The 48,584-nt window shown below is 66.2% G+C and carries 41 protein-coding genes; 22 read left to right on the top strand and 19 right to left on the bottom strand.

Going from position 1 to position 48,584, the window contains the following annotated elements; genetic code table 11:
- From ACAH41_RS18175 to ACAH41_RS18160, 4 genes are all read right to left on the bottom strand, one after another.
- Positions 1-2,294: HAMP domain-containing protein (locus ACAH41_RS18175; RefSeq protein ID WP_370538402.1), on the bottom strand; the 2,294-nt coding region annotated here is incomplete at its 3' end.
- Positions 2,295-2,531: 237 nt separating this feature from the next.
- Positions 2,532-2,999 carry a nuclear transport factor 2 family protein gene (locus ACAH41_RS18170; RefSeq protein WP_325649742.1) on the bottom strand — a complete coding sequence of 156 codons (468 nt, stop codon included), beginning with the start codon at positions 2,997-2,999 and terminating at the stop codon, positions 2,532-2,534.
- Positions 3,000-3,094: 95 nt separating this feature from the next.
- Entirely contained in the window at positions 3,095-3,811 is a 717-nt protein-coding gene (locus ACAH41_RS18165; protein WP_325649743.1) for a response regulator transcription factor, read from the bottom strand.
- A gap of 291 nt (positions 3,812-4,102) precedes the next feature.
- A complete protein-coding gene (locus tag ACAH41_RS18160) occupies positions 4,103-4,648 on the bottom strand; it encodes an FxDxF family PEP-CTERM protein (RefSeq protein WP_325649744.1) in 546 nt (181 codons plus the stop codon).
- 381 nt (positions 4,649-5,029) lie between these two features.
- Between ACAH41_RS18160 and ACAH41_RS18155 the strand changes: the two genes are divergently transcribed.
- From ACAH41_RS18155 to ACAH41_RS18145, 3 genes are all read left to right on the top strand, one after another.
- Positions 5,030-6,295 carry a hypothetical protein gene (locus ACAH41_RS18155; RefSeq protein ID WP_325649745.1) on the top strand — a complete coding sequence of 422 codons (1,266 nt, stop codon included), beginning with the start codon at positions 5,030-5,032 and terminating at the stop codon, positions 6,293-6,295.
- Positions 6,292-7,044, top strand: coding sequence for a hypothetical protein (locus ACAH41_RS18150; protein WP_325649746.1), 753 nt, complete (start codon positions 6,292-6,294; stop codon positions 7,042-7,044). The genes ACAH41_RS18155 and ACAH41_RS18150 overlap by 4 nt, the downstream gene beginning before the upstream one ends.
- 141 nt (positions 7,045-7,185) lie before the next feature.
- Positions 7,186-7,950 carry an SDR family oxidoreductase gene (locus ACAH41_RS18145; RefSeq protein WP_325649748.1) on the top strand — a complete coding sequence of 255 codons (765 nt, stop codon included), beginning with the start codon at positions 7,186-7,188 and terminating at the stop codon, positions 7,948-7,950.
- Between the two features lie 103 nt (positions 7,951-8,053).
- Here ACAH41_RS18145 and ACAH41_RS18140 read toward each other — a convergent pair whose 3' ends face one another.
- The gene (locus ACAH41_RS18140; protein ID WP_325649750.1) at positions 8,054-8,806 is read right to left on the bottom strand and encodes a response regulator transcription factor; all 753 of its coding nucleotides are present in this window, start codon (positions 8,804-8,806) and stop codon (positions 8,054-8,056) included.
- A gap of 171 nt (positions 8,807-8,977) precedes the next feature.
- Here ACAH41_RS18140 and ACAH41_RS18135 point away from each other — a divergent pair, with 171 nt between their 5' ends.
- From ACAH41_RS18135 to ACAH41_RS18125, 3 genes are all read left to right on the top strand, one after another.
- A complete protein-coding gene (locus ACAH41_RS18135; protein WP_325649751.1) occupies positions 8,978-9,838 on the top strand; it encodes a hypothetical protein in 861 nt (286 codons plus the stop codon).
- On the top strand, positions 9,835-10,494 hold the full coding sequence (locus ACAH41_RS18130) for a response regulator transcription factor (protein ID WP_325649752.1): 660 nt from the start codon (positions 9,835-9,837) through the stop codon (positions 10,492-10,494). Before ACAH41_RS18135 ends, ACAH41_RS18130 begins: the two co-directional genes overlap by 4 nt.
- A 77-nt stretch (positions 10,495-10,571) precedes the next feature.
- Positions 10,572-11,177, top strand: a complete 606-nt coding sequence (locus ACAH41_RS18125; protein ID WP_325649753.1) for a helix-turn-helix domain-containing protein — start codon at positions 10,572-10,574, stop codon at positions 11,175-11,177.
- A gap of 79 nt (positions 11,178-11,256) precedes the next feature.
- On the opposite strand, the gene ACAH41_RS18120 is transcribed toward ACAH41_RS18125, so the two are convergent.
- Positions 11,257-12,561, bottom strand: a complete 1,305-nt coding sequence (locus ACAH41_RS18120) for a pectin acetylesterase-family hydrolase (RefSeq protein WP_325649754.1) — start codon at positions 12,559-12,561, stop codon at positions 11,257-11,259.
- Positions 12,558-13,388 carry a hypothetical protein gene (locus ACAH41_RS18115; RefSeq protein WP_325649755.1) on the bottom strand — a complete coding sequence of 277 codons (831 nt, stop codon included), beginning with the start codon at positions 13,386-13,388 and terminating at the stop codon, positions 12,558-12,560. Before ACAH41_RS18115 ends, ACAH41_RS18120 begins: the two co-directional genes overlap by 4 nt.
- Before the next feature lie 243 nt (positions 13,389-13,631).
- Between ACAH41_RS18115 and ACAH41_RS18110 the strand changes: the two genes are divergently transcribed.
- The 10 genes from ACAH41_RS18110 (at position 13,632) to ntrC (ending at position 24,480) form a co-directional block, all read left to right on the top strand.
- Complete coding sequence (locus ACAH41_RS18110; protein WP_325649756.1) at positions 13,632-14,444, top strand: TIGR00266 family protein; 813 nt, start codon at positions 13,632-13,634, stop codon at positions 14,442-14,444.
- A gap of 219 nt (positions 14,445-14,663) precedes the next feature.
- On the top strand, positions 14,664-15,647 hold the full coding sequence (locus ACAH41_RS18105; RefSeq protein ID WP_325649883.1) for a YncE family protein: 984 nt from the start codon (positions 14,664-14,666) through the stop codon (positions 15,645-15,647).
- The gene (locus tag ACAH41_RS18100; RefSeq protein WP_370538401.1) at positions 15,631-16,443 is read left to right on the top strand and encodes a polysaccharide deacetylase family protein; all 813 of its coding nucleotides are present in this window, start codon (positions 15,631-15,633) and stop codon (positions 16,441-16,443) included. Before ACAH41_RS18105 ends, ACAH41_RS18100 begins: the two co-directional genes overlap by 17 nt.
- A gap of 8 nt (positions 16,444-16,451) precedes the next feature.
- Positions 16,452-17,480, top strand: a complete 1,029-nt coding sequence (locus ACAH41_RS18095) for a sterol desaturase family protein (protein WP_325649757.1) — start codon at positions 16,452-16,454, stop codon at positions 17,478-17,480.
- A 55-nt stretch (positions 17,481-17,535) separates the two neighbouring features.
- Complete coding sequence (locus tag ACAH41_RS18090) at positions 17,536-18,459, top strand: EI24 domain-containing protein (protein WP_325649758.1); 924 nt, start codon at positions 17,536-17,538, stop codon at positions 18,457-18,459.
- Between the two features lie 29 nt (positions 18,460-18,488).
- Positions 18,489-19,274 carry a molybdopterin-binding protein gene (locus ACAH41_RS18085; protein WP_325649759.1) on the top strand — a complete coding sequence of 262 codons (786 nt, stop codon included), beginning with the start codon at positions 18,489-18,491 and terminating at the stop codon, positions 19,272-19,274.
- Between the two features lie 394 nt (positions 19,275-19,668).
- Positions 19,669-21,084, top strand: a complete 1,416-nt coding sequence (glnA, locus tag ACAH41_RS18080) for a type I glutamate--ammonia ligase (RefSeq protein ID WP_325649761.1) — start codon at positions 19,669-19,671, stop codon at positions 21,082-21,084.
- A 101-nt stretch (positions 21,085-21,185) separates the two neighbouring features.
- Positions 21,186-21,722: a hypothetical protein gene (locus ACAH41_RS18075; RefSeq protein WP_325649762.1), complete on the top strand. Its 537-nt coding sequence runs from the start codon at positions 21,186-21,188 to the stop codon at positions 21,720-21,722.
- Positions 21,719-22,813 (top strand): nitrogen regulation protein NR(II), encoded by a 1,095-nt coding sequence (gene glnL / locus ACAH41_RS18070; protein WP_325649763.1) that lies wholly within the window; start codon positions 21,719-21,721, stop codon positions 22,811-22,813. Before ACAH41_RS18075 ends, glnL begins: the two co-directional genes overlap by 4 nt.
- A gap of 104 nt (positions 22,814-22,917) precedes the next feature.
- A complete protein-coding gene (gene ntrC / locus ACAH41_RS18065) occupies positions 22,918-24,480 on the top strand; it encodes a nitrogen regulation protein NR(I) (protein ID WP_325649764.1) in 1,563 nt (520 codons plus the stop codon).
- A gap of 36 nt (positions 24,481-24,516) precedes the next feature.
- Here the strand turns inward: ntrC and xth are convergent, their stop codons facing one another.
- The 3 genes from xth to ACAH41_RS18050 all read right to left on the bottom strand — a co-directional run bounded on the left by xth (position 24,517) and on the right by ACAH41_RS18050 (position 27,169).
- Entirely contained in the window at positions 24,517-25,281 is a 765-nt protein-coding gene (xth, locus tag ACAH41_RS18060) for an exodeoxyribonuclease III (RefSeq protein WP_325649766.1), read from the bottom strand.
- 262 nt (positions 25,282-25,543) lie between these two features.
- Positions 25,544-26,341 carry a nuclear transport factor 2 family protein gene (locus ACAH41_RS18055; RefSeq protein ID WP_325649768.1) on the bottom strand — a complete coding sequence of 266 codons (798 nt, stop codon included), beginning with the start codon at positions 26,339-26,341 and terminating at the stop codon, positions 25,544-25,546.
- A gap of 63 nt (positions 26,342-26,404) precedes the next feature.
- A complete protein-coding gene (locus tag ACAH41_RS18050) occupies positions 26,405-27,169 on the bottom strand; it encodes an SDR family oxidoreductase (protein ID WP_325649770.1) in 765 nt (254 codons plus the stop codon).
- A gap of 131 nt (positions 27,170-27,300) precedes the next feature.
- Between ACAH41_RS18050 and ACAH41_RS18045 the strand changes: the two genes are divergently transcribed.
- A complete protein-coding gene (locus ACAH41_RS18045) occupies positions 27,301-28,260 on the top strand; it encodes a LysR family transcriptional regulator (protein ID WP_325649771.1) in 960 nt (319 codons plus the stop codon).
- A 296-nt stretch (positions 28,261-28,556) separates the two neighbouring features.
- On the top strand, positions 28,557-29,024 hold the full coding sequence (locus ACAH41_RS18040; RefSeq protein ID WP_325649772.1) for a nuclear transport factor 2 family protein: 468 nt from the start codon (positions 28,557-28,559) through the stop codon (positions 29,022-29,024).
- A 36-nt stretch (positions 29,025-29,060) separates the two neighbouring features.
- Here ACAH41_RS18040 and ACAH41_RS18035 read toward each other — a convergent pair whose 3' ends face one another.
- The 6 genes from ACAH41_RS18035 to ACAH41_RS18010 all read right to left on the bottom strand — a co-directional run bounded on the left by ACAH41_RS18035 (position 29,061) and on the right by ACAH41_RS18010 (position 35,876).
- The gene (locus tag ACAH41_RS18035) at positions 29,061-30,566 is read right to left on the bottom strand and encodes a glycoside hydrolase family 32 protein (RefSeq protein ID WP_325649774.1); all 1,506 of its coding nucleotides are present in this window, start codon (positions 30,564-30,566) and stop codon (positions 29,061-29,063) included.
- Positions 30,563-31,615, bottom strand: a complete 1,053-nt coding sequence (locus ACAH41_RS18030; RefSeq protein ID WP_325649776.1) for an ATP-binding cassette domain-containing protein — start codon at positions 31,613-31,615, stop codon at positions 30,563-30,565. Before ACAH41_RS18030 ends, ACAH41_RS18035 begins: the two co-directional genes overlap by 4 nt.
- A gap of 68 nt (positions 31,616-31,683) precedes the next feature.
- Positions 31,684-32,562: a carbohydrate ABC transporter permease gene (locus tag ACAH41_RS18025; RefSeq protein ID WP_325649778.1), complete on the bottom strand. Its 879-nt coding sequence runs from the start codon at positions 32,560-32,562 to the stop codon at positions 31,684-31,686.
- Complete coding sequence (locus tag ACAH41_RS18020; RefSeq protein ID WP_325649780.1) at positions 32,559-33,623, bottom strand: sugar ABC transporter permease; 1,065 nt, start codon at positions 33,621-33,623, stop codon at positions 32,559-32,561. The genes ACAH41_RS18025 and ACAH41_RS18020 overlap by 4 nt, the downstream gene beginning before the upstream one ends.
- On the bottom strand, positions 33,613-34,851 hold the full coding sequence (locus ACAH41_RS18015) for an extracellular solute-binding protein (RefSeq protein ID WP_325649781.1): 1,239 nt from the start codon (positions 34,849-34,851) through the stop codon (positions 33,613-33,615). Before ACAH41_RS18015 ends, ACAH41_RS18020 begins: the two co-directional genes overlap by 11 nt.
- Positions 34,848-35,876, bottom strand: a complete 1,029-nt coding sequence (locus ACAH41_RS18010; protein WP_325649782.1) for a LacI family DNA-binding transcriptional regulator — start codon at positions 35,874-35,876, stop codon at positions 34,848-34,850. The genes ACAH41_RS18015 and ACAH41_RS18010 overlap by 4 nt, the downstream gene beginning before the upstream one ends.
- 467 nt (positions 35,877-36,343) lie before the next feature.
- Here ACAH41_RS18010 and ACAH41_RS18005 point away from each other — a divergent pair, with 467 nt between their 5' ends.
- From ACAH41_RS18005 to ACAH41_RS17995, 3 genes are all read left to right on the top strand, one after another.
- Positions 36,344-38,533 carry a GH32 C-terminal domain-containing protein gene (locus ACAH41_RS18005; RefSeq protein ID WP_325649783.1) on the top strand — a complete coding sequence of 730 codons (2,190 nt, stop codon included), beginning with the start codon at positions 36,344-36,346 and terminating at the stop codon, positions 38,531-38,533.
- A gap of 78 nt (positions 38,534-38,611) precedes the next feature.
- Positions 38,612-41,323 (top strand): TonB-dependent receptor domain-containing protein, encoded by a 2,712-nt coding sequence (locus ACAH41_RS18000; protein ID WP_325649784.1) that lies wholly within the window; start codon positions 38,612-38,614, stop codon positions 41,321-41,323.
- A 116-nt stretch (positions 41,324-41,439) separates the two neighbouring features.
- Positions 41,440-43,473 carry a hypothetical protein gene (locus ACAH41_RS17995; RefSeq protein WP_325649785.1) on the top strand — a complete coding sequence of 678 codons (2,034 nt, stop codon included), beginning with the start codon at positions 41,440-41,442 and terminating at the stop codon, positions 43,471-43,473.
- 225 nt (positions 43,474-43,698) lie between these two features.
- Here the strand turns inward: ACAH41_RS17995 and ACAH41_RS17990 are convergent, their stop codons facing one another.
- A complete protein-coding gene (locus tag ACAH41_RS17990; RefSeq protein ID WP_325649786.1) occupies positions 43,699-45,444 on the bottom strand; it encodes a tannase/feruloyl esterase family alpha/beta hydrolase in 1,746 nt (581 codons plus the stop codon).
- 305 nt (positions 45,445-45,749) lie between these two features.
- Between ACAH41_RS17990 and ACAH41_RS17985 the strand changes: the two genes are divergently transcribed.
- On the top strand, positions 45,750-46,220 hold the full coding sequence (locus tag ACAH41_RS17985) for a MarR family transcriptional regulator (RefSeq protein WP_325649788.1): 471 nt from the start codon (positions 45,750-45,752) through the stop codon (positions 46,218-46,220).
- A 104-nt stretch (positions 46,221-46,324) separates the two neighbouring features.
- On the opposite strand, the gene ACAH41_RS17980 is transcribed toward ACAH41_RS17985, so the two are convergent.
- A complete protein-coding gene (locus ACAH41_RS17980; protein WP_325649789.1) occupies positions 46,325-47,152 on the bottom strand; it encodes an oxidoreductase in 828 nt (275 codons plus the stop codon).
- A gap of 33 nt (positions 47,153-47,185) precedes the next feature.
- A partial coding sequence (locus tag ACAH41_RS17975) for an efflux RND transporter permease subunit (protein WP_370538400.1) occupies positions 47,186-48,584 on the bottom strand: 1,399 nt, incomplete at its 5' end.

Below are 48,584 nucleotides of genomic sequence, written 5' to 3'. Positions count from 1 at the left end.
AGCTGCAGGATCTCGCCCTTGACCTCCACGGTGATCTTGGAGGAAAGGTCGCCCTTGGCGATGGCGGTCGCCACGTCGGCGATGTTGCGCACCTGGCCGGTGAGGTTGGACGCCATGAAGTTGACGTTGTCGGTCAGGTCCTTCCAGGTGCCGGCCACGCCGGGCACCTGGGCCTGGCCGCCGAGCTTGCCTTCGGTGCCGACCTCGCGCGCCACGCGGCTCACCTCGGAGGCAAAGCCATTGAGCTGGTCCACCATCGTGTTGAGGGTGTTCTTCAGCCCCAGGATCTCGCCCTTCACGTCCACCGTGATCTTCTTGGACAGGTCGCCGTTGGCCACCGCCGTCGCCACGTCGGCGATGTTGCGCACCTGGCCGGTCAGGTTGGAGGCCATGGAGTTGACGTTGTCGGTCAGGTCCTTCCAGGTGCCTGCCACGCCGGGCACCGCGGCCTGGCCGCCGAGCTTGCCTTCGGTGCCCACCTCGCGCGCCACCCGGCTCACTTCGCCAGCGAAGCCGTTGAGCTGGTCCACCATCGTGTTGATGGTGTTCTTCAGCTCCAGGATCTCGCCGCGCACGTCCACGGTGATCTTCTTGGAAAGGTCGCCATTGGCCACCGCGGTGGTCACTTCGGCAATGTTGCGCACCTGGCCGGTCAGGTTGGTCGCCATCGCGTTGACCGAGTCGGTCAAATCCTTCCAGATGCCGGCCACGCCGCGGCCTTCGGCCTGGCCGCCGAGCGCGCCTTCGGTGCCCACCTCGCGGGCCACGCGCGTCACTTCGGAAGCGAAGCCGCCGAGCTGGTCGACCATGGTGTTGATGGTGTTCTTCAGCTCCAGGATTTCGCCGCGCACGTCCACGGTGATCTTCTTGGACAGGTCGCCATTGGCCACCGCGGTGGTCACCTCGGCGATGTTGCGCACCTGGCCGGTCAGGTTGGAGGCCATGAAGTTGACGTTGTCGGTCAGGTCCTTCCAGGTGCCGGCCACGCCGGGCACCTGGGCCTGGCCGCCGAGCTTGCCTTCGGTGCCGACTTCACGCGCCACGCGGCTCACTTCGCCGGCAAAGCCGTTGAGCTGGTCCACCATCGTGTTCATGGTGTTCTTCAGCGCCAGGATCTCGCCCTTGACCTCCACCGTGATCTTCGAGGACAGGTCGCCCTTGGCGATGGCGGTTGCCACGCCGGCGATGTTGCGCACCTGGCCGGTCAGGTTCGAGGCCATGGAGTTGACCGAGTCGGTCAGGTCCTTCCAGGTGCCGGCAATGCCGGGCACCTGGGCCTGGCCGCCGAGCTTGCCTTCGGTGCCGACCTCGCGTGCCACGCGGGTCACTTCGGAAGAGAAGCCGTTGAGCTGGTCCACCATCGTGTTGATGGTTTCCTTCAGCTCCAGGATTTCGCCCTTCACGTCCACCGTGATCTTGCGCGAAAGGTCGCCGCGGGCGACGGCGGTGGTGACGGTGGCGATGTTGCGCACCTGGGCCGTCAGGTTGGTGGCCATCGCGTTGACCGAGTCGGTCAGGTCCTTCCAGGTCCCCGCCACGCCGGGCACCACGGCCTGGCCGCCCAGCCGCCCGTCGGTGCCCACTTCGCGGGCCACGCGGGTCACTTCCGAGGCGAAGGAGCGCAGCTGGTCCACCATGGTGTTGGTGGCTTCCTTCAGCTGCAGGATTTCGCCGCGCACGTCCACCGTGATCTTCTTGGACAGGTCGCCATTGGCCACGCCAATCGTCACCTCGGCGATGTTGCGCACCTGGGCCGTCAGGTTGCCGGCCATCTGGTTGACCGAGTCCGTCAGCTCCTTCCACACGCCGGACACGCCCTTGACCTGCGCCTGCCCGCCCAGCTTGCCTTCGGTGCCGACCTCGCGCGCCACGCGGGTCACTTCCGAGGTGAAGACCGAGAGCTGGTCGATCATCGTGTTGACCAGCCTGGCCGAGCGCAGGAACTCGCCCTTCAGCTCGCGCCCGTCCACCTCCAGCTCCATCGCCTGGCCCAGGTCGCCCTTGGCCACTGCGCCGATGGTGCGGGCAATTTCCGCCGTTGGCCGCACCAGGTCGTCCATCAGGGTGTTGATCGAATCGACCTTGGTGGCCCAGCCGCCCAGCGAACCGGGCAGCGACATGCGCTGCTTCAGCCGGCCTTCCTTGCCCACCGTGGCGCTGAGCCGCGCGACTTCGGCGGCAATGCGCGCCTCGTGCGAGATGGTCTGGTTGAAGGCGGTGGCGATCTGGCCGTCCACGCCGGCCCAGTCCGCCGGCAGGCGCAGCGAAAAATCGCCATCGCGGAAGGCCATCATCGCCGCCAGGATCTGCCGCGAGCGGGCGTCTGCCGAGTCGGCCTCGGCCGCCTGGCGCAGGGTGGCGCCCAGGGCCAGCCCGGCAGCGCCATTGGCGTCGGCAGCGGCCTTCTTCTTACGGGCCGGGGGAACTGTGGACACGCTCATCGCAAACCCGCCAAAACTGCGTTCAGATGGCTTGCAATGTAGTGCAGCGGGCGAGGCTTTGCCCCAGGGCTTGCCAGCAAACCCCCGGGTTTACAGCCCCAGCTCGCTCAGGCCTGGATGGTCATCCGGCCGGCGGCCCAGCGGCCAGCGGAACAGGCGCTGGTCTTCGGCGATCGGCCGGTCGTTGATGCTGGCGTGGCGCTGCGTCATCAGGCCGTCTGCATCGAAAGCCCAGTTCTCGTTGCCGTGGCTGCGGAACCACTGGCCGCTGTCGTCATGCCATTCGTAGACAAAGCGCACCGCGATGCGGTCGCCTTCAAACGCCCACAGTTCCTTGATCAACCGGTAGTCCAGTTCGCGCGCCCACTTGCGCTCCAGCAGCGCCTGTGCCTGCTCGCGGCCGACCGGAAATTCGACCCGGTTGCGCCAGCGTGTGTCGGCGCTGTAGGCCAGCACGATGCGCGCCGGGTCGCGGCTGTTCCAGGCGTCTTCGGCCAGGCGGATCTTCTGGACCGCGGTCTCGCGGGTGAACGGCGGCAGGGGCGGGCGTTGGGACATGAGCGTGCTCGGCGGAAGTCAGGGGCCAGAGCATGCCATGCAGGCCACCGCTCGAGACCGCGCCCGCCTGACCGCCACCGCAGCGGCAGGGTGACTCAGCTGGCCGACGCCAGTGCCCGCGCCGGTGCTGCCTGCGGGCTGGCGGCCGGCATGCGCCAGCGGGCTGGCGCGGCCGCCACTTCGGGCTCGTCCAGCGCCGGCAGGTCGATCAGCAGGCCGCGCTTGTCCGCGGCCAGCGCCACCTCGGTGCGGTTGCTCGCGTCCAGCTTCTGGAACACCGACTTCAGGTGCGACTTGACGGTGCCCAGCGCGATGTCCAGCCGCTTGGCAATCGCCTTGTTGCCGTGGCCGGCCACCAGCAGGCGCAGCACGTCGGTCTCGCGGCTGGTGAGCAGCGAACCGGCCACACTGTCGGCCAGGCGCTGCGCGGCCAGCGTGCCGATGCGGCGCATGCCGCAATGCAGCGCGCGCACCGCGTCGGCCAGCTCGTCGAGCCCGCAGCCAATCGTCAGGTAGCCGCGCACGCCGCTTTCCAGCGCATGGCGAATCTCGCGTTCGCTGTCGCGGCGCGTGAGGATCAGCACCCGCGCACCCAGTGCGCCCAGCGAGCGGCGTGCCGGTTCCGCCTTGCCCAGCGCGATGCAGCGCAGGCCTTGCTCGTAGTCGGCAATCACCACGTCGGCCCGGGCCAGGTCGGCCAGGGAAGTCAGCAGCACGATGTCGGGCTTCGCACCCAGCGTGGCCCGCAGGCCGGCGCAGAGCAGCGGGTCGTCGTACAGGACAAGGACTTTGATCGTGAGCAGATCGAGCATGGCGGCCTCCAGGCAGTGCGGTGGGCCGATGATGGAACCGCTTCCGTTGCGGCGCGAGTGAATCGACGTGAATCGCCGTGAAGCGATGCGGCCGGGCCGATGTGAATCGGCGTGAATGCAGGCGTGCGGCGGTTTGATTCAGCTGCCGCTTTTTGCAGGTCAGTGCAGCGCCAGCCCGCGGCTACCTGGTCGAGCCGGCGTGTCGCCAGCCAGCAGCAGCCTGCGCGCGGGGCTGGGCGCCAACAGGCCCAGGCACGGCGCTTCGCCCCAGGTTCCCGGGGGCGCGAAGCCTCAGGCGGTGGCGAGCGGGTGTGCCAGGCCTGGCGCTTCGGCTTCGGTCTCTTCCGGCTTGCGGCGCCGGCGCATCAGGGCCAGCACGCCAATGCCCAGGCCCAGCATTGCGTAGGTGCTGGGCTCCGGCACCGGCGCGGCCTGGGCCAGCAGCGAATAGACGCCGCCGTGCGTGCCTGCGGTCTTGCCGGTGACGCCCAGGTAGTAGCTGCCGCCGGGTGACAGCGTGATGTCGTTCAGGCTCTGGTAACCGGTGGCGATGGCCGTGCCGCCAATCGTGTTGGTGATGGACAACTTCAGGCCGAACAGTTCGGTGAAACCGCTCAGCAGCAGCGTGTTGGAGGCGAACGAGACCAGGCTGGCGTTCGTCGGCACGCTGAAGGACCACCAGTCCGTGAACGTGCTGGGCTTGGCCGTGACGCCGTGGACTGCAAAGGTCGGATCGGCGGGCGCAACGCTGAGCACACCCAGGTCGTACACGCCGGCTTGACTGGCCAGGCTGGCCGTCGCCAGGCTCAGCGCAGCGAGCAGAGGTTTCAGTTTCATGAGGTCTCCTTGGTTCGGTTTTGCGCAGCCCATGTGTCCGATCACATCAGGCTGCACCAATGTCGACAGCTTTTGGGGTGTGGCTGCTGGGTTTCGAGCAGTTTGGCCTGCCTGACACCCCTTCTACCGGCACTTGCAGCCGCGACACCCGAGGCAAAGGCAAGACCGGGGCCGCCATTCGCCTGACGTCGCAGCTCGTTACGCCGGTGTCAACTCGGACACGCTGATGCGACGGGTGTCGGCCACCGGCCGGCTGTCCCGATTGGCTGGTCTGCCGACCATCCTGCGGCGGGATGTGCTGGCGTGCTGCAGCGCCGAAGCTGCCGGCATCCGCAACCCCGGTGCCGGCCCGTCCGGCACGCTCACGCTTTGGAGCCGCTCATGTCACCTGGTCCTCGAACCCTCCGCTGGCTGCGCCTGCTGCCGTGCCTGGCACTGGCAGGCTGGCTGGGCAACGTCAGCGCGGCTGACGCGCCGATCCGCTCGGCCGGCACGCTGCTGTTCACCGATGCGGACACGCTGGTCGTGGCGGACTGGCGGGGCGCTGCGCTGCATGCGCTGAAGCTGCCACCGCTGAACGTGGCGCCAGCGCAGGCGGGCCGGCCGTTCAACCAGCTGCAGGTGGCGACGCGGGTGGCGAAGCTGCTGGGCACATCCGCCGAACGGCTGCAGTTCGAGGACATGGCAATGCGCCCCGGTGCCGGGCTGGCCTACCTCTCGCTCTCGGTGGACCGTGGCCGCGGGCTGCCCGAGCCGGCGGTCGTGACACTGGACGCAAGTGGCCTGGTGCGCCGGCTGGACCTGGCGCGTTTGCCGCATGGCAGTGCGCCGATAGCAGGACGACCGACCGACGACCAGCGCTTCTGGGCCGACGTGCCGGCGGCGACCTACACCGTGACCGACATGGTCTACCAAGCTGGCAAGCTGTACGTGGCCGGGCTCAGCAACGCGGCTTTTGCCTCCACGCTGCGGGTCTACGACTTCCCGTTCAACGGCACGGCCAGTGCGACCAGCGTGGAGATGTACCACGCGGTGCACAACCAGGTCGAGACGCGGGCGCCGATCCGCCGCATGGCCATCGCCACCCTCAACGGCGAGCCCACGCTGGTGGCGGCCTACACCTGCACGCCGCTGGTGACGATTCCATTGAGGGACCTGAAAGATGGCGCGCACATCGTCGGCCGCACCGTGGCCGAGCTGGGCTGGGGCAGCGCGCCTGTCGGCCTGGTCAGCCTGGAGACGCAGGAAGGGCCAGCGCTGCTGCTGGCCAACTCGCACAAGGCGGCGGACCTGCTGCCCGTCTCGGCCATCGCCGCCGCGAGCATGCAGCCAGGCCTGGCCAAGCCGATCAACTGGCCGACCGAGCCTTACCTGGGCGTGAAGGCCATTCCGATCCCGCTGGCCGGCATCGTCAGGCTGGGCGTGCAGGACAAGACCTTCCTCACCGTGCTGCGCCGCCACGGCAGCACCGGGGCGCTGGAGCTGGTGTCGCTGCGCCAAGGGGCGTTCCTGCGCCTGAGCGACTTCATCAACGAGTACGACTTCGCCGACTTCCGCTACCAGGCCAGCGACGGCTTCCGCGGTCTGCACGGCGTGCTGCGCAGCGACGAGGGCTACCCCGAACTGGCGCGGCGCACGCTGCCGTGAAGCACGGCTGTGCCGCGGTGGCGCTGGTGCTGCTGTCCACCGATTTGCTGGCGGGTTCGGTGCAGGTCTTCCCGTCCGGCGCCAGCGTGCCGGAGAACCTGCTGCGCATCGAGCTGCGGCTGCCCAGGCCGCTGCCGCAGGTGCTGGACATGCGCCACGTGAAGCTGCTGGACGCCGCTGGCCAAGTGCTGCCCGGTGCGCTGCTGGACCTGCCCTTGCCCAGTGCCGACGGCCGCCAGCTGACGCTGCTGCTGCACCCGGGCCGGGTCAAGTCCGGGCTGGTCGCGCATGAGCGGCTGGGGCTGGCGCTGAAGGCTGGCGACAGCGTCACGCTGCAGATCGACGACCCGGCACTCGGGCCGGCGCTGCGCAAGACCTGGCAGGTCACGGCGGCCGACCGTACTGCGCCGGAGCCAACGCGCTGGCGCATTGCGCCGCCAGTGGCTGGCAGTTCGGCTGCACTGCTGGTGGCGCTGGACGCACCTGTCAGCGCCAGCGGCGGGCGCCTGATCGCCGTGCGCGGCCCGGATGGCCAGCGCCTGCCGGGCCGGCCGCAACTGATGCACGCCGAGACCGGCTGGCGCTTCGTGCCTGCGCAGCCGTGGGTGGCGGGGCGCTACACGCTGATGGTCCACCCCGACCTGGAAGACGCCGCCGGCAACCGGGCTTGTGCCCTGTTCGAGATGCGGGACAACAGCCGCCAGGCGTGTGATCAGGGCCAAGCCTTGCCGTTTGAAGTGAAGCCTTGAACCTCGTCGGCCATCACTCGTGAATCGGCGTGAATTCACAGCGATTCACTGGCGTGGCCGGGCCTCTGCCAACACCATGAGGCACGTCGTCCCTCAACCCCGTCAATCGCCCAGGCGTGCGAGCCCGAAGGAGAAGCAACCATGAACCGTTTGTCAGGCAAGGTCGCGCTGGTCACCGGCGCGAGTTCCGGCATTGGCCACGCCAGCGCGCTGCTGTTTGCCGCGGAAGGCGCGAAGGTGGTAGTCACCGCCCGCCGCGCGCCGGAGCTGGACCAGTTGGTCAACACCATCCGCGACCGTGGCGGCGACGCGGTGGCGCTGGCCGGCGACGTGCGCTCGGAGGCGCATGCCAAGGCGCTGGTGGCGCTGGCGGTGGCGCGTCATGGCCGGCTGGACATCGCTTTCAACAACGCCGGCACGCTGGGCGAAGCGGGTCCCAGCACCGGCGTGTCCGAAGCCGGCTGGTCCGACGCGCTGGCCATCAACCTGACCGGCGCCTTCCTCGGCGCCAAGCACCAGATCGCGCAAATGCTGCGCAACGGCGGTGGCTCGGTGATCTTCACGTCGACCTTCGTCGGCCACACCTTTGCCTTCCCCGGCGTGGCGGCGTATGCCGCGAGCAAGTCCGGGCTGATCGGCCTCACGCAGGCATTGGCGGCGGAGTTCGGGCCGCAGGGTGTGCGGGTCAATTCGGTGCTGCCCGGCGCGGTGGACACCGACATGTACCGCAGCATGAATGACACCGAGCAGGCCCAGGCCTTCGTGACCCAGCTGCATGCCTTGAAGCGCGTGGCCACGCCGCAGGAACTGGCGCGCGCGGTGCTCTACCTGGCGTCCGATGACGCCTCGTTTGTCACCGGCACCGCCTCGCTGGTGGACGGCGGTGCATCCATCACCCGCACCTGAAACCTGTACCTGAAACGTTTTGCCGAAGAAACCATGTCCTTGATGTCCAAGCTGGCGATGCCGGTGCTGGCCATCGGACTTCCTGGCCAAGTGACGGCTGAAGTCAGATCGCGTGGCTCAGGCTGCGCGTGGCCGAGGCGGAGGCCGGGGCCTGCGGGCGGTGCACCGGTGGCAGCTCGGTCCGCACGCCGGCAGCGGGCGATGACGGCGCTTGCGAGCCGATCAGCCCGCGCCGCATCGCCACGTTGGCCGCCTCGGTGCGGCTCTTGGCGTCCAGCTTGTTCAGGATGCTCTTGACGTGGGCCTTCACGGTGCCGCCGGACAGGCTGAGCGCATTGGCGATGGACTTGTTCGAGTCGCCCTGGGCCAGCAGCTGCAGCACCTCGCTCTCGCGGCCGGTCAGCGCCTGGTAGCTCATGCTTTCCGCGACCAGGCTGGCCGCTGCCGGGCACAGGTGGCGCTGGCCGCGGCTGACCGCCAGCACGATCTCCTGCAACTGGGTGATGCTGCAGTCCAGCAGCGCGTAGCCGTGCGCCCCGTGGCGCAGCGCGGCCTGCACGTCCTGCGGCTGGACCTGGGTGCTGACGACCAGCACCCGCACGCCGCTGCCCCAGCCGTGCGCATGGTCGCGCCGCTGGGCCAGCAGCAGGGCCGCGCTGGTGGGGTCGCAGACGGCAACGTCGGCCTGTGCGCTCGCGCAGGCTGCCAGCGGTGACGTGGTGGCACCGACGATGTCCACCTCGCAGCTGGACTGGCCGCGCAATGCGGTGGCAATGCCCAGCGCGATCACGGCTTCGCTGTGGATCACGCTGACACGCACGGTGCCAGCCGCATGGGACATCCGCTCATATGACATGTGGGGCCTCCTTTTGGGTGAGTCGATGCTAGGCCGCATCGTTTGCTTTGATCCAGCCCAGGTCCAGCGACGCCAGATTCACCCTTGTGGGTGAAGGCGGCGCGGCCGAACTGCGGCAAGCTGAACCACCGGCCGCACGCCTGTCTTTTCCAGCTCCGCTCATCGTCTGACATGCCGCTTTCCTCGCCGCCGCCGTCGTGTGTTCCGCAAGCCTGTGTCGAGCAGGTGCTGCGTGGCCCCGGCGGTCTGCTGGTGGCGTTTTCGGTGCTGCTGCTGTTGATTGCCGGCTGCAGTTGCGCGCTGTTGCGCAGGCGGGCCCGCGCGCGTGATCGCGAAGCCGAGCAGGCCAGGCAGCTGCGCGAAATGCAGGCCATGCAGTTGCACGACAGCCTGCTGCAAAGCACCCAGGGGCTGGTGCTGGCGGTCGAAGGGCTGGCGGCCACCTTGCCGGCTGACGGGCCGGTGCGCGCGGATTTCGAAACCCTGCTGAACCAGGCGGACGGCTGGCTGCTGGAAGCGCGCGACCGGGTCAGGACCTTGCCGGCAGCCGAGCTGGATGCCAGCGTGCTGTCGCAGGCCATCGCCGCGATCTGGGCCGAGCTGGCGGGGGGAGAATCGCAGGCCTTTGGGGTGCTGGTGCAGGGCCGGGCCCGGCCGCTGCGGCGGCTGGTGTACCACGAGGTCTGCGGCATCATCCGCGAGGCGCTGGCGCATGCCGTGGCCCACACGGGGCTGCGCTCGGCGCTGGTCACACTTCACTACAACGAACAGGTGTTCATCGTCGACATGCAGGACAACCGCCCCGACCACCCAATGCACGGCCTGCCGGCCTCGTCGGCCATGCACGAGCGCGTGGCGCGCATGGGCGGGCAACTGCGCCTGGACGAACGCGATGGTGGGGCGCGGCTGCAGCTGCGGCTGCCCGCGAGCCTGGCGCATGAGGTGCCGGACTTGCCCGCACCGATGGGTGGCGGCCATCCCGCAGGCGGCGGCTGGCGAAGCTTGCTGCAGCGGCTGAAGGCGGACCGTTGAACGCCGCGGCGATCCGCCTGCTCGCGGTGGACGACCATCCGCTGATGCGCCAGGGCATTGCCTCGCTGATCATGTCGCAGCCCGACATGCGGCTGGTGGCCGAAGCGGCCGATGGCGACGAGGCCTTGCAGCAGTACCGCAGCCACCGGCCCGACGTGGTGCTGATGGACGTGCAGATGCCGGGCCGCGACGGCATCGAGGCGATCGAGGCGATCGTCGCCGACGACCCTGGGGCGCGCATCGTCGTGCTGACCACCTACGAGGGGGACGTGCAGGCCTTGCGGGCGTTGAAGGCGGGGGCCCGCGGCTACCTGCTGAAGAACATGGTGCGCAAGGAGCTGCTGGACGCGATCCGCGAAGTGCATGCCGGCAAGCGCCACATCCCGACGGCAGTGGCGGCAATGATGGGCCTGCACTCGTATGGCGAGGCGCTGTCCCCGCGCGAGCTGCAGGTGCTGCGCCAGCTCAAGCAGGGCGGCACCAACCGGCAGATTGCCGATGCGCTGTGCCTGTCCGAGGACACGGTCAAGACGCACATGAAGAGCATCCTGTCCAAGCTGGGTGCCACCGACAGGACGCAGGCGGTGGTGATTGCGCTGCAGCGTGGATTCATCAGCATTGTTGACGCCCCGAGCGGGTCGGCCGGGCGGCGTTGACGCCGCGTGTCCTGGGCGCGGCAAGAACCAGGTGACTGATCAGTCGCAATTTGACTCGTCGGTCATACAATGGTGCCATGGCCAAGGTTCCGTTTCGTGAGCAGGTGTTGAAAGTGCGGGAAGACGCCATCGTGGCGTCGGTCAACCGCTTGCTGGCCGAAAAAGGCTTTGACCTGATGACGGTGGACGAAGTGGCTGCCGACGTGGGCATTGCCAAGGCCAGCCTGTACCGGCATTTCGCCTCCAAGGAAGAACTGGCCGCCGCCGCGATGGTGCGGGTGCTGAACCAGGCGCAGGCCTTGATGGCCACGCTGCCCGCCACCGAGCCCACGCCGCTGGGCCGGCTCAAGGCCGTGGCACGCTGGACCATGCAGTTGCAGCTGGCCGGCGAAATGCCGTCGCTGCCTTCACAGAACTCGTCCTTGCGCACCACGCTGATGGGCCACGAGGCCTACCTGACGCGGCTCAACGAGGTCAGCGAGCAACTCGGCGAATGGATCGTCGAAGCCCAGCAGCAAGGTGCGCTGGACGATTCGTTGCCGCCTGAGCTGGTGCTCTACACCCTGTTCGCCCGTGCCTGCGACCCGGTGCTGCCGGTCCTCAAGGCCACCGGCCAGTACAGCGATGAACGCATCATCGAGCTGTTGCTGCAGACCTGTTTCGGTGGACTGTGCCGGCCCTGAGCCGGGCCTGCGCTTAGCTCAATCGAAGGCAGGACAGCGCGGCCGGTGGTCTCATGTACACGTGAGACCGGGTGCTCCATTACACGAACAGGTTTTCGAGCCAGTTCAAGAGCTGGATGATCGGGCTCAAGGGCTGCGACAGGTCTGAAACCTGGTCGGTCTCGTAGTTGCGCTGCACCGGGCCGCGGTCCATCAGGTTGTCGAAGAAGGGCAGCAGCGAGGCCACGCCCAGTTCCTCGACGCCGGTGCCGGAGAAGTCGACGATGCCCAGGCAGTGGGCGTCGTTGAAGTCGCGGAAGAAGGGCACGTGGTAGTCGACATTGGCCTCCGCCGCGAGCGTGGGCAGCCAGTTGGCCAGGTCGGTGCGCCAGAGCTGGTTGACCAGCTGTTTCTGCACTGCCGGGTCGCTCGCACGCACTTCCGGGTGGAAGTCCAGGTAGCTGAAGCCGGAGAAGACGTTGTCGGTTTCGAAGGCCAGGTAGCCGAAGCGGTCCTGCGGATAGGCCCGCGCCAGCCCGGTGTTCAGGCTGCCCAGGTTGTTGGCATCCAGCGCCGGCAGGCGCGCGGCCAGCCGTGGAATCATGCCACCGGGCTCGTCCAGGCCCCAGGCCGGGCGGATCTTCTGGTGCAGCGGCAGCGAGGGGTACTGGGTGGACGAGGTGGTGCTGGCGCGCGGTGCGTTGAACAGCGGGCCGGAATCGGCCAGCAGCGTGCTCTTGCCCCTGGGTGCCAGCGTGTCGCGCACGGTCGCATAGTTGACCGTGGAGCCGACGCCGCCGGCCGAGAAGCCGCCGACCAGCAGGTCGTCCGCCCGGCCGAGGTTGCTGCGCAGCCACGAGGCGGCGGCGCGGATGTTGACCAGGCCGGCGTGGTGCTGCACCCGCGGGGCTGAAGGATCGACGTCGTCGTAGACCGAGACCTTGCTGCCGGCGTGAACGTCGCCTGTGCAATACGGCAGGTAGACCATGGTCCAGTCCTGCGTGCGCACTTTCTGGAACGGGTCCAGCCGCGAGGTGAAGGGCGTGACCAGGCCGCCTGCGGCCATGGTCTGCAGCGAGTGCATGTAGTCGGGCGGAATGCCGTCCGGGTTGCTGGCGCTGTAAGGACCCTTGCCTTCGCAGGCGTCCTGGTCCCAGCAGGCGCCGCCGCCTTCGAAGGTCAGCGAGACGTTGTGGTTCAGCGGCGTGCGGTTGACGAAGAAGCGGTAGGGTGTGCCGTTGCCGCAGGACGCGCCGGACTCCGGCGGCAGCTCCACCATGTCCCAGTTGAAATAGCCGGCATGGGCGGCCGGCAGCACGACCAGCGCCAGCAAGGCGCTGGCGCGTGCCAGCCAGCGGGAAGACAAGCGGCGCACAGGCGTGCTCGCAGCAGATGCAGGGTTCACGGTTGGGTTCCTCCGGTGGTGCCGGTGTTCTGGTTGTTGCCGCTGTTGCCGGCATAGACCTGGCCCCGCAGCGTGCGCAGCTGCTGGCTCAGTTGGGCTTCGTTGCGCTGGGCAGCGGGTTTGGCCTGCCAGGCGGCCACGGTGCTGGCCTGGGCCTGCAGGTAGCTGGCGTCGCGCGGGTCGGGCTGGCTGGGCGCGGCGGCGGCCTGCTGGCGGCGCCAGGCGACGAGGGCCAGCGCGCGCGCGGCGGTGTCGGGTTGCAGCTGTTCAAGCAGCGCGGCCTTGAGCGTCTGGGCTTCGCCAGCGCTGATTTCGTTGTTCGCCAGATGCTGGTCCAGCTCGCCGTCGAGCTGCCTGGCCAGCGTGCGCAGCTCGGTGGCAGGGGCGCCGCCTTGGCGCGCTTCCTGGAAGCGCCGCACGCGCGACTGGTAGGTCAGCAACTGGCCGATGCGGCTCAGCTCGGCTTCGCGCTGCGGGTGCTGCGCCAAGGCCTGCTGCACCTTGGCCCAGTCTGCCGCGCTGACGCCTTCCGGCGTGCCGGCGCTGGTGGTGGCACTGGGGGTGGCCGCGGCCAGCGTGGCGGCCTGGGTGGCCGGTGCTGTGGCATTGCCTTCAGCCAGGCGGCCGGTACCGGCCGGGGCATAGGTCGGCTTGCCGGCGTAGGCGAACACGCCCAGCCCGCCCATCACCGCCACGGCCGCCAGCAGCGCCAGCGGCCAGGGGCCGATGCGGCCAGCCTGGCCGTGGTTTAGAGCCGGCGTTCCGGGGCGGGCGGTGGGAAGCTTGGACACAGCAGCGGAGCGCAAGGCAAGGGTGGGGCGTGACATGGGCATCCGGCCAGTGTGGTTGGCGGCTGGCTTGGCAGCCATACCCAGTTGCACGCATGACGCGACGAAGCGCCGCGTCATTGTGCCAACGCAGGTTGCATTGCGTTACTTTGAGGTCCCCTTGAATTGGGGATGCCGCAACACACAGCCGGCGGGCTCGGGCTTTTGTACCATTCGCCTCTTTGCAGCCGAAGCGTGGGCGCCGGGCTGCGCAACGAACTTACCTATCGGGGAGTGATCGCCATGGCGATGGATGTGGTGGACTACGAGATCAAGGGCTCGGAGATGCAGTTTGTCGAGGTGGAACTCGACCCTGGCGAAGCGGCGGTCGGCGAAGCCGGCAGCATGATGTACATGGACGCCGGCATTTCGATGGACACGGTGTTCGGCGACGGCAGCAAGTCCACCGGCGGCCTGTTCGGCAAGCTGCTGGGCGCGGGCAAGCGGCTGGTCACTGGCGAATCGCTGTTCACTACGGTTTACACCAACCAGGTGGACGGCAAGAAGCGCGTGGCTTTCGCGGCACCTTACCCCGGCAAGATCCTGCCGATGGACCTGCGCCAGCTCGGCGGCATGCTGATCTGCCAGAAGGACGCCTTCCTCTGCGCAGCGCGTGGCGTGTCGCTGGGCATCTACTTCCAACAGAAACTTTCGGTCGGCTTTTTTGGCGGCGAAGGTTTCATCATGCAGAAGCTCGAAGGCGACGGCCTGGCCTTTGTGCATGCCGGCGGCACGGTGCTGCGGCGCGAGCTGCAGCCGGGGCAGACGTTGCTGATCGACACCGGCTGCATCGTCGCGATGACGCCCAACGTCAACTTCGAGATCCAGTACGTCGGCAAGATCAAGACCGCACTGTTCGGCGGCGAAGGCCTGTTCTTCGCCAAGGTCACCGGCCCGGGCACGGTCTGGCTGCAAAGCCTGCCGTTCTCGCGGCTGGCCAGCCGGGTCTTCGCCGCGGCGCCGCAGAACGGCGGCAGCCGCGAGGAGGGCTCGGTCCTGGGCGGCTTTGCCGGCGCGGGCCTGCTGGGTGGCCTGCTGGGCGGCGACGACGACTGAAACCAACTCGCGGCAGCGGGCTTGCGCCAGCGCAAGCTTGCTGCAGGGAGATGCCGGTCATTCTGGGTCTGACACGGCAGGGCGGCTAAACTGGCGTGTTGCTCCGTCCAGGGTCCTGTTTCAGTGAATTTGTCTGCCGTATTTCCCTTGAAGGCGCGCCGCCTGCCGGCGTTGCAGGCCCTGTTGCTGGCTGTTGGTTGCCTGTCGACCTCGGTGCTGATGGCGGCACCGGAGCCGGCAGCCACGGCCAGTGCCGCAGCGGCCACCGCGCCGCCGCCCGGCCAGCGCCCGATCTTCGTGCTGAACTCGCTGGATGCCAGCGTCAGCGTGCTGGACCCGGTCACGTTCACCGAGCGCGAACGCATTCCGGTCGGCAAGGAACCTCACCATCTCTACCTCACGCCCGACGACAAGTCGCTGCTGGTGGCCAATGCGCTGAGTGATTCGCTGACCTTCATCGACCCGCTGACCGCCAAGGTGCAGCGCACGCTCGGCGGCATTTCGGATCCCTACCAGCTGCGCTTTTCGCCGGACATGAAGTGGTTCGTCACGCTTGCGAACCGGCTCAACCACGTGGACATCTACAAGTGGCAGCCCGAAAACGCCGCCGAGCCGATGAAGCTGGTCAAGCGCGTGTCCACCGGCAAGACGCCCAGTCACCAGTGGATCGACAGCAAGAGCACGACGGTCTACGCGACCATGCAGGACAGCGATGAACTGGTCGCGATCGACCTGGCCACGCAAGCCGTGCGCTGGCGCGTGCCCACCGGCAAGCTGCCGGCCGATGTGTACCTGACGGCCGACGACAAGACGCTGTTCGTCGGCCTGACCGGCGACCGCTTCGTCGAGGTCTACGACGTGTCCAATGGCCCGGCCAAGCTGGTCAAGCGCATCCAGACGGGCGAGGGCGCACACGCCTTCCGCGCGATGGGCGACAAGCGCCACATCTTCGTCAGCAACCGCGTGGCCAACACCATCAGCCTGATCGACACGCAGACGATGACAGTGGTGAGCGAACTGCCCGGCCCCGGCGGCCCGGACTGCCTGGACCTGATGGCCGATGGCCGCACGCTGCTGGTCAGTTCACGCTGGGCCCGCAAGGTCAGCGTGGTCGACATCATCGACAAGAAGGTCGTGCGCCAGATCCCCGTGGGCCGCTCGCCGCACGGCGTCTGGACGCTGGACCATGTGCCGCGCCAGTAAGACCCGTTGCGCCGGCACCCTGACGCTGGCCATGTTGCTGGCCGCGTCCAGCGGCTGGGTGGCTGCAGCGACCTGCGACAAGCCGGTCTACCTGACGCTGGACACCGGCCACATGGGCGTGGCGCCGCTGATCGCGGAAGTGCTGAAGCGCGAGCAGGTCAAGGTCACGTTTTTCCTGGCCAACGAAAAGACGCTGGACGGCGGCAGCAGCCTGGACGACGAATGGGCGCCGTGGTGGAAGGCGCGCGCGGCCGAAGGCCATGTGTTTGGCAGCCACACTTTCGACCACGTCTACTGGCGCGCTGACAAGCCTGGGGGCCGCTTCGTGATGAAGCCTTCGGCCGGCCCGCAGAACGGCAAGACGCTGGAGTGGAGCGCGGCGGATTATTGCCAGGAACTCCAGCGCAGCGCGACGCGTTTCCACGAGATGACCGGCGCGACGATGGCGCCACTGTTCCGAGCGCCGGGCGGCAAGACTTCGCCAGCGCTGCTGGCTGCGGCCAAGGCCTGCGGTTTCGCGCATGTGCCGTGGTCGGCCGCCGGTTTCCTCGGTGACGAACTGCCCAGCGACAAGTACCCCAACGCGCAGCTGCTGCAGAAGGCGCTGCGCGACGTCCAGCCCGGGGACATCCTGCTGGCGCACCTGGGCATCTGGTCGCGCCAGGACCCCTGGGCACCCGCGGTGCTGGCGCCGCTGATCACTGGTCTGAAGGCGCGCGGCATGTGCTTCGCCACGCTGCGCGAGCACCCGCAATACCGCAGCCTCTTCAAGGCCGACGAAGCGGTGGCAAAGTAAGCGGCGCCATGCACGTCTTGTCGTCTGTGTTCGATTGGATCGCCGATGTCTTCGGCCTGGCCCAGCAGTGGTTGTACGAGGCGGCGGTTCAGCCCCTGCTGTTCTCCATGGGTTGGGGCGCCTACCTGGAAGACGCCTTCGACGCGACCGGCTGGCTGCTGGTCGGCTTGATCCAGCTGGTGGTCATCGTCGCGCTGATCGGGCCGCTGCAGCGCTGGTGGCCCGGCGAAGCGGCACCGGCCGATCCTGCACGCCGTGCCGAGCGTCGGCACGCGATCTTCATTGACTTTCTCTACACGCTGCTGCACCGGCTGGGGTTGTTCCGCGTCGGGCTGTTCCTGGCCATCGACCCGCTGTGGGATGCCCTGTTCGGGGGGCTGGCGCTGGCCGGCTACGGCGCCTGGCACCTGGACCAGTGGATCGCCCCGTGGTGGCCGGGCCTGACCGACACCGCGCTGGCTGGCTTCATCGCCTACCTGGTCGTCTTCGACCTTGCCAACTACCTGCTGCACCGGGCGCAGCATCAGTTCGAATGGTGGTGGGCGCTGCACTCGCTGCACCACAGCCAGCGCCACATGACGATGTGGTCCGACAGCCGCAACCACCTGCTGGACGACCTGCTGATCGACAGCGCGTTTGTGCTGCTGGCGCGCTTGATCGGCGTGGCGCCGGGGCAGTTCGTCGCGCTGGTGGCGCTGTCGCAGCTGATCGAGAACCTGGCGCACGCCAACACCCGGCTGCATTTCGGCTGGCTGGGTGAGCGGCTGCTGGTCGGCCCGCGCTTCCACCGACTGCACCACGCCATCGGCGTGGGCCACGAGTCCAAGGGCCAGGGCAGCCTGGGCGGGCACAACTTCGCGGTGCTGTTGCCTGTCTGGGACCTGTTGTTCCGCAGCGCGCATTTCGGCGCCGAATGGCCGGCCACCGGCATCCGCGACCAACTGCCCGAAGCGGGCGGGCGCGACTATGGCCGCGGTTTCTGGCGCCAGCAGTGGCTGGGCCTGCAGCGGCTGTTCTCACGCCGCCAGGCGGGCTGAAAGAACGCCACGGCGCCCCCGGCTTCACGGTCACGCTGCCGTATGCTTGCGCGCCATGAAACTCCTGCTTGATTCGGTCTGGCGCGCGGCGGCCTATCTCTTCATGCCGCGTGTCTTTGGCCTGACCCTGCTGCCGCTCCTGGTGGCGGGTGGCCTGACGCTGGTGACCGGCTACTTTTTCTACGAGCCGGCCGTGGACGGCGTGCGCAATTGGCTGGAAACCTGGTCGCTGACCGAGGCCGTGCTGCGCTGGCTGGACCTGCATGCCGGCACCAGCTTCCGCGCGATGATGGCCATCATCATCGTGCTGGCGGTGGCGATTCCGGTGGTCGTCGTGCTGTCTTTGCTGCTGGTCGCGGCCTTCATGACGCCGGCATTGGTGAGCCTGGTGGCCGAGCGGCGCTTCCCTGGCCTGGAGCGCCTGCGTGGCGGCAACTTCTGGCGTGGGCTGGCCGTATCGCTGGGCGCCACGCTGCTGGCGCTGGTGGGGCTGCTGCTGAGCGCACCGCTGTGGCTGGTGCCGCCGCTCGCGCTGATCATTCCACCGTTGATCTGGGGCTGGCTGACCACGCGGGTGATGAGCTTCGACGCGCTGGCCGAGCATGCCAGCGAAGCCGAGCGGCTGCGCATTCGCGAACGCCACCACTGGCCGCTGCTGATGATCGGCATCATCACCGGCTACCTGGGCGCCGCGCCCACGCTGCTGTGGGCCGTCAGCGCCGCCACGCTGATCCTGGCGCCATTCCTGATCGTCGTCTCGATCTGGCTCTACACGCTGGTGTTCGCGTTTTCCGCGCTTTGGTTCGTGCACTATTGCCTGGGTGCGCTGCGCGACGACCGCCTGATCGTCGCTGGCAATGCCGCCGCCGCGGCCCGCCAGCCGGTGGACTTGCGCGAGCTGCCGGTCGCCGGCCCCGGCCCGGACTACGACTTCCAGCGCGACGTGCCGCCGCAGCCGCCGGTTCTGCCGCCGGCCTGACCCTTCATTCACTTCAACTGCCCCGCACGATGAACTTCGGTCTGATCATCATTGGCGACGAGATCCTTTCCGGCCGCCGCCAGGACAAACACATGGCCAAGGTCATCGAACTGCTCGGCGCGCGCGGCCAGCAGCTGGCCTGGGCCCGCTATGTGGGCGACGAGCGCTCGCGCATCACCGAAACCCTGCGCGAGGCGATGGCCTCGGGCGAAGTGGTGTTCTCCTGCGGCGGCATTGGCGCCACGCCGGACGACCACACGCGCCAGTGCGCCGCGCTGGCCGCCGGCCGGCCGCTGGTGCTGCACCCGGAGGCCAAGGCCCTGATCGAGGAGCGCATGCGGGACGTGGCCGCCGAGCAGGGCACGACCTGGGAACCGGACCGGCCGGACAATGTGCACCGGCTCAACATGGGCGTGTTCCCCGAAGGCGCGCGCATCATCCCGAACCCGTACAACAAGATTCCGGGCTTCAGCGTCGCCCATGTGCACTTTGTGCCGGGCTTTCCAGTGATGGCGCATCCGATGATCGAATGGGTGCTGGCGACCCAGTACGCCGAACTGGCGCCACTGGCCCATGAGGAACGCTCGCTGTTTGTCTACGGCAGCATGGAGGCGACGCTGACGCCGCTGATGGAGGCGCTGGAAACCCAGTTCGCCGGCGTGCGTGTCTTCAGCCTGCCCAGCGTGGACCATCCGCAGCGCGGCAGGCACATCGAACTGGGCGTGAAGGGTGAGCCGGCCGCCGTGGCGGCAGCCTTCGCACAATTGCAACAGGGCTTGGCGGCTTTCGAAGGCTTGCGCTTCGACCTGGCTTGAGGCAGCGCGAGTGAGGTGACGCCCCGATTTGGCGGCAATGCCCTTTTTTGGTTCTTCGACTTTCCAGTTTGGTGCGTTGACCGGTGCGTGGGCGCGCATGGCAGCTTGCGTGCGCCTGTGTTGCCCTGGATCGCCTGCGCGGCATGGGTCGATTTGGCTTCCAGCTTGGCTGTGCCGGCTTGGTGCAATCCGGGTGTCGTCTCGCGGTCAGGCGGGTGGTTCGAGCCCTGCCTGGGGCCCGTTGGCAGCGGGCCCGATCCCCATTTCTGGGCATGGTTTCTGCTACATTCGCCGGCGCCGTGGTGCCCCCGTGAGCTCGCCCGAGGGCAGGCCAGTGCCGGGGAATTGCGTCCAAGCACCCTGTTGAACAACTCATCCGCCAGGAGCCTTATTGATGGCCAAGACCGTCGCCGATGTGATGAAGCTGGTGAAGGAAAACGAAGTCAAATTCGTGGACTTCCGCTTCACCGATACCCGTGGCAAGGAACAGCACGTGACCGTGCCGGTTTCCCACTTTGACGAAGACAAGTTCGCCTCGGGCCATGCGTTCGACGGTTCTTCCATCGCTGGCTGGAAGGGCATCGAGGCCTCCGACATGCTGCTGATGCCGGACCCGAACACCGCCAACGTCGACCCGTTCTTCGAAGAGCCGACGCTGATCCTGACCTGCGACGTGATCGACCCGCATGACGGCAAGCCCTACGAGCGCGACCCGCGTTCGCTGGCCCGTCGCGCCGAGGCCTACATGAAGTCGTCCGGCCTGGGCGACGTGGCCTACTTCGGTCCGGAACCCGAGTTCTTCGTTTTCGACAGCGTGCGCTGGGCGAACGACATGTCCGGCTGCTTCTTCAAGATCGAATCCGAAGAAGCTGCCTGGAACAGCGGCAAGGAATACGAGCACGGCAACAGCGGCTACCGTCCTTCGGTCAAGGGCGGCTACTTCCCCGTGCCCCCGGTCGACTCGGCGCAAGACATGCGCTCGGAAATGTGCCTGCTGCTGGAGCAGATGGGCATTCCGGTCGAAGTGCATCACCACGAAGTGGCGAACGCGGGCCAGATGGAAATCGGCACCAAGTTCAGCTCGCTGGTCGAGCGCGCTGACTGGGTCCAGCTGCAGAAGTACATCATCGTGAACGTCGCCCATGCCTACGGCAAGACCGCGACCTTCATGCCCAAGCCCATCGTCGGCGACAACGGCTCGGGCATGCACGTTCACCAGTCGGTCTGGAAGGACGGCAAGAACCTGTTCGCCGGCGACGGCTATGCAGGCTTGTCGGAATTCGCGCTGTACTACATCGGCGGCATCATCAAGCATGCCCGCGCGCTGAACGCGATCACCAACCCCGGCACGAACTCGTACAAGCGCTTGGTGCCTGGCTTCGAAGCCCCGGTGAAGCTGGCCTACTCGGCCAAGAACCGCTCGGCCTCGATCCGCATTCCGTACGTGGCCAACCCCAAGGGCCGCCGCATCGAAGCCCGTTTCCCGGATCCTTCGGCCAACCCGTACCTGGCTTTCAGCGCGCTGCTGATGGCCGGCCTGGACGGCGTGGAAAACAAGATCCACCCGGGCGAAGCCGCCACCAAGGACCTGTATCACCTGCCGCCGGAAGAAGACGCGAAGATCCCGACCGTCTGCCACAGCCTGGACCAGGCGCTGGAATACCTGGACAAGGACCGCGCGTTCCTGACCAAGGGTGGTGTGTTCACCGATGCTTACATCGACGCCTACATCGACCTGAAGATGCAGGAAGTCACGCGTTTCCGCATGGCCACGCACCCGGTGGAATACGACATGTACTACGCCCTGTGATCCGTCACGGATCATTGGTAACGGAAGAGGGACGGCTTGCGCCGTCCCTTTTTTTTCGGTTCACAATGCCGGCCATGCGGTTGTCTGCCCTGCCATTTCCCATGCCTTTTGTCCTCAGTGACACCCCAGCCTCAACTGGTTTGCCCGGTGGCTTCCTTGCCCTTGCTGCGTGTGTGGCGCTGCTGGCGGGGCCGGGGCGGGCGCAGGCCCAATCGCCCTCGGTGTATTACATCTGCCCCGGCAATGTGTTCACCAACACGATCACCTCGAAGGAGGCCGAGTCGCGCGGCTGCAAGGCGCGCGAGGCCCAGCAGCCGACGACGATTGCCGGCCCGAGGGTGAAGGCGCCTGCCGGCCCGGCCACCACCGCCCGTTCCGATGGCGAGCGGGTTGATTCCGCCGAGCAGAAGAGCCGCGACACCGATGCCCGCCGCATCCTGGATGGCGAGTTGCGCAAGGAAGAAGCGGCGCTCGAAGCGATGAAGCGCGAGTACAACAACGGCGAGCCGGAGCGCCGCGGCGACGAACGCAATTTCCAGAAGTACCAGGACCGCGTGTCGGAGCTGAAGGCCGCGATCACGCGCAAGGAAGCCGACGTGGCCGCGCTGCGCCGCGAACTTGGCAAGCTGCCGTCGTGAAGCTGCTGCGACCGAGAGAGTCGGCCGAGGCCAAGGCCTGGGAGACCTTCGACCTGCTGGCCACGATGGTGGCCGTGGTCCAGCCGGACGGTACCTGCCTGTTCGTCAACTCGGTGCTGGAGTCGGTCATCGGCCTGTCGCGCAAGGCGCTGCTCAAGCGCAGCATGCTCGAATGGTTCCGTGAACCGGCTGCGCTCAGCGAGGCGATCGACGCCGTTGCCCGCAATGAATTCGCCACCCGCCGCTTCGAAGGCGCGCTGCGCCGCGCAGTGGTCGGCCACCACGAGCCGCTGCCGGTGCACATCATCGTCAGCCAGACCGAGCATTCGCACACCCGCATCCTGGTCGAAATGCTGGAGATCGAGCAGCAGACCAAGCAGGACCGCGAGGAGCGCGCGCTGGGCCAGGCGCAGGTCACCAAGGAGCTGATCCGCAACCTGGCGCATGAGATCAAGAACCCGCTGGGCGGCATTCGCGGCGCGGCGCAACTGCTGGCGATGGACCTGCCGTCGCCCGAGCTGATCGAGTACACCCAGGTCATCATCCACGAGGCCGACCGGCTGCAGTTGCTGGTCGACCGGCTGCTGGCGCCGCACCGCAAGCCGCACGTGGTGACCGACGTGAACATCCACGAGGTTTGCGAACGGGTGCGCTCGCTGGTGCTGGCCGAGCATTCGCGCGGGCTGGAGGTGGTGCGCGACTATGACGCTTCCATCCCCGAATTCCGCGGCGACCGCGAGCAGCTGATCCAGGCCTTGCTGAACATCGTGCACAACGCCAGCCAGGCGCTGACCGAGCGCATTGATGCCGGTGATGCGCAGATCGTGCTGCGCACCCGCATTGCCCGGCAGGTGACGATCGGCAAGCAGCGCAATCGACTGGCACTGGAATTGCATATCCAGGACAACGGACCGGGCGTCCCCGACCACCTCCGAGAACGCATCTTCTTCCCCTTGGTATCGGGGCGGGAGGGCGGCTCGGGGCTGGGGCTGACGCTGGCGCAGACCTTTGTGCAGCAACATCAGGGCATGATCGAATGTGACAGCGAACCGGGACGCACGGTCTTCAAGATCGTGATTCCGTTGCCCTGAAGCGAGGACACCCCCAGGCCGCCCATGAAGGTGGCCCGCGCGGGGGGTGGTTCAATTTGGGAGAGCGGCCTTTCCTTGGCTTTCAAGACCTAACGACCGCTCGAATGAAACCCATCTGGATCGTCGACGACGATCAATCCATCCGCTTCGTCCTCGAGAAGGCTTTGGCCCGCGAGCAGCTGCCGGTGCGCAGCTTTGCCAACCCCCGCGACGTGCTGGCGGCGCTGGCGGATGACGAACCCCAGGTGCTGGTCAGCGACATCCGCATGCCGGGTGGCTCCGGGCTGGAGCTGCTGGCCAAGGTCAAGGAGCGCATGCCCAACCTGCCGGTCATCATCATGACCGCGTACTCGGACCTGGACAGTGCCGTGTCGGCCTTCCAGGGCGGCGCCTTCGAATACCTGCCCAAGCCCTTCGACCTGACCAAGGCGGTGGAGCTGATCCGCCGCGCAGTCGAAGAAAGCCTGCGCGAAGAGGTCAACGACGAACGCGGTGCCCCGGCCCCCGAGATCCTCGGCCAGGCACCGGCGATGCAGGACGTGTTCCGCGCCATCGGCCGGCTGTCGCAGAGCAATGTCACGGTGCTGATCACCGGCGAGTCCGGCTCCGGCAAGGAACTGGTGGCCCGCGCGCTGCACCGCCACAGCCCGCGCGGCGACCTGGGCAGCAACGGCCCGTTCATCGCGATCAACACCGCGGCCATTCCGAAGGACCTGCTGGAGTCCGAGCTGTTCGGCCATGAGCGTGGTGCCTTCACCGGCGCGCAGACCATGCGCCGCGGCCGCTTCGAGCAGGCCGATGGTGGCACCTTGTTCCTGGACGAAATCGGCGACATGCCGTTCGACCTGCAGACCCGGCTGCTGCGCGTGCTGTCCGACGGCCAGTTCTACCGCGTGGGCGGCCACCAGCCGCTGCGCAGCAATGTGCGCGTCATTGCCGCCACCCACCAGAACCTGGAACAGCGGGTGCGCGAAGGCGGTTTCCGCGAGGACTTGTTCCACCGCCTGAACGTGATCCGGCTGCGCCTGCCGCCGCTGCGCGAGCGCAACGAGGACATCCCTGCACTGGCCCGCTTCTTCCTGCAGAAAAGTGCCAAGGAACTGGGCGTGGAGCCCAAGCGCATCACCGACGACGCGCTGGAGCGGCTCAAGCTGTTCGAGTTCCCGGGCAACGTGCGCCAGCTCGAAAACGTGTGCCACTGGCTGACGGTGATGGCGCCGGCCCAGGTCATCGAGTCCAAGGACCTGCCACCGGAATTTCTCGGCCCGGTGCCAATGGCCTCGGTCAACAGCCTGCATGTCGACCCCGCCGAGACCGCGCGTGCGCTGCCGCAGGGCGGGTATTCGCCGCTGCCTGCGACGGCGCCGCAACCCGGCAGTCATGCCCTGGCACCTGTCGTCGCACCACCATCACCGGCAGGCGCGGCGCCGGTGCCGAATGCCAGCGGCGAGGCGCCCTGGCTGCAGGACCTCGAAACCGAAGCCAAGCGGCTGCTGGAAGCGGGTTCGCCAGAAGTCTGGGACCTGCTGACCCGGCAATTCGAGGCGCGGCTGATCCGCACCGCGCTGGCCATCACCCGGGGCCGCCGCATCGAGGCGGCGCAAAAACTGGGCATCGGGCGCAACACCATCACGCGCAAGATCCAGGAACTCGCGCTGGACGACTGAAGTCAGGGCCGGTGCCGCGCGGGTACCGGCTGCGCTTCAGTCCAGCGTGACGACCACCGGCGCGTGGTCGCTGGGCCGCTCATTCTTGCGCGGCAGCTTGTCGATCACGCAGGCCGTCACCCGCGGCTTCAGCGCCTGGCTGACCAGGATGTGGTCAATGCGCAGTCCCTGGTTCTTGCGGAACGCCAGGTTGCGGTAATCCCACCAGCTCCAGCTCTTCGGTGGCTGCTCGAACAGCCGGAACGCGTCGACAAAGCCCATCTCTATCAGTGCCTGGAAGTGCGCCCGCTCTTCAGGTGTGCAGTGGATCTGCCCGGCCCAGGCAACCGGGTCGTACACGTCTCGGTCTTCCGGTGCGATGTTGAAGTCGCCCATCAGCACCAGCTGTGGGTGCTTTGCCATCTCGTCGGCCAGCCAGCGGCGCAGCGCCGTCAGCCAGCCCATCTTGTAGACGAACTTGTCGCTGTCCGGCGCCTGTCCGTTCGGGAAATAGGCGCCGACCACGCGCACGCCACCCACCGTCGCCGCGATCACCCGCGCCTGCTCGTCTTCGAAGCCGAAGATGTTGCGTGCCACATCGGTGGCCGGCTCGCGAGACACCAGCGCCACGCCGTTGTAAGTCTTCTGGCCGAACCACTGCGCGTGATAGCCGGCCTCTTTCAGCGCCTCATGCGGAAACTTGTCGTCGGTCAGCTTCGTTTCCTGCAGCACCACCACATCCGTCTGGTGCTGTCCCAGCCAGTCCAGCAGCTGCGGCAGCCGCACGGCAAGCGAATTCACGTTCCAGGTGGCGAGCTTCATGGTCATCTTAAGTTACTGTTTTATTGAAATTTATTCGTTTGGCTTTGAGCGATACCGCCACTCATACCCCTAGAATTTTCCGCTGCTGCGTGGCGCCCGATGCATGTCCGGCCGGCCGCAGCTTGTTGCACCCATCGTACAAGGGTCCTCGTTATTGGCAGGTTCGCGCGACGGGGCAAATTTCAGGCAAGAGACATCCCGGTGTGATCTTTGGGCCACACGCCGGCAACAATCAGACGACCGCGCACGGGGTGGATTGCCGTTAGCCCCTGCTCGCCAACCACGGATAGCGGGCCGTGTCCTTTCCCGCATAGTCCGGATCGAGATAGACGAACAGCCGCTGGATCTTCGACTCCTTGATCTCGAACACATCGCACCACTGTGCGGAGGTCCACGGGCCATCGCGGTGCTCACCGCTGCTGGTGCCCTCCACCGCGACACGCGATCCGGACACCGTCCAGATAAAGCCGTCATAGTCGTGCTTGATGGCTTTCAGCGTGGGGCCGAATTCCATCAGCAGCTTGAGAATCTCCTGCTTGCCTTTGGCCACGCCCCACTTGGGGAAGTACACCTGCGCATCATCGGCAAAAAGATCCAGCACGCCCCCGCCCGTGGACGTGGTTCCGCCGTTGTCGAGGGCTTTGATGTATTCCATGACCACGGCCTTCAGCGCAGGCTCGGCATCTGGCGTGAAGGCCCGCGACGCCTCGAGGGTGTCCAGCGCCTCACGCAGAAGCTTGATCTTTCCGTCTTCGGCGACGAGCCGGCCGGCATAGCGCTGCTTGTAGGTCTTTCCCGTTGCGGGCACCCGCGCTTCGACTTCGTACTCGCCGAAGGCCTGGTCGGGCGTGTCGATCAGGATGCGGATGTTGTGAAAGCTGAAGCCCGGCACCATCGCGAGAAATCCCCGAAGGAATTTCTCGATCGCGGCCGGACCTTGGGCGCGCGCGTTCACGGTCGGAAGCTCCAGGACCCCGTCGTCGGCAAACAGCGCTGCTGCGGCCGCAGGGTCTTGAATCGTTGCGAGATAGTCTTGAAGCAGACGGGTGGCGTTTTTCATGATGGTGTCCTGTCAAATGAATGGGGTTGGAAGGGTTCTTTGGTCGTGGTGGCGCTGCGCAATTCAGACCTGTGCGAGTCCGCCGTCAACGAACAACTCGGCGCCGGTGACGAATGACGAGTCTTCAGACGCCAGGAAGACGGCCGCCTGCGCCACGTCCTGGGGCTGACCCATGCGTCCGATGGGAATCTGGGTCGTCATGTAATCGAGCAGTCCTTGCTGCTGAGCAGGCTCGGGCCCGGCAAGGTCCACCAGACCAGGCGTGTGGATGGGGCCCGGTGACAGCGTGTTGACGCGGATCGCCTTGCCCTTGAGATCCAGCACCCAACTGCGGGCGAGATTTCGGACGGCAGCCTTGGTCGCGCTGTACACACTGAAGCTGGCCGTGCCGACGATGCCGGTGGTCGATCCGGCCAGAATCACCGACGCACCGTTCACCGCCTTGTCGAGCAGCGGAAGCGCCTTTTGAACCGTGAACACGACGCCCTTGACGTTGCGGTTGAAGGTCTCGTCGAAGTGCGCCTCGGTGATGGCGCCGAGCGGGAGCATGCTGCCTCCGCCCGCATTGGCATACAGCACGTCAATGCGACCGTGGTCCGTCGCAACCTTGTCGTACAGGCGGTCGAGATCGTCGAGCTTGCTGGCGTCGCCTCGCACGCCGATGGCGTTCGGTCCCACGGCCGCGACTGCGGCGTCGAGTTCCGCCTGGCGGCGGCCGGTCATGTAGACAAACGCGCCCTCTGACGCAAACGCCTTGGCCGCTGCGAGCCCGATGCCGGTGCTCGCGCCCGTGATGACGGCGACCTTGCCTGAAAGTCTTGTTCCCATGTCTTTGCTCCAGTGGTTGAAAGGGTGAGCAAAGCTTAGGGAATGCAGGCAGCTGAATAAAGCGGTCGCACTTGACTACTTATTCCACGTGTTTGAATAATCAGGCCACTCTCGTTGTCACTCGATTGGCCATGGATCAACTGCTTGCCCTGCGCGTGTTGGCGCGCATCGCCGACATGGGCGCCTTCTCGAAAGCGGCGGACGCCATGAACATCCCGCGAGCGACCGTCACGAAGCTCGTGCAGGATCTGGAACGGCATCTGGGCGTCAAGTTGCTTCAAAGAACAACCCGTCAAGTCAATCTGACACCTGAGGGCGCCGAATACGTCGAAAGGGCCAAGCGATTGCTCGGAGACCTCGACGAGATGGACGAGCGCGCGGCCAGAGCGCGCGCAAGGCCCAGTGGCAGGATTCGAGTCGACATCGGGTCGGTGCTGGCCAACATGATCCTCATTCCGGCACTGCCCGCATTCCGCGCGCGCTACCCCGAGCTGTATGTCGACCTTGGCGTGAGCGACCGTCCGATCGACCTCATCGGAGAAGGTGTCGATTGTGTTGTCCGTGGCGGCGATCTCGCCGACACCTCGCTTGTCGCCCGGCACATCGCTGACCTTGACTGGTGCACCTGCGCGAGCCCCATCTATTTGGGCGCGCGTGGCACGCCCAAGCATCCTTCAGAGCTCCTGCCCCCCGAATCGTCCTCAAAGGACAAGACGCGCGTGCCGGGTCACGCCATCGTCGGGTATTTTTCGTCGCTCACCGGGAAGGCATTTCCGCTCGACTTTCGAAGGGGAGATGAGCACCTGGTGGTGAACGGCCAGGTAGCGGTGGGCGTCAACGAGAGCACCGCCCACCTCAGCGCGCTGTTGACCGGCGCGGGGCTAGGCCAGGCCTTTAGGTTCATGGTGGTTCCCCACATGCAAACCGGCGCACTGCGAACTGTGCTCGACGACTGGACGCGACCGCGTCATCCTCTGCACGTGGTCTACCCGAGCAGCCGACATTTAAGTACGAAGCTGCGGGTGTTCATCGATTGGATTGCGGAGACGTTTGCCCCGTTCGACGACCGGGGCCGCTCGCATCAGAGGTGATGCCCCGTTAGAACGATGCCGGCGTTGACTGCGGGTAGCAGGAATCGCCCGGCCGACGCCGGCTGCTGCCTATGGCGCCGGAAGCTCGCTGCCGACGGTGCAGAACGACCCGATCATTGCGCTCAGCGCCCCTGCGGGCGTTGAGCGTCAACATGATTTACGGATAAGTTCTTACACTGCGCTATCTGCCGCCATCGCCTTGGTTAAGTTCAACAAGGTTTATCTGACGCAACCCGGCGCCGCGCGTTCGATCGGCACCTTGGTCGTTGAGGCATCACCACCGGTCCATCCGCGCCATGACCACCTCTCTAGACACCCTCGCGATCCGTGAACTCGTTGATGCCTGGCACGCAGCCGTGAACCTGCGCGACATATCGCTCCTGCACGATGCTTTCGAGCCGTCAGCGGTGTGGGAGGTGTTGGCACCGGTCAACCTTCGTCACGAAGGTCGCGATGCGATCCTGAAGGGTCTGCAGGAATCGATGGGACGGCAAGAACTACTGGTGCAGTTGTGCTCCGGACTGGTCGTGACCCTGCGCGGCGACAGTGCAGCGTCCGCCGTCAGCACCCTGGTGGAACAGGGCCGAGAGACGAAGGAATCGGCGCCCTGGATGGCCATCGCTTTCTACCGGGACGAACTGGTGAAGCGCGACGGGCGTTGGCGCTTCGCAACGCGCAGCTTGCATGTGCGCTACTTGGGCCCGCTGGACTTGCGGGGCACGTCATTCCCCACAAAAGGGCTCGACCTGCCCTCGTTCGGTTGAACACGTCGAATGGAGCTCCGCCACGGACCACGAACATCAGGATTCTTCGTTCGAGCTGTACATCGCAGCGCGCACCTGGTGCAGATCGAGCGACTGGACCATGGCCGCTTCACCGCCATGAAAGAGACAAACGCTCGTGGCCTGTGGGTCTGCGTAGACGAGGTCGGTGAGCGCGACAGTGCCGCCGTCGGCCAGCAGTTCCAACAGGCTGCCGTCGATCCAGACCTCCAGCTCGATATCGGGCGCATCGAGCAAGCGGCGCGCGTCGTGGCGCTCGGACTGCCCCTCGAACAAGGGCGCACGGCAGCGTCGGTCGATGAAGAATCCATTGAGCGATGGATCGAAGCCGATCCGCACAGAGTCATCTCCGCCTTTGAAGAACTCCAGACCGATGGGGTCGATCAGGCCCCGTGTGGAGACGACCAGGCGCGCCATCAGCTGGCGCCCGACGAGCGAGGCCTGCGAGAGCGCTTCACCGGCCTGGCAAGCTGGCAGGCCGCGCAGCTTCAGCAGCGGCTCGGGCTCGACCAGTGCGAGCATTTCGCGGGCCATGCGCTGGCGCAGGCGCAGGCCCTGAGAGGTGGCCGCGAGGCCCAGTTCGCGCACGCCAGATTGCTGGCCTCGCCATGGCTCGGTGGGAAGCTCGCGTGCGTACGCCCAATTGCTGGCCCAGCCCAGCCAGAGCACACGCTCGTCCGGCAGGTTGGCGAAGGTTATGGGCGCATAGAAGTCCCGCCCGTGGTCGGCCCATAGCGTGAGTTGACCATCGCTGGCGTCCGCCTTGAAGTGCTTGCCATCGAAGTCGCCGATGAAATACTGCACGCCGCTGCCGCCCCACAGCGAGCCGTGGTTGACCGAGACGATGAGGACCCAGCGCTTTTTCGTGCTGTCGCCGTCGATGGGCAGTTCGAACAACTCGGGCACTTCCCAGATGTTCTTGTCGGCCGAACCGGCAGGACCGAAGGTCGAGACGCGCGTCCAGTCGATCAGATTGGCCGAGGTGTAGAACCAGACCTGCTGCTCCAGCGCGACCACGACGAGCATGACCCAGTGCCGCGTGGGCGCATGCCAGAACACCTTGGGGTCGCGAAACTCGGTGGAGCCGATGTCGATGATGGGGTTGCCGGCATAAGGCGTGTAGCTGCGCCCGCGGTCCAGGCTGTAGGCCAAGTGCTGGGATTGGATCTTGGTGTCGGGGTCAAAGCCGGTGAAGAAGGCCACGAGCGCAGGGGCCGACGCGTCGGGCGGTGCGAAGCCGCCGCAGTTGCCATGGTCCACCACGACTGAACCCGAGAAAGCCATCGCCCGTTCAGTGGCGGGAATGGCGACCGGCAACTCCTGCCAGCTCGCCAGGTCGGTGCTGACGGCGTGGCCCCAACTGATGTGGCCCCAGTCACTGCCGTGAGGGTTGTACTGGTAGTAGAGGTGGTACTCACCGTCGAAATAGACGAGCCCGTTCGGGTCGTTCATCCAGTTGCACTGAGGCGTGTAGTGGTAACGCGGCCGCCAGGCGGCGGCGGACTTGGGCAGGTTGGAGTTCATGGCGCGATTCGGTTGCCTTCTGGGTCGAAGCGATGGAGCTTGTGGGACGGCATGCGCACGGCACGTCCTTGACCGAAGGCGATGCTGCGGTCATTGGAGAGCGCGCACAGCGGTGCGGGCGAACTGGCCACCGTCAGGTGCACCAGAGATTCAGCGCCAAGGCGCTCGACGAGCTGCACGCTGGCCGCCGAACCATCGCTCAGCTCAATGTCCTCGGGCCGAGCACCGATGGTGCCGATGCCGGCTGCGGCCAACGCTGCGGGGGACTGGCCGGTCAGCAATTGCAGCAGTGGCGCATGAGGCTCGTCCACAGGCACCAGGTTCATCCGGTGGCTGCCCATGAAGCCGGCGACAAAGAGATTGGCCGGTGTGTCGAAGAGCTCGTCAGGCGTGCCGAACTGCTCCAGCCCATGGCGGCTGAGCACGACGATGCGGTCCGCCAGTGTCATCGCCTCCACCTGATCGTGCGTGACGTACACCGTTGTCACGCCGTGCTTGCGATGCAGCTCGGCGATCTCGGCACGCATCTGGGCGCGCAGGTTGGCGTCGAGGTTGGACAGTGGCTCGTCGAACAGGAACGCGGTGGGCTTGCGGACGATGGCGCGGCCGATGGCGACCCGCTGGCGTTGGCCGCCGGACAGCTGTGTGGGCTTGCGCTGCAGCAGTTCCTCCAGCTGCAGCTGGCGCGCCGCGTCCAGGATGAGCGCGTGTCGCTCGGCCTTGGAAAGGCCCGCGATCTTGAGGCCGAAGCCGATGTTGTCGTAGACCGTCATGTGGGCGTAGAGCGCGTAGTTCTGGAACACCATCGCCACCCCGCGTTTGACCGGCGGCAGCTCGTTGACGCGCAGTTCATCGAAAGACAGCTCGCCGCCGCTCACCGGCTCCAGCCCGGCAATCATGCGCAACAGCGTGGACTTGCCGCAGCCCGAGGGGCCGACGAGCACGGTGAACTCGCCCTTGCGGATGTGCAGGTTGAGATCACGGAAAACATGGCGATCGGCGCGCTCGTCAAAACGCTTGTTGACTTGATGGAAGACGATGTTGGGCATGTCGCTGAGAGTTCTATGGCGATCGATGGACAAAGTTGGCGACAGTCGAGCGGGCCGTTCATGGCCACTCAGCCCTTGATGCCCGCGCCGACCACGGAGCGGATGAATTGGTTCTGGAACAGCAGGAAGAACACCATCACCGGCAACGTGATGACACAGGCATAGGCCATCACCTCGCCCCACTGCGTGCTGCGCCCGAAGAACTGCTGCAGGCCGACCATGACCGGCCGCGCGCCAGCGGTATGCACAGTCATGACGGGCCAGAGGTACTGGTTCCACATCCCCAGGAACAGGATGATCGCGGCCGTCACGATGACGGGCTTGCAGACTGGCATGACGAGGCGCAGGTAGATCGTCAGCGCGCCGGCACCGTCCATGCGGCCGGCCTCCACCAGCTCATCGGGCACGTCCTTGAAAAATTGATAGAACAGGAACACGCAGAAGGCATTCGCCAGGAAAGGAATGATCTGCACGTGCAGGGTATCGAGCCAGCCGATGGTGAGCCCGGTGCTGTCGAACCAGGGCAGCTTGGAGACGATCAGCAGCATCGGGATCGCCAGCACCTCGAAAGGCACGATCAGCAGCGCGATGACCACGGTCAGCACCAGGCTCTGGCCGCGCCATTTGAGCTTGGCCAGCGCAAATGCGGCGGCGCTGTTGATGAAGATGCCGGCGGTGACGCTCAGCAGCGCGATCAGTCCCGAGTTGGCCAGGTAGGCGCCGATCGCACCTTTGTCGAACACCGAGCGGTAGTTGTCCAGCGACCAGCGCGCGTCGGGAAGCAACGCGGCAGGATTGCCGAGGTCGGTGAAGAGCGCATCGCCAGGCTTGAAGCTGGCGGCCACCATGAAGAGCATCGGGTAGGCAAACACGATGCCCGCCAGCAGCATCAGCGCCACGTGCAGCACCGACTTCGCCACGTCGTTTGCGCCTGAGGAGCGGTTCATCGGCCCAGCCTTTCCATCAGCCTCTTCTGGCCGAGCGACAGCAGAAGCACAAAGAGGAAGAAGAACAGCGTCATCGCCGAGCCATAGGCAATGTCCTGCTCGCGAAAACCCACCCGCATCGAATGGAAGATGAGCGTGCTGGTGGCGTCCATCGGTCCGCCACCTGTCAGCACATCGACCTGCGTGAACAGGCCGAAAGCCATGATGGTGGTCGACAGCCCGACAAACACCAGCGTGCGCTTCAAGCCGGGCAGGGTGATGTAGATGAACTTCTGCCAGCGGCTGGCGCCCATCACGTCGGCAGCTTCGTACTGTTCGATGGAGATGCCTTGCAGGCCGGACAGGAAGATCAGCATCTGGAAGCCCGCACCTTGCCAGGCCGACATGATCGCGATGGACAGCATCGCCAGGTGCGGGTCGCCCAGCCAGTCGGGCTGGGGCGCGTCGGCACCGAAGATCTCGCGCAGCACCTGGTTGGCCAGGCCTGCCTCGGTGTGCAGGATCAGGCCCCAGATCGCCGCCACCACCACCATCGACGTCACCACCGGAGAAAAGAAGACCGTGCGCAACAGCACCCGGCCCCGGAAGGCCTGGTTGACCCAGAGCGCCATCGCAAAGGCCAGCGCAGTCTGCAGCGGCACCACCAGCAGCGCAAACAGGAAGGTGTTGGCGATGGAGCGCAGGAACTGGGGATCGCGCGCGCCGACCAGGTAGTGCCTGCCGCCCAGCGAGAGGTCGCTGAGGTATTGGTAGCCCTCGAAGTCGGCCGGCGCAGCGCGCTTCAAGGCGCGCCATTGGCGCGAGGCCGGCAGAGGCTGCCCGGCCATGGAAGCCGCGGGCGGCGCCTCGACGGCCTTGAGCGCGAACATGCGCGTGTAGTTGTCCAACCCCGTCCACTCGATGCGGTCGGTCTGCAGCAGCTTGACGTTGGTAAAGCTGAAAACCACCGCCATCACGAAGGGCAGCAGGACGAAGCCGGTGAAGAGGAGCAGGGCTGGCCCCGCCAGCACGGCCACCTCGGACCAGCGGGCGTGGCCAAAGCGAGAGGCACTAGAAGCCATAGTTGTGGTTTCGCCTGAGGTCTTGCTGGATCGCCTCGACCGCGCGGTCCAGCGCCTCGGCCGCGTCGCCGCCTTCGCGAACCTCTTTCAAGGCCCGCTCGAAGCTGCTCGACAGCATGGGATAGGCCGGCGTTTCGGGACGCAGCACGCCGTAGGCACGAGCAAACTCGAACAGGTCGCGCCCGAAGGCACCGGGACGGTACAGCGTGGTGGCGTTGGCGGCCGCCTCGCTGGTAGGCATGAGGCCGGTGGCCTCGGAGAACGCGGCAATTTCGGCGGCGGAGGTCAGATGCTCCAGGAACAGCCGTGCGCCTTCGGGGTGTGGACAACTGCTGGACACCGCCCATTGCCAGGAGCCTGCACCGATGCGCGGTTGCGGGCCAAATGCAGGTGGCGGCATCACGACCAGGTCGTCGCCAAGGCGCATGAGGTAGTCCTTCGCCGCCCACGAGCCTGTGTAGTGAAACGCCGCGCGGCCGCGGGGAAAGGATTGATCGTCCACCGGTCGGCGTGCAACCAGGCGCTCAGTGAACAGGGAACGGTAGAAGTCCACCACGCCGAGCGCCGCATCGCCATTGAGCAGGCCGTCGACCTGGGTGAAGGTCTTGCGGTCGATCAGGTCGGCCCCTGCGCTCTGCAGCCACGGCGAGAAGGCGTACGACACCCACTCGCCGGTCCACTGCGCATTCAGATCAAGCGGGTAGCTGAAGCCGGCACGCTTGAGGTCACGCAGGATGTCGCGGAACTCTGCCGCGGTGTAGGGGTGTGCCATCGTCGCCAGGCGAACGCCATGCTTGGCCAACAGGCTCTTGCGGGCAAAGAGCGCGAGCGCGGCGTCGAACTGGCCGACCGCATAAAGCTTGCCTTTGAAGGTCGAGCGGCCACCAGGGATCAAAGCCTCGGCGCCTGCAGGGCGCAGGGCACCCTCCAGAGGCTGGATGTGTCCGGCCCAGGCGAAGTTCGGCACCGATGGCTGGTCGAGGTCCAGCACGCAAGGCAGCTTCTTCGTCATGGCTGCAGCGATCACCGACTGCTGGTAGGAGCCCTGGGGCAGCGTCTCTGTCAAGACCCGGTAGCGCGACTGCCGGCTGTTGAACCGCGCTTCAGCCGCTGCGCTGGCGCGCATGTCGCTGTCGCCGGTCTCGTGCCGCCAGAGCTGGATGTCGATGGGGGCCGCGCCGACTGCGCCGGTCAGCAGGCTGGCCGCAAGGAGCAGGTTCGCCTTCACCGCCGCTTTCCGGTGGGCGGGGCTGATACCGATGCACGGACCTGCACCTCGCAGCGCTCGCGAACAGTGCCTGCCGCCGCCTCGTCGCAGGCCATCTGCGCCGCGCGGCGGCCCATTTGCAGATAGGGCAGGCGCACGCTGGTGAGCGGGGGATCGGTGGCATGCACCAGCATCGGGTGATCGTCGAAGCCGAGCACGGACACCTCGGCCGGGACGGCGATCTGGCGCTTGTGCAGGCATTGAATGATGCGGGCGGCCATCTTGTCATTGCCTGCCAGGATGGCTGTGGGGCGGTGCTCGCGGAGCACCTGGCTCACGAGGCCGTCCATCGCGGCGAACTCGTCTTCCGCCAACGCGCCTTGGGAGCCTTGCACGAATGCGGGCGCCGGCTGGCCGGCGGCCTTCGCGGCCTTCAGCAGGCCCCGGTGACGCAGCTGCGTGGCGCGCATGTCGGGAAAGAGTTCGAACACGACGATGCGCTGGTGGCCTTGGGCATACAGATATGCCAGGCCGTCGCGAGCGCCTTGCTCGTCGTCGGGCACCACAGTCGGGTGGTCGCCACGCGACAGATAGCAGTTCAGCAGCACCAGCCGCGTGCCGGCAGCCCGGGCCAGCTGGGCGGCGTCCAGCGGGCGATGGAAGTGGGTCGCAAAAATCAACGCATCGACGCGATGCTCAATCAGGCCATCGATCAGGTCCGGCACGTCCTCGTCCACCCCACCGCATTCCGCGATCAGCAGGCGCTTGCCCAGATCCTTGGCAGCGAGCTGCAGGCCTTTGATGAGCTCGAAGGAATCCGGGCTGACGGTGATGCGGTCCGATACCACCCCGATCAGATTGGGCTTCACGCCCTTGAGGGCGCGGGCCGCCTTGGAGGGACGGAACTGCAACGCACGCATCGCCTCGACGATCTTGGCGGAGGTTTTTGCCGAGATGCCGTGCGGGTCGTTCAGATAGCGCGACACCGTGCGCACGGACACGCCCGCCGTGTCGGCGACCTGATAGATGGTCGAGGATTCGCTCATCGGGGACCTGCTTGTCTCATCGTGTGATGGCACTCTATCGATGTCGTTTCAACGCACGACGACCGCGGGTCAAGTGTCCTTGTGGGGTGTGTCGAGAGAATTTGTCTATCGATGGTAGTTTTTGGCGAACCTCAAGTCTTGAGTGTTTTCCCGGGGTCTTGGGGGCGGGTTGCGATGTGGGCGCACCGCATGGGGGAAATACCAAGGACAACCCGCCGGCGGCCAACTACCATCGATAGACATTTTGGTGCTTGCTGTTCCCCTGAAGAGCGCAAGCGCCTCTTCTTTGACCCAATTTGGCTATCGATAGACATTATGCGTGATGTGCGGATTTCTCGCCTCTGCCTCGCGGCCATCCGGTGGTGCTGCCGTGGTCCGGCCATCGCCACGCCGCAGAGGGTGCGCCGGTGATGCGCCTGGCAAATGGGGCTCGGCACGCCGGCGCGCTTTCGGCGCTGCTGGCTGCCATGACGAACCTGGCGTCTGCGCAGCCGCTCCCCGCACCCCTGCTGTCCGTCGATTTCGATGAGCTGGCCCGGGGCCACTTGCCGCCGGGTGTCGCGATCCACACCCAGTTTCGGGCACCGGACGTGGTACCTGGCATCATTGGCAGCGCCTGGCGCACCGATGGCTTCTCCAGCTACGCGCAAGCGGCCTTGCCCCTGGATCCGAATGCCGGCTTCAGCCTGTCGCTGTGGGTCACGCTGGAGAGCTTTCCGTCGGACCTTGAGGTACCTGTTAAGGAACTGTCGCCCTCATCCTTCGCACAGCAGGCCCAGGGCGATGCCGGCTTCGACCTGCACGTCGACACGTTCGGCCGCTGGGGCTTTCGCATCGCCACCTCGGCAGGCGTGTTGCGCGTGTCGGCGCCCAGGTCCTTTCCTTTGCGCCGCTGGGTGCACCTGGTCGCCAGCGTCGACCCGGCCTCCGGTGTCGTGAGCCTGTATCAGGATGGCGCACTGATCGGCACGGCCACCGGCAAGGCCGGCATGAGCCTGCGCCTGGCGCCAGTGCCGCTGAAGCTGGCCACGCCGGCCGTCGAGGCCCGCATCCTCGACTTCAAGGTCAACCGCTTGAACGGTGCCTTCGATCTGGTCGAGGTCTACCCCGCTGCGCTCTCGGCTCCGCAGCTGGCCTCGCTGCCGGGTCCGGGCACCGCACCCGATGCAGAACCTTCGCTGGTAGTGCCAGCCTCGCGCTTCGCGGCTGATGCGTTGCGGCCGCGCGTGCACGCGATGCCCGCCGCAAACTGGACCAACGAGCCCCACGGCCTTGTGCGCGTCGGCCAGGCATGGCATTTGTTCTACCAGCGCACGCCCAACGGCCCCTTCAAGACCCAGATGCACTGGGGCCACATGGTCAGCCGGGACCTTGTGACCTGGGAGCACCTGCCCGATGCCCTGTGGCCCGAGTTGCAGACGGCGGACTCGGGCTTCGACATGAAAGGCATCTGGTCGGGCCATGTCATCACCGATGGTGGCAAGGCGTTTGCGTTCTACACCAGCGTCAACCACGGCGAGCGGCTGTCGGCCAGCAACCCGGGCGTGTCCATGGCCGTCAGCGAGGACGCCGATCTGCGCGACTGGCGCAAGCTCGGCCCGGTCCTCAACACGCAGGGCATTCGCGACTTCCGGGATCCCTTCTTGTGGAAGCAGGGCGACACCTGGCACATGATCGTCGGCGCGGCGCTCGAGACCGGCGGCGGCCTGCAGTACTACGTGCTGCGGCGTGGCGAGAAGGGTGCGCGCTGGCAGCCACAGCGCTTCTCCGACACGGCCTACCGGCTGCTGGACATCGGCTCCGAAATCTGGGAGATGCCGGTGTTCGAACAGCTCACCGATCAGGTGTGGGTGCTGGTCGTCAATCCGGTCGGCGGCAAGGTCAGCAAGTATGGCGAGCCGCCCACGCGCACGGTGTACTGGACAGGCGAATGGGTGGACGGCCGATTCAAGCCATTTTTCCGCACGCCGCAGAACCTCGACCTGCTGCCCGGCCACCTGGCTCCCACCGTTGGTCGCGCGGCCGATGGGCAGTTGCGCGCCATCGGCATCATCGATGAGCGGCGCTCACCCGCCGCCCAACTGCGCGCCGGCTGGGCACACACGTTCAGCCTGCCGCGCGTGTGGAAGCTGCTGCCGGATCGGCGCACCGTGGGCCAGGCGCCTGCCCCGGAGCTGCAGGCGCTGCGCGGCGAGCCGCTGTTGGCATCCGCACCGTTGGCACTCGGCCCCCGGCCGCGCCTGGTGGGCGATGGCATGCACGCCTATGAACTGCTGATCGACCTGGACGACGAGGCGGCATCCGCCGGCCCGGTCGTCGTCGACCTGATGGCCTCCGCCGATGGCCGTGAGTTCACTCGGCTGCGTTTCGATCCGGCCGAGGGCAGCGTCGCGGTCGACAAGTCGCAGTCCAGCCTCTCTGCCGATGGCGAGGGCCCGCAGCGCCTGCAAGGGGGCTACGCGGGCCAGGCCTTCGGCCCGATGCGCCAGCTCCGCATCTTCGTCGATGGCTCGGCCATCGAGGTGTTCGTCAACGATGCCGCCGCCTACGCGGTGCGCAGCTATCCGTCCTTGCCGGGCAGCACTCAGGTGCGTCTGTCAACGCTTCAACCAGCGCGGGCTCGCGTGCAGATCTGGCCCTTGCGTCCACCCGGTTAGACGCATCCACAACCCACGGCCAAAGGCCTGGCCGTCAAGAACGTGCCCCGCAAATGGGGACGACCCAGGAGACAAAGCATGAAACAACAGCGAGGTGTCGCCGCATGGCGACTGTTGCCTCTGGCCTTCGCGGCACAGGCCGCATTTGCCCAGCAAGCCAACCCCGGCGCTCCGTCGCCGGCCGATGTGCCCACGGCGCCAGCAGCAGCGGCGACGCCGGAGCCCACTCAAGGTGTCCAGGAAGTGGTCGTCACCGGCAGCGGCAGGAAGACACTCAAGAAGGACTCGACCACCACCATCAACACGCTTTCGGCCGAGGACATCCGGCGCCTGGCGCCGATCAGCACGGCCGACCTGCTGCAGAACGTGCCGGGCATCTTCGCCGAAGGCAGTACCGCCGGTGAGGCGAGCAACAACATCACGGTGCGCGGCCTGCCCGTCACCGGCGGCTACCGCTACGCCCCGCAATTGATCGACGGCCTGCCGTGGTTCGAGGAGCCAGAGGTGCCCTTCATGAACAACGACGTCGCCGTGCGCGACGACCTGATGACCAAGCGCGTGGAAGTGGTGAAGGGCGGCACGGGTGGCATCCTGTACTCGAACGGTCTGGGTGCCACCGTCAACCACATCACCCGCACCGGCGGCCAGGTGCTGGAAGGTGGCTACAAGCTTGAGGTTGCAGACTACAACTTCGTGCGCAACGACTTCTTCCTGTCGGGACCGGTCAACAAGAACCTCACCTTCGCGGTGGGCGGTTTCTACCGGACCTCGGATGGCCTGCGCGACACCGGCTACACCGCTGACAAGGGTGGGCAGTTGCGCGGCAATCTGGTCTACCTGACCGATGACGGTCGCACCGAGGTGCAACTGCATGCACTGAGCATCAACGACCGGACGGCCTTCTACCAGAACGTACCGTTCCAGGTGCCGGCCATCACACAGCCGGGGACGCCGGCCAATCCGGTGCGCATCCACATGGACGAGGTGTGGCCCATCGGCATCGACTTCGCCCACGGCACGGTGGCTTCACCTTCCAACCGCCGCTTCACGATGCTTGGCGAATACGGCCAGCGGCAGGTCGACATGGCAGACGGCATCCACCCGAACTTCGACATCTACACACTCAAGCTCAGCCACGAGTTCGATTCGGGCTGGACCTTCGATGCCGGTCTGCGCCATTCATCGGGCAGCAGCGGCTTCAACGCGCTGTTCACGGGCAACGACACGACCACGGCGGCGCGCTTCAACAACGCGCGCTACAACAACGACGTCCAGCGCTTTGGCTCGTTCTACCCCGCTGCCACGGGCGTGGCCGCCTATGGCCTCGATGGCGGCGCGCGGATCGCCGACAGTACCTACCTGGACTTCCTGATCCCTTTCATCGCCACCACCCGGGCCAAGAGCACCTCGGCGGACCTGAAGCTGGGCAAGTCGCTGCAATGGCAGGGGGAACACCGACTCACGCTGGGCGCCTACCTCACCGACTACGCCAACAAGCAAAACTTCCAGCAGTCGCTGCTGGTGTCGACCATTGGCGAGCACCCGGAACTGGTCGAGCTCCGAGCCATTGATGCAGCCGGCAATCCCGTGGGGCCCTCGGTCACTTCGGGCGGCGTGATGCGGCTGGGATTCAACGGCTACCTCGCCGATGCCCAGGTCAACGGTGAAGCCTTCTATCTGCACGACCACTGGGAAGCCCTGGAGGGGCGCCTCAAGCTGGACCTTGGCGTGCGCCACCAGACGCAGCGCGCCAACGTCCTCTACAACGTGCGCGATCAAACCACCAACCTGACGCCATCCGGCGTGGTGCCCGGAAGTTCGGCCGACACCATCGCTGACGACGAGGTGCTGTTGCCGGGCGCAAATCAAACCTTGGACTCCAAGGTCAGCGCCACGGGCTGGTCGGTGGGCGGCAACTACGCGCTCCATCCCAACCTGGCCGTTTACGGCCTGGTCTCCAGTTCCTTTCGGCTGCCGAGCCTGGAGCAACTCAACCAACTCCAATTCGACCCGGCTGCGCCGGGGAGCAAGGTCGAGAAGATCATGCAGTACGAAGGTGGCCTGCGCTTCTATGCCGACACCTGGGACACGCAGCTCGCGCTGTTTTACAACAAGTTCAGCCCACGCGACCAGTACGTCGAATACCGCGACTTCACCTCGTCGCAGTGCACACCGGCAGGCACCGTGGTCGACATCAACAGCTGCCCGCTCGTGCGCGAGTTCTACCGCCGCGGCATCCAGAACATCGGTCTCGAAGTCGAGGCCGCCTGGCGGCCTCGCGAGGTGAAGGGCCTGGAGCTGCGCTTCAACGGCGTTGTGCAGAACCCGAAGGTCGTCGACGCCAACTACCGCACGGTGAAAGAGATCCGCGTCAACGATGTCGTGACCGGCTACGCCTTCGAGCAGATCGGCGAGGACGGGCGCCGCCCGCGTCGCCTGGCTCAGGTCATGGCCAACCTGCAGGGCACGTGGGACCTCAAGCCCTACACCGGTCTGCCCTTCAAGCCCTATGTCAAGTACACCTACTTTGGCAGCCGCTATTCAGAGTCCCAGGACGTCAACGTGACGCTCTATCCCGCCTACTACCACCTGGATGGCGGTTTCATCTGGGACTTCAACAAGAACAGCGCCTTCCAGTTCCATGTATCCAACATCACCAACCGGCTCTCATTCACCGAGGGCGACCCAGTGTTCGTCGACCTGAAAGGCCCCAACGGCGCCACCAACCGGGGTGTGAGCCGGCCCCTGTTCGGCCGGACCGTTCGGGCGATGTACACCTACTTCTTCTGACAGGGAGAACGACGATGAAGAAGCTTCTTTGCATCCTCCCGCTAGCCTTCGCACTTGCCACCCTTGCCGGCTGCGGCGGGAGCAGTCCCGGCCCACTTCCGCAGCCGCACTCGCCGGTGATCACCGACCCTGGCTCGATCAGCGTGCCTGAATTCACCAGCGCGGTAACCCAGCTCTCGGCCACCAGTCCGGATGGCAACAGCATCAAGCTGTCCCTCGCCGGACCTGACGCGGCACTGTTTTCGATCAGCGGCGACGGGGCCATCCGCTTCGCCATCCCGCCGGACTTCCAGGCGCCGGCCGATGCGGACAAGGACAACATCTACCAGATCACAGCGATCGCCGACGACAGCTATTCAACGCCGTCGACGCTGGCAATGTTGGTCACGGTGACGTCCTGCCCGACCTGTCATGTGGCCAACACCTCTGCCCACGTGACGACCGATGACACCACCTTCGTGGCTGAGAACGTCATTGCCAGTTTCGAGTTTCCTGCGCAGATGCAGCAGGACAGCGTCAAGTACACGCTCACCGGCGCCTTTGCCACGACGACCAACTGGAACAACCTCGAGTACACCAACGCGAGCTTGGCGCCAATCGCTGCGCGCATCGGTGAAGCCTCGGTGTCGACCTGCGAGATCGGTGGCGGCGGATGCGATGGGCCTACCGGCAGCATCACCATCAACGACATCACCATCACCAAGGACTCGATCACCTTCCTTATGTCAGGGGGCAATGGCGGCCCGGACGTTGGTGCCCAGGTGCTCTACACACCGCCGGGTTCGCCGACCAGCCAGGTGCTCGGCACCTACAACCCCAACAGCTGTGGCGACCCGGTACTCAAGGGCGATCAGCACTACGTCAATTTCGACACCAGCGGGTTGATCGGCGAGAAGGTCCAGATCAAGATATTCGACAACGCCAGCGCGGGTTGCGGCTTCGTCGCCTTCGACCACCTCTACCAGACCGACGAGCCCCGAGGCACGAATGCCGGCGTGCTGAGCAAGCCGCTGTCGCCGCTGAAGGTCACGGTGGAAGGACCGGACACGTTCCAGAAGATGATTCCGTTTGCCAGCTTCGAGAACCCGGTCGACATGGTGGCCAAGCGCGGCTGGGTGGGCACGGGTGCGTTCGCCAGCCCGACAGCCACCAGCTGGCAGGGCACCACGGGCACCGACGCGAACGCTGCGCGCGTGGGCGACAAGGCCATCAGCACTTGCGAGATCGCTGGGCCGGGCTCGCCTTGCGACGCGCCAGTCGGCACGCTGACTTCGCCGCCGTTCAAGGTGACCGAGAACTACTTCAATTTCCTGATGCATGGCGGAGACGCGGGCAAGAACCTTGGCTTGCGTCTCATGGACACCTTGGGCAATGTGTTGCTGACGTACAGCCCGACCAGTTGCGGCCCGTCCTTCGTGCAGAACGACGATGACTGGACATACATCGACATCTCTGCGCTCAACTCGGCCTACATCAAAGCCCAGCTGTTCGACGAGGAATCCACCGGGTGCGGCTTCGTCAGCACCGACCAGTGGTACCAGTCGGCCAATGCCTGGAACCCGTCGGGCAACGGCAAGGATGGCGGCAAGGTGGCTCTCACGCCCGCCGCCACGGCGAAACTGGGGTTCAACGTCAGCGTGGCGGCGGACGCCTTCGACCAAGTGATTGGCGACTTCGACGATGTCATCGCCACCGCGCAGCTCTGGACGGCAACCGGAGACTTCGCAAACCCGGCGACTGTCGACGCCTGGAAGGGCGTTTCCGGTGCTGCCCGCGTTGGCAAGAGCGCCGTCAGCACCTGCGAGATGAACGCCAATGCCAAGGGCTGTGATGGATCAACCGGCACGCTCACCTCCCCACTCGTCAGCGTGGACGCCCACAGGCCCTTCCTGAACTTCCTGATGTCCGGCGGCAATGCGAACGGCACGGCAGGGCTGAAGGTGCTCGACCCCGCGGGCACGGTGATCGCTTCCTACATGCCCAACAGCTGTGACCAGGCTTCCATCCAGGGGGACGACAACTGGGTGACCATCGACCTCGCCGCCCAGGCAGGAAAACAGGTCCAGGTTCAGGTCTTTGACAACGAGGCTGGTGGCTGCGGCTTTGTCAGCCTTGACCACGTCTACCTGGGTACCGAGCGGAAGAAGTAGCGGAGCCGTGATGGCGGCTCACGCCGGCCGGGTGCTTCAAAAGCGCTGTCCACATCAAATGACGGCGGGAGGTCGGTACCGACGCGTGTCGGCCGACCTCCTGGTCCCGACAGCAGAACCACCGAACGTGGGGAATTCCTGTTCCTGAATCGGCGGCGCCGGCATCCATGCCGCGGCCAGCGGCATCCGCTGGCCAGCACCATTTCGCAGGAGCGATGTGCATCCTCATTGGCAGCTGAAGCTGCTGGCGCTTTCGAGGTCGGTGGCGCCGGCCTTCAGGCGCGCGACTTGCGGATAGGGGCACAGCGGCCGTGTACGGCCGGGTGCCCAACTGGTCGGAATGTCAACGTTGGCAGCGCCGGCGGCGGTGGGCAGGCCGCGCGCGGTGGCAATCACCGAGTCAGGCGCCTGGCCCTTTTCGACCCAGTTGACCAGGGGCGTGAGCATGTCGAACTGGTCGGTGGCAGGGCCACCAGCGCAGTGGCCCATGCCCGGCACCGCGTAGAAACGCGCGAAGTCGGAGGCATTGCCGTTGTTGGCGCTGCGCAGGTTCTCGTACCAAGTTACCGTGTCATCGTGCATGAAGATGGGATCGCTCACGCCGTGATAGACCATCACTTTGGCACCGCGGTTCTTCAAGGTACTCAGGTTGCTCGGATCCACCGGCTGCATGAAAGACAGCGCGGATTCGAGGTACGTGCTGTCGGTCGCCGCGATGGCAGCAAGCATGGTGTCGACCGATGTGCTCGTCAAGTAATCTGAACCGACGAAGCCTGTCTGACTGATCGGCGGTACGCCCCAGACCGTGGCAATGGCACCTGTGTCCAGATTCTTTGACGCCCCGAATTTCCAAGTGGCAAAGCTGGTACCTGAAATACCAGCGTCGTACGCGAGGCTCGCATAGAACTTTTTGCCCGTGCTGTCGGTCGCGCCGGAGAAGATGGGCGCGAGGGCCGTCTTCTGGTCGGCCGACAGGCAGGTGCCGTCCCGCGCGCCGCTGCAGGTGGGCACGTCGCGGGTGAAGTCGAAGGCCTTCTGGCAGGCGGCCACGTCTTGAACGATGCCGTCAGTCGCGCCGTCCAACGCGTCGCACTTGGCCAGTATGGCGCTGGAGACCATGGCGCGTTCCGCCGTGGGGAAAGCCGTGCTCAGGTCATCGACAGTGGTCCCCGGCACCAGCAACAGCTGCTTGGCGCTGAACACATTGGCAGTGGCTGCCAGCGGCAGGCGGTAACCCGGTGCGCCGGCCAAAAAGCCGTCGTATTGCTCGGGCAAGCGGGTCGTGGCCAACAGGGTGTGGCGCCCGCCGTTGGAGCAGCCACCAAAGTAGGATCGATCGGGTCCCTTGCCATAGGCCGAGGCGATCAGCGCTTTGGCCATGGGCGTGAGCTTGACCGCCGCGTTGTAGCCGTAGTCCAGCCGGGCCTGGGCGTCGATGCCGAAAGCAGGCCCTGCCGTGTCGTGACCCGCGTCGCTGCTGATGACGGCGAAGCCCATGTTCAGTGCGTTGGAGAAGTTCGGTGCGCTGCCGCCGATCGCCCCGAGGGCCGTGCCAACGCTGCCGTCCAGGCCGCCGTTGGCTTGGTAGAAGAAGCGGCCGTTCCAGGAATTGGGCAAGCGCATCTCGAAGCCGATGGCGTAGCCATTGCCGTCCTGCGGGCTGGTGCGGCGGTACATCTCACCCCTCACTTGGCAGTGCGCTCCCACGGGGCTACCCGCCACCGTCAGCGTGCCCGCGGCCAGCGGAGCGGCCGAGGTGATGGTGGTATTGGCGAACGAAAACGTGCTGGCCAGGTCGGCACAGGCGCCCAGTGGCGCGCCTGTGGCCGCGGCCAGCTGCGGCAGCGCGGCGCTGCCGTCATCGCCATCGCCGCCACAGCCGGCGAGCAAGGCCGCGCATGCGGCAGCAATCCAATGGGACGCCACCCGAACGGGGCGGACAGGGCCAGAAACATCCGGGATCTTCGTCATGGGTTTCTCCGTGCGCCGGTCAAGACCGACGAGATGCAGTGAATGAAGGAGTCATGCGTCGAAGGTTTGCCAGCGCCCACAGGCACTGAAGTGAGGTCTTGGATCACGCACTTGACGGCGGGTTAGTCGCGCGCCGTGCAGGCCGATTGCGTTGGATCAGGTCTGCTGATTGTTAATGTACTTAACCATAATGGCCGTCGAACACTAGCGGTTTCCCGGTCATCTGTTCATCGAAGTAAGTAAGGAGATTTACCATTTGGCGGCCGAGCCGCTCCCTCGCCGACCCCGCCGGTAGACTCGACGTGATGAAGATCGAAGAGACCCTCACGCCGAAGGGCGCCCTCACAGAGGGAGGCATGCATGAGTTGCTGGGTTACCAGCTGGCCCAGGCAGCGGTCCTGACGAACGAGGCCTTTACCCGGACCGTCGGCGAGCCGCTTGACCTTCGGAAGGTCGAGTTCACGATCCTGCAGCTCGTCCGAGCAAACGCACCGGTGACTGCCGCCCGCGTCGCCAAGTCACTGGCCGTGACAACCCCAGGCGTCAAGGTGTGGCTTGATCAGCTGGAGCAGCGCGGACTCATCGCACGCGAGCGCGGCTCCGTGGACCGACGCACCCAGGACCTGCGCATCACCCGCAAAGGCGATGTGCTGGTCTCAAAGGCCCTCGCTGCACTGCTCGAGGCCGATCGAGAGATCGTGAGAAACCTGACCGAGGCAGAGCGGCTCATGCTTCTCCAACTGCTGCAAAAGGTGGCTCACAGGCGCAAGGGATAGAAGCTGACTGATTTGTGCCACGCGACAGAACCTGTGATCTGCATGCATGGGTTTTCAATGGCGCTGGCAACCCATTCGATGGCTGCCGCAGCACAGGCAGCGGCTCATGCCGGCATCCGCATCCGCTTGCGCAAGCTCTTGTCGAACGCCGACGCCGGTACGAAGCGCCTGAGCAGACTGACCGTTGCGGCATCACGTCCGGCCGTGTAGCGCAGCTGCGGCTTCGCGGTGGTGGCGGCGGCGACGACGGTCGCGGCCACCACTTCTGGCGGGTCGGCTTTCGCTGCCTCATTGCGCATCACGGCTTCAGCGTTCGCTCGCGCCAGCGCATAGTGTTCGATGTTCTGGTCGGCTGCCAGCGCATTGCTCTCGAACGTGGTGCGCGTGTAGCTCGGTTCGACGAGAACGACCCGGATCCCGCAGTCTCTGACCTCGTGGTCCAGCGCCTGCGAGTAGCCTTCCACCGCGTGTTTGCTCGACGAATACAGCGCCATGAAGGGCGAGGGGATCAGGCCCATCACAGAGCTGATGTTGATGATGCGTCCCGACCGCTGCTTGCGCATCACGGGCAGAACTGCGTTGGTCGCTCGAACAACGCCGAACAGGTTGACGTCGAAGATCGACTTGGCCTGTTCGAGCGAAGACTCCTCTGCAGCGCCCATCAACCCAACGCCTGCGTTGTTGACCAGCAGGTCGATGCGGCCGGCCTGCGCCAGCACCTCGCGCACCGCGGCGTCGACTGCCAGGTCGTTGGTCACATCGCAGGCAACATAGTCGACACCGGGGATCTTCGTTGCTGGGGGCTTGCGGTAGGTCCCGAACACTCGGTACCCCGCGGCCTGGAGCGCGCGTGCGGTCGCTGCGCCAATGCCTGCCGTTGCCCCGGTGACGATTGCTACTGGATGCTGCTGCTGTTTCTGGTCTGCTGACATTGTTGTCTCACTTTCCATCTAGAAATTCGGGTGTCACGTGCTGGCCGTCATGGGCGCACCGGCCGGCGCTTGCGCCGAGCTGTCACGCTGCACACGGAACCAGGCGGCGTACAGCGCCGGCACGAAGACGAGGGTGAGCGCGGTCGCCACAATGAGGCCGCCCATGATCGAGATGGCCATCGGTCCCCAGAACACGCTGTGCGTCAGCGGGATCATGGCCAGCACCGCGGCAGCTGCCGTCAGCACCACGGGGCGCGAGCGCCGCACCGTGGCGTCGACGATGGCGGTCCACGGCGCCACGCCGCGAGCGATGTCCTGGTCGATCTGGTCGACCAGGATGATCGAGTTGCGCATGATCATGCCGCTCAGTGCAATCACGCCCAGCAGCGCGACGAAGCCGAACGGCGCCTGGAACAGCAGCAACGCCGGCACCACGCCGATCAGCGCCAGCGGTGCCGTCATGAACACCATGAACAGGCGTGAGAAGCTCTGCAGCTGGATCATCAGCAGCGTCAACATCACCGCGAACATCGCCGGGAACACTGCGAACAGCGCCGTGTTGGCCTTGTCGCTCTCTTCGATGGCGCCGCCGTCTTCGATGCGGTAGCCGGTGGGCAGGCTGTCGACGATGGGCTGCAACGACGGGCGGATCTGCGCCGTGGCGTAAGGGCCCTGCACGCCGTCGACGACGTCGCTGCGCACGGTGAGCACCATGTCGCGGTTGCGCCGCCACAGCACCGGCTCTTCGAAGCTCGGCTCCACGCGGGCCAGCTGCGACAGTGGAACCGTCACGCCGCTGCGCGTGAACACTTGCAGGTCGCCGAGCTGGCCGATGCTCTTGCGCTCCTCGGGAGTCGCTCGCACAACCACGTCGATGAGCTCTTCGCCGCGGCGGATCTGCGTCACGGGCGCGCCGTCGAGCGTGGTCTGCACCAGGCCCTGGATGTCGGCCGTGGACAGACCCAGCAGCCGTGCCTTGTCCTGGTCGACGTGGACCTTCATCGAGCGGACCTGCTCGTTCCAGTCCAACTGCGTGTCACGCACCAGCGGGCTCTGGCGCACCGCGTCGCGCACCTTGTAGGCGATCTCGCGCACCTGCGCCTTGTCAGGCCCGATGACGCGGAACTGCACCGGAAAACCGACCGGCGGACCGAACTCGAGGCGCTGAACACGCGCCTGCACGTCGGGCAAGGCCTCGTCCTTGTCGAAGAGCTCCATCAGGCGGGCGCGCACGCGTTCGCGCTGCTCGATGCCCGCGGTCTTGACGACGAACTGGGCGAAGCCCGGGTTCGGTAGCTCCGGCTGGATCGACAGATAAAAGCGCGGCGTGCCGCCACCGGTGTAGGCGGTGAAAAATTCGATGTCCGGGTCCTTCGCCAGTCGCGCCTCGAGCAGCTTGACCTGGCGTTCCGTGGCGGCGAACGACGCGCCA

Origin of the sequence: Ideonella sp. (genome assembly GCF_041287625.1) — a bacterium.
In the GTDB taxonomy this organism is placed as follows: domain Bacteria; phylum Pseudomonadota; class Gammaproteobacteria; order Burkholderiales; family Burkholderiaceae_C; genus Ideonella.
Note: the sequence above shows the minus strand (reverse complement) of the source record. Positions and strands in the feature narration are given on the sequence as shown.

What these genes read in the sequence shown, in the direction of transcription:
- ACAH41_RS18170 (WP_325649742.1), bottom strand. Translation starts at nt 2,999, where the DNA reads ATGTCCCAACGCCCGCCCCTGCCGCCGTTCACCCGCGAGACCGCGGTC.
- ACAH41_RS18165 (WP_325649743.1), bottom strand. Translation starts at nt 3,811, where the DNA reads ATGCTCGATCTGCTCACGATCAAAGTCCTTGTCCTGTACGACGACCCG.
- ACAH41_RS18160 (WP_325649744.1), bottom strand. Translation starts at nt 4,648, where the DNA reads ATGAAACTGAAACCTCTGCTCGCTGCGCTGAGCCTGGCGACGGCCAGC.
- ACAH41_RS18155 (WP_325649745.1), top strand. Translation starts at nt 5,030, where the DNA reads ATGTCACCTGGTCCTCGAACCCTCCGCTGGCTGCGCCTGCTGCCGTGC.
- ACAH41_RS18145 (WP_325649748.1), top strand. Translation starts at nt 7,186, where the DNA reads ATGAACCGTTTGTCAGGCAAGGTCGCGCTGGTCACCGGCGCGAGTTCC.
- ACAH41_RS18140 (WP_325649750.1), bottom strand. Translation starts at nt 8,806, where the DNA reads ATGTCATATGAGCGGATGTCCCATGCGGCTGGCACCGTGCGTGTCAGC.
- ACAH41_RS18135 (WP_325649751.1), top strand. Translation starts at nt 8,978, where the DNA reads ATGCCGCTTTCCTCGCCGCCGCCGTCGTGTGTTCCGCAAGCCTGTGTC.
- ACAH41_RS18125 (WP_325649753.1), top strand. Translation starts at nt 10,572, where the DNA reads ATGGCCAAGGTTCCGTTTCGTGAGCAGGTGTTGAAAGTGCGGGAAGAC.
- ACAH41_RS18115 (WP_325649755.1), bottom strand. Translation starts at nt 13,388, where the DNA reads ATGTCACGCCCCACCCTTGCCTTGCGCTCCGCTGCTGTGTCCAAGCTT.
- ACAH41_RS18110 (WP_325649756.1), top strand. Translation starts at nt 13,632, where the DNA reads ATGGCGATGGATGTGGTGGACTACGAGATCAAGGGCTCGGAGATGCAG.
- ACAH41_RS18105 (WP_325649883.1), top strand. Translation starts at nt 14,664, where the DNA reads ATGGCGGCACCGGAGCCGGCAGCCACGGCCAGTGCCGCAGCGGCCACC.
- ACAH41_RS18100 (WP_370538401.1), top strand. Translation starts at nt 15,631, where the DNA reads ATGTGCCGCGCCAGTAAGACCCGTTGCGCCGGCACCCTGACGCTGGCC.
- ACAH41_RS18095 (WP_325649757.1), top strand. Translation starts at nt 16,452, where the DNA reads ATGCACGTCTTGTCGTCTGTGTTCGATTGGATCGCCGATGTCTTCGGC.
- ACAH41_RS18090 (WP_325649758.1), top strand. Translation starts at nt 17,536, where the DNA reads ATGAAACTCCTGCTTGATTCGGTCTGGCGCGCGGCGGCCTATCTCTTC.
- ACAH41_RS18085 (WP_325649759.1), top strand. Translation starts at nt 18,489, where the DNA reads ATGAACTTCGGTCTGATCATCATTGGCGACGAGATCCTTTCCGGCCGC.
- glnA (WP_325649761.1), top strand. Translation starts at nt 19,669, where the DNA reads ATGGCCAAGACCGTCGCCGATGTGATGAAGCTGGTGAAGGAAAACGAA.
- ACAH41_RS18075 (WP_325649762.1), top strand. Translation starts at nt 21,186, where the DNA reads ATGCCTTTTGTCCTCAGTGACACCCCAGCCTCAACTGGTTTGCCCGGT.
- ntrC (WP_325649764.1), top strand. Translation starts at nt 22,918, where the DNA reads ATGAAACCCATCTGGATCGTCGACGACGATCAATCCATCCGCTTCGTC.
- xth (WP_325649766.1), bottom strand. Translation starts at nt 25,281, where the DNA reads ATGAAGCTCGCCACCTGGAACGTGAATTCGCTTGCCGTGCGGCTGCCG.
- ACAH41_RS18055 (WP_325649768.1), bottom strand. Translation starts at nt 26,341, where the DNA reads ATGAAAAACGCCACCCGTCTGCTTCAAGACTATCTCGCAACGATTCAA.
- ACAH41_RS18050 (WP_325649770.1), bottom strand. Translation starts at nt 27,169, where the DNA reads ATGGGAACAAGACTTTCAGGCAAGGTCGCCGTCATCACGGGCGCGAGC.
- ACAH41_RS18045 (WP_325649771.1), top strand. Translation starts at nt 27,301, where the DNA reads ATGGATCAACTGCTTGCCCTGCGCGTGTTGGCGCGCATCGCCGACATG.
- ACAH41_RS18040 (WP_325649772.1), top strand. Translation starts at nt 28,557, where the DNA reads ATGACCACCTCTCTAGACACCCTCGCGATCCGTGAACTCGTTGATGCC.
- ACAH41_RS18035 (WP_325649774.1), bottom strand. Translation starts at nt 30,566, where the DNA reads ATGAACTCCAACCTGCCCAAGTCCGCCGCCGCCTGGCGGCCGCGTTAC.
- ACAH41_RS18030 (WP_325649776.1), bottom strand. Translation starts at nt 31,615, where the DNA reads ATGCCCAACATCGTCTTCCATCAAGTCAACAAGCGTTTTGACGAGCGC.
- ACAH41_RS18025 (WP_325649778.1), bottom strand. Translation starts at nt 32,562, where the DNA reads ATGAACCGCTCCTCAGGCGCAAACGACGTGGCGAAGTCGGTGCTGCAC.
- ACAH41_RS18020 (WP_325649780.1), bottom strand. Translation starts at nt 33,623, where the DNA reads ATGGCTTCTAGTGCCTCTCGCTTTGGCCACGCCCGCTGGTCCGAGGTG.
- ACAH41_RS18010 (WP_325649782.1), bottom strand. Translation starts at nt 35,876, where the DNA reads ATGAGCGAATCCTCGACCATCTATCAGGTCGCCGACACGGCGGGCGTG.
- ACAH41_RS18005 (WP_325649783.1), top strand. Translation starts at nt 36,344, where the DNA reads ATGACGAACCTGGCGTCTGCGCAGCCGCTCCCCGCACCCCTGCTGTCC.
- ACAH41_RS18000 (WP_325649784.1), top strand. Translation starts at nt 38,612, where the DNA reads ATGAAACAACAGCGAGGTGTCGCCGCATGGCGACTGTTGCCTCTGGCC.
- ACAH41_RS17990 (WP_325649786.1), bottom strand. Translation starts at nt 45,444, where the DNA reads ATGACGAAGATCCCGGATGTTTCTGGCCCTGTCCGCCCCGTTCGGGTG.
- ACAH41_RS17985 (WP_325649788.1), top strand. Translation starts at nt 45,750, where the DNA reads ATGAAGATCGAAGAGACCCTCACGCCGAAGGGCGCCCTCACAGAGGGA.
- ACAH41_RS17980 (WP_325649789.1), bottom strand. Translation starts at nt 47,152, where the DNA reads ATGTCAGCAGACCAGAAACAGCAGCAGCATCCAGTAGCAATCGTCACC.